Below are 57,671 nucleotides of genomic sequence, written 5' to 3' on the forward strand. Positions count from 1 at the left end.
CTTGTAGCAGGTCGTCGGGTGGGGCGACCTGCGGTTGTTCGGGCGCGCTGGGCACGGCGGTTTTGGGCATATACGCAGTATACCCGATGCGCGGCACGGAACAGGCGCGAAGGTGAAAAGACGCGCTTGTTGGCAGGAATCTGCATTCCCGTCGGCGTATTTATCACACACGGGGGCAACGATGCGAGCCAACGACGGCTATGTGGAGTGGCTAATGCGCCGCTATGGGGTGTGCCGCGCCGACGCGGAAGACATCCTGCAGGCGAGCCTGTTGCGCCGCGTTCACGACTACCGCGCCAAACATCCCAACGCGAGCGAAGCCGAGCTGCAGGCGTACCTGGACACGCTTCCTGAAGGCGTCCTCTACCAGACGCTACACTGGCAAGCGTGCAACTGGCTGCGGGCGCGCCGACGCGAACAGACGACGCTCGCCTGCTGGATGCAGCAGCGCCCCTGCGAGGACGATCCCGAACAGGCAGCCGTCGAGCGCGTGTACGCCGAGTGGCTGGCGAGCCTGCTGCCCGACGGCGCACGGGAGATACACGCCCTGCTGGAGGCGGGCTACACTTGGGACGAAATCGCCACACAGTTGGGCGTTCGCCCCAGCGCAGCGAAGATGCGCTTCCAACGGGGCGGGGCACAAGTGCGTCAAAAGTTGGGGCTGGGATGTGACGATTTGGCGGTTTGCGGTGTTAATAAGGATGGAGGACGCAAAACGGGCGTCGCTCCGACAGAATCTCAGATGGAGGTGTGCGATGAGAAATCGTCAGAAGTGGCTGAAGGCTGAAGGCATTCTCTGTGCGAGTATGCTCCTGACAACGCTACTTGCGACGGCTCTACCGTGTCATGTGCAAAAGGGTAGTCCTGTGCCCGCCCCCGCCCCTCAAGAAGCTTTCCAGACCGCCCGCCTGCCTGTCCTGATCTTTGAGCCTGGCAGCCCTATTAGAATGCGTTTTGCTCCGTCGCCTCACGACTTGCTCAACGACAGGGAAACGCTTGTGACAATCGTCGCGAACTGCGTGGTTGTTTCACAAACGCGAGAGGAACTAACCATCCAACCAACTTATGAGGATGGCTCCAATCACGGCTACATCTGGTTCTACGCCCGCAGTGGAGAAGACGAACGACTGTTGGGGATTATCCATTTTGCCTCACAGACTCTACCAGTTGACAGCGAAGACGACTTGGAATTGGTTCCAAACTCCGTGCGAGATTTAGTCAAGATGGAAGACGAGAATGGTCAGACTGTTGCCCATGTCGGCTTCTTCGTAGGCGGTCCGATGAAGAACTGCGCTTGGATATTTTTCGACAGCGATTTTCAAGCTGCCGCTCCCGACAGGGAGAGAAGATTACCCAAGTGGGCCGAGGCTGAACTCAAGATTCCTCCTGGTTCCATCGGCTCTAGGATTCCTCGTTCCGCGCTACCGAAACGCCCTTCAGACTGTACGGGTTTTGCTCTGTTGCAACGACACCTGTATCCCTCAGATTTTGGTTAGAAACTTCGAGCATTTGTCCACGTAGGGTATTCCTGTGCTGCGAAAGTCTTCGGTGTTCGCGCCTCGCGTAGCGAAGATGCAAAAATGCTCAACAGTCTCTAACCTCTCATGCCGTTCTCTCCTCTGTGCGCTCTTTGGTGCGCCGTTCGGTGCGGTTGCGACGCACGCTGGAGAGGGTCGCACCCATGCGTTCCAAGATGCGCGGGCGCGACTCGCCCGTAAGTAAATCGCTCAGCAGGCGGCGCAGGTGGTCGGCGTCCACATTCTGCGTCCACGCGCCGTCCACCGCCACCGTAATCTGCCCCGTCTCCTCCGAGACGATAATCGCGATGCAGTCGGAGGTCTCGGTAACGCCGATTCCTGCACGGTGGCGCGTGTGCATGGTGCTGGGGATGTCGGGGTTCTGGCTGATTTCGGGGAAGTAGACGGCAGCCTCGACGATTTCCGCGCCGCGCAGGATGACCGCGCCGTCGTGCAGGGGCGAGCCGGGGTAGAAGATTGTGCGCAGCAGGGGCGAGGTCGCCTCCGCTTGCAGCTCCACGCCGTTGCCCTCCGCGATGCGGTCTTTGCGCTCCCACACAATCAGCGCGCCAATCCGATCGCGAGCCATCTGCTGCACCGCGCTGACCACCTCGTTGATAGCGCGCTGTATCGGTGCGGCGTCCGCCCCCACCCCCAAGCTACTGCGCCAGAACTCCACGCGCCCGATGGTCTCCAACACGCGGCGCAACTCAGGGAAAAACAGGATCACCAGCGCGACGGGTCCCAGCGTGGTCATGCGATCCAGCAGCCAGTGGATGGTCTCCAGTCCCAGCGCGTCGCTCAGGTACAGCGCCAGCACGAACACCAGCAGCCCAATCAGCACCTGATAGGCGCGTGTGCCTTTCGCCAGCAGCAGCAGGCGATAAATCAGAAACGCCACCAGCAGCGTGTCTATGGCGAGAATCGCCCAGCGCGCCGCAATATGCTCCGCTATCCGTAGCCAGTCGCTCAACTCGGTTCCCCGCGTATATATTATGCACGATTCGCGTCGCAAAAAAACGCCCCCCAGCGCAGGGCTGGAGGGCGTTCTCGGGAGCGGGTTGGCGTGAGAAGCCGTTTAGCCGACCGAGCCTTCCATCTCCAGCTCGATGAGGCGGTTCAGCTCCACGGCGTACTCCATCGGGAGCTGCTTCGCCAGCGGCTCAATAAAGCCCGACACAATCAGCGTGAGCGCTTCGTCTTTCTTGAGTCCGCGGCTCTGCAGGTAGAAGATTTGCTCGTCGCTGACCTTGCTCACGCGCGCCTCGTGCCCGATGGTGACCTGCTTCTCGTTGACTTCGATGTAGGGGTAGGTGTCGGTCTTGGCGTCCTCATCCAGCAGCAGCGCGTCGCACTCCACATTGCATTTGGCGTGGTGCGCGCCTTCCAGCACCTGCACCAGCCCGCGGTAGCTCGCGCGCCCTGTGCCCTTGGAGATGGACTTGGAGGTGATGCGTCCTGTGGTGTGTGGCGCGGCGAAGATGAGTTTGCCGCCCGTGTCTTGGTGCTGTCCGTCGCCCGCGAACGCGACCGACAGAATCTCGCCGCGTGCGCCCGGCTCCATCAGGTAGACGGAGGGGTACTTCTGCGTGACGCGGCTGTTATGCACCAGCACGCCATTCACCACGAACGAGTGCGCTTCCGCCACTTCGAGGTCGTAGGTCGGCGCGACGATGGAGGGCGCAATCGCCTCGATGCGTGCGACGCCCATTTCGGGGGTCAGCAGGCGCGTGGCGCGGAAGCCGCGAAGTCGCTGGTGGCGACGCGCCCGCTTCGGCGTGGTCAGTCGCTCGCGCAGCGCAGGCGTCAGATGGGGCAGCAACGGCGCGACATTCGTCAAGTCCAGTCGGTATGCCGTATACTGCTTGGTGCGCCCCGTGCGGTTGATATCTGCCTCCACCGTGTGGCTGTAGACCGCGCTGGCGTGAACGCCGCACTGCAGCGCGAGCTGCTGCACATCCTGTAGCAGGGCGCGGTTCGCGGACTTGAGGCTAAGGCGGTTGCCCTTCGCGCAGCCGTCGCCGTCGAGGTAGCCCGCAAGGAACGCCGCCTGCGGTGTGCTGGGCAGGGTGAAGACCCACGCGGGGATGCGCTTCTCCTTCGCGCCCGACACGAAGCCGTTCACCTGCAACCACAGCGCGAACTCCAGCGAATTGACGCGCAGGTAGCGTTCGTCCTTGCGCAGCTCGATGGCGTGGTTGCCGAAGTAGCGCGTCAGCAGCGAGATTAAGCGCGGGTAGGCGCGGTCGCTCGTTGGCACGCTGAAGCCCACGCGCCCGTAGCGATGCCCGCTGCGCCCGCGCTGAATCGTGTAGTCGCCTTCCGCCATCCACAGCCCCAGCAGCCAGCAGATGTCCTCGTCAGCATATTCGGGCAACTGCACGGGCTGACGCGCATGCGACGCGATGGGGTACTCCGCGCCGTGCTGGTTGCGTCCCGTGAACTGGTCGGGCAGCTCGGGGCGCACGAAGCGGTAGGGTTGCCCCTCCACCTGCAGCGCGGTCGGGAAGATAATCAGGTCGCCTGACTGCAGCGCCTCGACGGGCTTCCAGCGCAGGCTGTAGCGTCCGAGTCTCTGCGGGCGCGTCGCGTCGTACTGCACGGTCAGCAGCGGGTGGTTCGCCGTCAGGCGCAGGCTGCGCCCGTTGGAGAGGGTAATCTCGTAGACCTGTTGCAGCCCGCTGTCCTTGCGCGCCACGACGGGGCGTAGCACCCACAGCCGACGCGCTTCGTCAAAGCTCCAGACGCGCGTGCCAGGCTCCACCTGCTCAATCGGCACGGGACCGCGCTCGGTGTAGACCAGCTCGCCCGCGCACACGCAGCCCAAATTGCCATCCACCCATTCCATCACCGAGTCGCCGTAAGCCACCGCGCGCTTGGTGACGAGGTTGTAGACATCCTTCGACCAGTTCTGGATGGTGGTGTAGCGCACGCGCGCGCCGCGCTTGACGATAATCTCCACCACCGCGCTGTGCAGGGCTTCCTCGGCGTATACCGGGGCGGTGCAGTTGTGGGTGGCGAAGCCGCGCACGAGGTACGAGTGCGGCTCCTCGACATCGAGGTTGAACACGAAGCCGTTGTAGGGCACGCGCTCAATCTGCTTGATGGGCACGAGGAAGTAGTCGCCTGCGTCGCGCACCTCGCCCATTCGACGGCGGTTCGTCCATACGACCACATACTGCGGGCGTCGGCGGATGCGTCGCCCCTGAATCGTGTCTTCACCGCCTGCGCGATGCTCTATGCTCGCGTAAATCCCCAACCGCGCCAGCAACATCTGAATCTGGCGGGCAAGCGTCTCGGATGCAGTAATAATCCGATGCATCTCGCTGTTGCCCTTCCAGCAGATGTTGCCGTCGCCTGCGAAGTAGGCGTCTATCAGCGGGCGAAGCGCTTCGGCGGGCAGGCGCATAATCGCCTCGCTCAGCCGCTTCGTCGCCGCCCCTTTGCCCGCATGCTCCAGACAGAACGCCATCAGGTCATGCGAGTAGGCAATGATATTGACCGCGTGTCGCTTCGGCTGACGCGCCACCTGCGCCCGCTTGCCCGTCAGGTGTTCGATGAGATAGGTTAGGTCTTGAATAATCTCAGTCTCGTGTTCGCCGACGGTGAAGGTGACCATCGGAACCTTCAGCGTGCGGTGGATGTAGGCGGAGCCTTCGGCGAGGTAGTACCCCAGCAAGCGGAGTTGCTCGGCGGTGAAGAGTACCTCTTCCGCCGACGCGACGGGCTTCGGGAAAACGATAAAGTCGCCCTCGCGCAGCTCGCCTGCAAGCACATACTCAGGCTGCGCCTCCAGCAGCAAGCGCGTGTCCACCTCGACCTTCCAGTGCGGCTGGCGGGCACGACGCTTGTATTGCACCTGCTCGCGGCGCACGCATAGCACGGGATGCTCTGGGGTCAGCCGAATCGTGTTGTGGGGCGAGATGGGACGGATGATAATCATCTCCCCCGTGTAGGGGCGCGTCATCACGGCGCGCACCTTCACGCGCCGACCCTTCTCGTCCAAAACGAAGTCGCCAGGCTTGACGCTCTCGATGTTGACCCAGCCCGACTCGGTGCAGACCTGCTCGCCTGCAGGCAAGCAGCCCTCCACATAGTGGACAAACGACCCTTCCTCAGCGATAATCAGCGTGCGCTCGAACTGACCCGCGTTCTTGGCGTTGATGCGGAAGTACGCCTGCAACGGGATGTCCACATGCACCCCCGCAGGCACATACACGAACGAGCCGCCCGACCACACCGCCGAGTTCAGCGCGGCGAACTTGTTGTCGGTGGGCGGGATGACCGTGCCGAAGTATTCCTGCACCAAGTCGGGGTACTCGCGCACGGCGGTATCCGTGTCGACAAAGATGACGCCCTTCTCTTCCCACTGCTTGGCGAGGTTGTGGTAGACGACTTCGGAATCGTACTGGGCTCCCACACCCGCCAGGAACTTGCGCTCCCACTCGGGGATTCCCAGCCGATCGAAGGTGCGCTTGATCTCTTCAGGCACTTCGTCCCAGCTGCGTCCTTTGCGGTCGGTCGGCTGGATGTAATAGACAATCTCGTCAAAATTCAGTTGCGACAGGTCGGGTCCCCAAGTGGGCATCGGCTTGCTCATGAAGATTTCGTAAGCCTGCAGCCGAAACTCGCGCATCCACTTGGGCTCGTTTTTCTGGTGCGAGATCTCTTCGACCACGCGGCGGGTCAAGCCGCGCTCGGTCTGGAACACCGGCTGGATGTCGTCGTGGAAGCCGTACTTCTGCGTATAGTCCTGATCCAGATTGAGAATATCGGGCTGCGCCATTTTAGATACCTCCTTACGGGGCGGTTGCACCCGCGAGTTCACTGCGTACCCAGTCGTAGCCCTTCTCTTCCAGTTGCAGGGCTAACTCGGGTCCGCCAGAGCGCACAATGCGCCCCTCAACCATCACATGCACATAGTCGGGTGTGATATAGTTCAGAATGCGCTGGTAGTGCGTAATCACAAGGAACGACCGTTCGGGCGAGCGCATCGCGTTCACGCCGTTGGACACAATCTTCAGCGCGTCGATGTCCAGCCCTGAGTCGGTCTCATCCAGCACTGCCAGCACAGGCTCCAGCAGCGACAGTTGCACGATTTCGAAGCGCTTCTTCTCGCCGCCAGAGAACCCCTCGTTCACGGGGCGACCTGCGAAGCTGGCGTCCATCTCCAGCTTCTTCAGGTGCTGCAGCAGGATCTTGTAGAACTCCGTGTATTTGACTTCGGTATCGAAGCGTCGCTGGTAGGCAAGGCGCAGGAAGTTGGCGATGGTGACGCCAGGCACCTCCATCGGGTACTGGAACGCCAGAAACAGCCCCATGCGAGCGCGGTCGTCGGGTTCCAGTTCCAGGATGTTTTCGCCGCGGAACAGCACCTCGCCGTCGGGGACCTCGTAGCCCGGATGTCCCGACAGCACCTTCGCCAGGGTGGACTTGCCCGACCCGTTCGGTCCCATGAGCGCGTGAACTTCACCAGGGTAAATCGTCAGGTTCAGCCCGCGAATGATGGCGTCCTCCTCGTCGGGCAGTTTGACCCACAGATTGCGTACCTCCAGCAGTGGCGTCTTCTCCGTCATAGCGTCGTCTCCTCATTTGTTTAGCGTGGCTAAATAATACCCGATGGGGTGGGGCTATGTCAAGGGGCAAGGACGACAACGCCGTTTACGCCTTCCACGCGCGTACCATCGTGAATTCGCGGATTTCGGGGTTTCGGCGCGCCTTCGCTTCTGCTTGCCGTGCGACCCGTCGCTCTTCGGGCGGGAGCGGCGGCGCGTTGTGGGGCGACGCGCCAATCGCCAGTGCGCGACACATCCCAAACACGCGCTCGCACAGTGGGCAATACGGCAGCCGCTCAATCTGCGTGAAGCCGACCTCCTGCAGCAGGCGCATCAGCGCGCGGTCGGTGAACACCACCAAGTGGCGTGGCGTGTCCAGCCCTATCCAGTTCTCGCGGTAAAGGGCGTGCCCCTGCGCGTTCAGGTTCGGCGTCTCCAGCCACAGCCAGCCACCAGGCTTGAGCAGGCGGTAGCAGCGCGTCAGCGTCGCGCGCGGGTCATGCACATGCTCGATTACATGGTTCATCGTAATGCCCTGAAGCGACTCAGGCGGCTCCTGCAGAGTCTCCAGCGTGCCCAGATGCACGGTCAGCCCCCGCGCGCGGGCAATCTCGACGGCTTTCGGGTCAGGGTCTACGCCTATCGCCTCCCAGCCCGCCCGTTGCGCGAAATGCAGAAAGTCGCCGTTGCCGCAGCCGACATCGAGCAGGCGTCCTTTGGGCTGCTTGGGCAGATGGCGTCCGCCCGTGTCCAGCAGCGCGCGCTGATCAGGCAATAATCCCATCGCCAGCACGCCCAAGATGCTGGCAGGTCGCTCCTGCATCCCGAAGCGGTAGTTGCGGTAGCCGTTGCCCAGAATGCGACGCAACTTGCCAAGCCACCCCAGTTGCGCATACTCCAGCGGGGCGGTGTGCCCATGCGTGTAGTACGCCTCGTACAGCCTGCCGACTGCTTCGGGCGTCGGGCGCGGGTTGTAGTAGCCCGATCCGCACGCCTCACAGCGGTAAAAGTCCCACGCGCCAGGTGTGCTGGTCTGGAACTTGTCCCGCAACCCGCGATAGAGCAACTCCTGCCCCGTGCGCGCGCCGCACACAGGGCAGGCGTCCAGATACTCCAACGACTCAGGCGACCAGCCCGCTATGTGCCCTCCTGCCACGAGTCGAGATACTTCGCTTGCTCGTCGGTGAGCGCGTCGATTTGCACGCCGAGCGCCTGCAGCTTGAGCTGCGCCACCTGCGCGTCAATAGCAGCGGGCACGGCGAACACCTCGCGCGGCAGCTTACCCCGATTCTGCACGAGGTACTCCACACTCAGCGCTTGGTTCGCGAAGCTCATGTCCATCACGGCGGCGGGGTGCCCTTCGGCGGCGGCGAGGTTAATCAGTCGCCCCTCGCCCAGCAGGTAGAGGCGTCGCCCGTCGGCGAGCTGGTACTCATCCACGAAGGCGCGTACCGTGCGCTTGCCTGTCGCCATGCGCTCCAGCGCGGGGATGTCAATCTCCACATTGAAGTGCCCCGTGTTGCACACAATCGCGCCCGACTTCATCGCGCGGAAATGCTCCTCGCGCAGCACATGGTAGTTGCCCGTAACGGTGATGAAGATGTCGCCGACCTGCGCGGCGTTGGCAAGCGGCATCACCTCGTAGCCGTCCATAAGCGCTTCGAGCGCCTTGAGCGGATTGACCTCGCACACAATCACATGCGCCCCCAGCCCGCGCGCGCGCATTGCGACCCCGCGCCCGCACCAGCCGTAGCCAATCACGACCACCTTGCGCCCCGCAATCAGCAGGTTCGTCGCCCGCATAATCGCGTCCAGCGTGCTTTGCCCCGTGCCGTAGCGGTTGTCGAACAGGTGCTTGGTGTAGGCGTCGTTGACGGCAATTACAGGGTACTGCAGCGCGCCCTCTTTCGCCATCGCACGCAGGCGAATCACGCCTGTGGTGGTCTCCTCCGTACCGCCGAACACCTCGGATAGCCCCTCGCGGCGGTCGGTGTGCAGCACGCTCACCAAGTCGCACCCGTCGTCCATCGTGATGTGCGGCTGAATGTCCAACGCTTGGTGAATGTGCTTGTAGTAAGTGTCCTTATCTTCGCCCTTGATGGCGTAGACCGCTATACCTTCGTATTTCACTAACGCGGCAGCAAGGTCGTCCTGCGTAGAGAGCGGGTTCGAGGCGCACAGGGCAATCTCTGCGCCGCCCGTCTTGAGCGTGCGCATCAGGTTGCCCGTCTCAGTCGTCACATGCAAGCAGGCGGCAATGCGCACGCCTTGCAAGGGCTTCTGCTGCTCGAACCGCTGGCGAATCAGGCGCAGCACGGGCATCTCGTTGTCTGCCCATTCCATGCGCAGCGCGCCCTGCTCGGCAAGCGCCAAGTCCTTCACATCGTAGCTCATTCGATACAAACCTCCAATAAGGGAATTGTACCATAGGCGAGACCTTTCGGCATTAGCGCAGCAGTGCATCCCTCTCTGAAGTTCTCGCGCTTGGAGAGGAAAGCCCGATTTCCCACCAAAATCCCCCCCAAATTCCCCTGTCCCCCCTTGAGAATCGCGAAATCCTATAATATAAGCGCACCCCGCAAAGTTGTGGGGATACGCCGAACCGATGGAGGTTATAACGATGCTGGGTCTGCAGAAGGGCTGGAGTCTGAAGCGAGTGCGCCGCACACTGGCGCAGGGCACTGTCGGAAAAGGAATCGCTATCATGCTGGGTATCTGGTAGCGGAAGGCAGTCGGCAAAGTAGCAGCGACCCGTTGCAGTGGGTATACTACGGCTACGGTGGGTCGATGTATCAGCAGGTTGCGAGCGGTCAGGCGGAATACAAGCACTGGAGTCTGCGGGGCGACTTGGCGGCGACGAGCAGCCCGACAGGCGCGTATTCGCCTGCGCCGATAACGGATGCGTTTGGTGACTTGGTGGCTGGCAATCGGCAGACCTACGACTGGAACGGCGCGTGGGGCTACCGCAACGAGGCGCTGACGGGCGGGCTGCAGAAGGTCGGCGTGCGCTGGTATGACCCGACGGCGGGGCGGTTCTTGCAGCAGGATCCGTGGCTGGGGTCTATCTACGCGCCGCTGACGCAGAATGCGTATGGGTATTGTGTGAATGACCCTGTGAATGCGGTGGATCCGAATGGAATGCAATTAACCTCGCTAATCTATGGTCAAACAAGGGATCCGTTTGACGAGATTAAGCTGCCTTCACCTCCACCAAGAGGCACGATACCGTTGCCAGGGGGTGAAGGGTATTATGATCCGGGGAATGGCAGGGTAACTTTCCCATTCGATTTCGAAATTGAGTTTCCTGGAGGTAGCTTTGGAGGCAGTGGAAACTTCGAGTTTCCTGTTCCGTCGCCACTTCATCCGAACCCGTCGCCGCCCAGTCTTAGCTGTAACTTCCGACTCAGCTTTGGAACTAACCCCTCGCTGGGCGTCGGCGGCGGTTTCAGTTACACCCCTCCAGGACCACCGCGCTGGAGCGGTCCGACTGTCACGATTGAGTTCAGGTTCTGAAGCATGACTCCGAAGGAGGTAACGACGCTATGAAGAGCCATAACTTTGCTCCACGAGTTGCCCTATGTGTGGCGATGAGCTTAGCTGCCCAGTTAGCGGCGTTGTACACTCAAAATCAAGTCGCGTCTGCTACACAGCCCGTAGCGATTGCGACCGTGCCACTTGTTTACGATCCACCGCATATTCCTTTACCATTGGTGCGTCTAAGTATAAACGGGCGTGAGCCTGCACTCTTTTTGCTCAGCACTGGCACCCCAGGTCTTATGGTGATTGATGAGGAGAAAGCGACTACCTTTGGCTTGGATAGAAGGGGTGACTGGGCAACTCTTCGGTCGGTCAGTTTAGTTGATGACCAGGGACGCCCCTTGGCGAAACCAGAACTCGGAATCCCTGCTGCGTATGTTGCAAACCTACAACTGCATAAGTTGAATTTAGGATTAGACATAGCGGGTATTTTAGGAGCCAATTTCTTCGCTGCTGTGCCTGTAGGGCTCGATCTTCGCAATCGATTATTGAGGCTTTACAAAGAATCGTTTGACTACAGTTCGCTTTCGAAGGAGTATGTGGTTGTCAAGCTATCCCGACCGAATAGAGGGACTTGGGAGCACTGTGCCATAGTCACCGCGCCCCCCAATCAACAGGTTCAGCTTACAATAGCAACAGGCGCTTGGATATCGACTTTGGCGGGGCGAGAGCTCAAGGGCGTAGAGTGGGTAGAGTTTTCTCATCAGACTTTCCCATCTATGGAAAGTGTCGAAGGAAAGATACAGATGATTGAGAAACTGTTGGGAAGGATGCAGTGGATAAAAATTGGAGAGGTACTTGTGCGAGAAGTGCCCTTTGCCGTCACCTTCGAGGGTACCTCTGTCTTAGGAATGGACATACTGTCGCTGTTCGACGAGTTGATAGTAGACCTAAAAACAGGTCATTTACTGCTGCGAAAACCTGCAGGCGAGCTTTCAGGGCGTGTAAGAGGAATATCTGGGCTTAGAGTGGAGAAGGACACAAGTGGTAAAGCTCGCGTAGGAGAGGTATTTCCTGCAAGTGCGGCAGCAAGAGCAGGTTTTCAAAAAGGAGACGAATTAGTGGCAATATCTGGTCGGTTGACGCAAGGTATGAGTCAAGGTGCTCTGCAACTCCTTGTGGACGGATATGCAGGTGTGGCGCAGAGAGTACAGATAGTCCGCAATGGACAGCAGATGGAGTTGACTCTGATCCCTGAAACTCCCTTTCAACAAAGAGCCTCAGTGACTATACAACTGTATACAAGTCGGCGTCTAGGCTTTGATGCTATCTTGGTGAACCATTCGAATGAACAGTACCTTTTGGTAACACGAGTCGAGGAGGAGCATTTGAAACAAGCAGGCTTACGGGTCGGCGACCTAATAGTTTCCATAAACGATCGGTCAGAGTGGTCGGTTGAAGAGCTGCGCGGATTAATGGAGCGCAAGGTACCACTTCGCCTGCGTGTCAGAGCGCTTGGAGAAAGCACCGAGCGGGTGGTCCAACTGTTTCCATAGAGCAGACGAGTCTGAAACTGGCGATGACAACACTCAAAGCCAGTGTATACTACAGGGGCGCAATGTATTCGCAAGTAATGTATTCGCAAGTAGCGAGCGGTCGGGTGGAATACAAGCACTGGAACCTGCGTGGGGACTTGGCAGCGACGAGTAGCTCGGCAGGAACCTACGTGCCTGCCCCGCTCACGGATGCGTTTGGCGACACGATAGCAGGCGCGCGTCCGACCTACGACTGGAACGGCGCGTGGGGCTATCGGAACGAGGCGCTGACGGGCGGGTTGCAGAAGGTGGGCGTGCGCTGGTATGACCCGACGGTGGGCAGGTTCTTGCAGCAGGATTCGTGGTTAGGGTCTATTTACGCGCCGCTGACGCTGAATGCGTATGGGTATTGTGTGAATGATCCACTACAGTGGGTGGATCCGAGTGGGTGTGAGCCAGTAACGATTGTCTTGGCAGGTATTGCTGTTGTAGCGTTAGGTGTAGGCTTGTGGTATCTCTTCAAGGTAGTGACTGAGGAACCTGCCGACCTTGACGAAGGAGTTGGTGAGGTGGTGAAAGGGGCGTGCCTAGGTGCTGGTGAAGCGGCTTCAGAAGCAGCCGGTGGTTTTGGCGGTCCGGCGCTTGCAGTTGGTGACGCAGGCGTGACAGTGGCTGAAGGTGGCGTTGCATTAGGTGAAGGAATAAAACATGTTGGAGGAACGAGGTTGCGTTGGGAGGATCTGATTTATACCGATCCGTCGGGTAGTCCAGGGGATGCGTTTGACCAGGCTCTAGAAACGCCTGCTCATGAAATGTGGAAGAGGTATCCCGGAGGTAGGCGATGAGAAAAGCAGTTATAGGGATGGGGTGCACTTTGACTGCTTGGTTAGTCATGGCAGTTAGTGGTTGTGATGTCTCAACTAACCAGAAAAGGCAACAACTGATGGATGTAAAGAACACGAACTGGAAAGTGTCTACAGAGGCATTCTCTGTAGATATACCCAAAGGCTGGTATGTTCACCTCAAGTATGAGGATACTGTCTATTTTCGCAAGCCAAACTCTGCCGAAAGAATGATGATTGCCGTGGCAGTGTTAACTCCGTCCGAGGATCCATCATCTTTGATTAGACAGTGGCGCAAGGAAGCGATTAGCATCTCCAAAGATGGAGGGTCGAAATCGATTCGCATGGAAGTAGGCGGACTTTTGTACGAAGGAATTGAATTCGTAGTTCTTCCTAAAGGGTCTGATCCGAAGCGTAGCAAATTCATCATTAGACAGGTTGAAATTACACATAAGAATAGAACCATACTTATAGGATGTCTCTTGCCCGATGGCAAAGAATCGGAAGATATAAAGCGAATTTTAGACTCGTTTGAGCTATTATAAAGCGAATTTTAGACTCGTTTGAGCTATTTGGAGGTAGAGATGAAAAGGTATGACCCAGAGTCGCCACGATGTTGAATGTTTTTGCGTTTTATGCTATTTCGTGGTTTCCTTGCTGGTTTCTGTCGTTATCGAGACTGTGCGCTACAAGGCTTTTCAAACTGACACCCAGTCTGGGAGTTAGGAGGCGATCATGAGCAAAGCGCAATACATAACGGCGATGACCTTGTCGGTTCTGTTGATGCTCGTCGCGATTGGAGTGGCTATTGGTTCACTGGACACTCTTAGCAAAGCCGACGAGAAGGGCAATGTAATGGTTCGTCGCAGGGGGCGCGAGGTAGAACTTCCCGCGCACTTTGTAGTGTTTTTCCCGCCGACCGTTTTGTTCCTCATAGGCTTGGGGATTGCGTACATGACTTATCGTTTCTACCATGACGAATGACAAGGTATTATACTCACTATGGTTTTGGTTTGGCTACGGTGGCGCGATGTACCAGCAGGTAAGCAATGCGGGCACAGAGTACAAGCACTGGAACCTGCGGGGCGACTTGGTAGCGTAGCAGCACGCCGAAACTGGGTACAATACCCCCACTATGAATCGGCAGGTTGCGTTCGGGTTTGGTATGGGCGTGTTGGCAACGAGTGTTCTGATTGGCTGTTTGACGGCGCAGCGTCCCGCGAATCCGCGTCCCCAACAAGCGACGGTTCCCGCACCTAAGCCGACGGCGGGCGTGCGCGGGCAAGGCGTGCCCGAATTTTGGGTGCGCCCAGGCTACCGCGTGGACTTGGTCGCCGAGAATCTGGGCAACGCGCGCTTTATGGAGTTCGACGACAAGGGCACGCTGTACCTCAGTCGCCCGCAGCGCGGCGACATCCTCGCCCTGCGCCTGCGGGGCAACCGCTACGAGGTGGTCAACACCTTCATCGAGGGCTACCCGACGGTGCATGGGATGCACTTTGCCGACGGGTGGCTGTGGTTCGCGCAGACAGGCGCGATCCACAAAGCGCGCGACACCGACGGCGACGGCAAGGCGGACGAGGTGCAGACCGTCATCCCCGAAGGCAAACTGCCCAAAGGCGGCGGGCACTGGTGGCGACCTATCTTGGTGACCGACCGCTACATCTACACCGCCATCGGTGACTCGGGCAACATCAACGACGAGACCGACACCGAGCGGCAGAAAATCTGGCGGTTCAATAAGGACGGCACAGGCAAGACGCTGTTCGCCAGCGGGATACGCAACACGGAGAAGCTGCGCCTGCGCCCAGGCACCAACGAAGTCTGGGGCGTCGATCACGGCAGCGACTGGTTCGGACGCACACTGGGCGAACGCCCACAGCAGTTCCAACCCATCACCGACTACAACCCGCCCGACGAGCTGAACCACTACGAAGAGGGCAAGTTCTATGGGCATCCGTTCATCACGGGCAACAAGCTGCCGCGCATTGAGTACCAGAACCGCAAGGACATCGTGGAGCTGGCGGACAAGACCGTGCCGCCCGCGTGGAGCTTCGGAGCGCACTGGGCAGCCAACAGCTTCACCTTCCTGACGAAAGACCACTTCCCTGAACACAAGGGCGATATGTTCGTGGCGTGTCGCGGGTCGTGGAACCGCGTGATTCCCGACGGCTACCGCATCGAGCGCGTGCTGTTCGACCCCGTCACGGGCAGACCCTACGGGAGCCTGACGATTGTCAAGACGCTGACAGCAGACAATCGGGTGCTGGCGCGTCCTGTAGATTGCGTCGAGGCGCCCGACGGCAGCGTGCTGTTCAGCTGCGACACGACGAACCGCATCTACCGAATCTCTTGGGCAGGAGAGCGCAATGCGAAGGGCAATTAGTCTGGCAGGCTTGGGGATTGCACTGGCGAGCGTCGCAATCGGTACGGGCAGCGTGCGCCCTGCGCCTATCAAGGTGGTGGAGACCTACGAGCGCAAGTGCAGTTCGTGCCACGGCAAGGAGGGCGCGATGCTCGACAAGGACTTCGAGAAGAAGTACGCCTCGCCCCGCGAGTTGCGCGAGGTCGTGGAGAGCATGCCAGGCGCAATCGGCATGCGTTCCGACGAGCTGGATGCGATGCTGGCGTACACGCGCGCGATTAGCCGTCGCGAGCCGTTTGTGGTGTGGACGGGTCAGCAAGGCGACGCGCTGTTGGGCGAGGTGTCGCCTGCGATGGCGAAGGTGGAAGCGCGCGCCAAGCGCGAGAAGCTGCGCGTAGAGCGCCCCCAGGCCAATCAGTGGCGTATCGTGCTGCCGAAGGGAGTTCGCCCAGAGGAGGTCGAAATCACAGCGCAGCGCGGTGGGGTGCGCACCACGCTGCGCCTCAAGGACTCCCCCTACAGCCACACCAAATAGGCTACGCGGCTAAGTCGCTGAGCGCGTTGCGGGCAACGGCGTTCTCTGGGTCGATGTCGAGCGCGATACGGAACTGTTCGCGCGCCTCTTCCGTGCGCCCCATATCGCGTAGAGTTATCGCCAAGTTCAGCCGCGCCTCCAGATAGCGCGGGTTAATCTCCAGCGCGTGCTGGAATTGTTCGACGGCTTCCTCTTCCTTGCCCAGCGCGGCGAGCGCCATACCCAAGTGGTTGCGGATGTCGGCGAAGTTGGGGCGAATCGCCAGCGCCTTGCGGTACTCGGCGACTGCCGCCTCAAAGTCGCCCCGCCGATACAAGTCGTCGCCCATCTGCGCGTGATAGAGCGCGTCGTCCGTGCTGTTGGAGCTGAGCGTCTCGAGCAGCGCAATCGCCTGATCGATACGCCCTGCACGGTCGTGTTCCAGCGCCTGCTCGAATCGGGCGCGGTCGAAGCCCGTGTCCAGCGTTAGCGACTCCTCGATGCGCCGCAAGCCGTCCTCGCGCCGTCCCATCTCGTACCAGACGATGCCCTGAAACAGCACCGCTTTGGCGAAGCGCGGATTAATCTGCAGCGCCTCTTTGAGGTGCAGCGCGGCGCGTTCGTAGTCGCGCAGTTTGCGCAGCGCGAACGCCAGCGAAAAATGCAAATCGGCGTAGTGCGGGTGGATCTCCAGCGCGCGTTCGAAGTGGTTTGCCGCCGCCGCGTACTGACCCCGACGCAGCGCGGCTTGACCCAGCTGGGCGTGCGACTCGGCGATATAGAACCGCGCAAGCTTCTGCACCATCACATCGCGCGTCTCCGTAAGCGCGTGTTCGAACAGTTTCAACGCCTCCTCAAAACGCCCATCATCGTAGCACTTGATGCCCGAATCATACGAGTTGCTTCTCCCGACGCCTAAAATCTTCTGCAGAAAGGACATGCATCGCCTCCGTGTAAAGTATTATCGGCGCGGGCGGGGGTGATTTTTTAGGGGAAGAGTGGGCGCAGCGTTGAACCCCTCGTCCGCAAGGGGGCGAGGGGATTGTGGAGTGGGGAAGCGGAGCCGCCGCCCGATGCTAAAAATGGGCGTACAGCCGCGCCCCCTCTCCCACCGCGTGGGAGAGGGGCTGGGGGTGAGGGCAAAGAGGCGTGCCGCCTACCCGCTGAGGTAGATGTCGGGTCCCAGCGGCGGGCATTCGAAGGTATCTGCGCCGCGCTTGCGCAGATGCACCCCGTACCAGACGACGAGGTCTTCGTTCAGCGTGCGCTCGCCGTTCACATACTGCGTGATGTTGGCGAACGAACCCCGACTGCCCTGCATCTCGGTGCTGCGCGCTTTGACGACCCACACATCGCCTTCGCCCGTATTGCTGCGCTCGTGGAAGCCGTCTTTAGCGCTGGGCACAATCTCGGCGGTGAAGCCCGTGCTGAGCTTACGCACGCGCCAGCGCGTCGGGCGGTTCGGCCAGCGCAGGCGTCGCGCCTCGATGCGAATCGGCTGCCAGTTCTCGCGTCGCCCGCCGCGCGGCGAGTCGGTCTCTTCCACCGCCAGCCCGCCGAGACCGTCCAGCGCAAAGTGCAGCCGCCAATAGCCGTTGTGCAGACGACCGATGCAGACACAACTGTTTTCAGTGTAGCCGTATTGGAAGCGCGGCTTGAAAATCCCGCTTTGACTGAACCGCCAGCCTGTGATGTAGCGGTACCAGCCCGCCGAACACTCGGTAATCAGCACCAGTTCGCCGTCGGTGTCTTCATAGACGCCCACGCCACGGAAGTTGCCCGAGTCGTCGCTGTCGTCGCAAATCGTGACGGCGCGCGTGCCCGCGTTCGCAAAACGCAACCCGTTGCCCAAGTCAGTGCCCGTGCATTTGAAGCAGGTCTCGCTGTAGAGCCAGTCGCGATAAGGACCGCAACCGTTGTTATCGTAGAACACATTCAGCACGGGCATCCCGCCGCGCTTGAGCACCAGCCGCCCGTTATAGAACACATCCATCAGCTCTACGCCAGCCCCATAGTCTTGTTCGCCAATAATCCGAGTGCCCGATGGACGGCGCACGAGCATACTCCACACGGGATTCCTGGCAGGCCATTCAAGCGCTTGCCACGCACTGCCGCCGACATTCGTACAGCTACCACTGGCGGGCGATCCCCCGCACGCCGCAGGGTAGAAGTCGCTGCCGCCTGTACCGTATGCCGACACTTGTCTGTCGGTCAGGTCAATCAGAAAGTGTCCGATCTCCGATTCGCGCCCGCTGCCTGGTCGAAAGTGCAGTAGCACGGACACCATGCGGTGGTCGGGCACATAGTTCGGGAACGGGTCGATGCGCCCCCAGAGGCTTTCAGGCGCGGCTTCGGTGATCACAGGAGGCATGCCGGGCGAGCAGTAGGCGATTCCGCGGCGCAGCGGCTCGCCGTACTTCGGATCGGACGCCAGCACCTGCACGGCGTCGCGAAACTCCGCCTCGCTGAAGATGTCAGGCTGCTCCTTGAGCGGGGTAATCTCCACGCGCTTGGGCACGGGGAAGTCCGCCTCAATCTGGTAGCCGAGATTGTTGTCGTAGTCGTAAATCACCAGCACCGCCTTGTCGGGGAACAGCACCCTGCCCGGCTCTGAGCTGGGCGGATTGTGTAGGTGCGCTGCCAGCACATTGTAGCGCACCTTGTGCAGGAAGCTCAGGCGGGGATGCGCCCACAGCATGCGGGCGTAGTCGCGCATCTGTCGCTCAGGAATCACATAGAACACCCCTGAGCGGATATTCATGCCGCGAATAGGCACTGCCTCCTTCACGGAGCGAATAATCGGCAATCCAAGCGGATTATCTGCCTGCAAAGGGACTAAGGCATCAATCAGTTTCTCCATAGGTTCCTCACAAGTGCAGAATCGGCGTCGATCTGCGGGCGGCGAAGGGTGAGTTCGCGCCGCCTGCCCTAAGTATACCACGATTTTCGCTGACCGAGCGGGTTATGAGCCTTTGCGCTTGCGCGTTTTGAGGTACTGCTCTTCCAGTTGCTCTAACTGTTCGGGGGTGGGGCGATGGGCGGGTTCGGTGGGCGCGCGTTTTGTGGCGCGGGCAGGGGACGGCTTCGCTTCGGCGGTCGGCTTCGTCTGCCGCGCCGTCGCAGACTTGGCAGTCGCCTTCAGCGGCAGCAGGTCGTCTTCCGCCAGCAGGGCGACATAGCGCAGATGGAACGACTTCTCGTCGTCGGTGAGGCGGTTGCGCGCCTCTTCCGAGAGGGAATTCAGCCAGCGCTCGTGCATACGGGTCTGCTGCTCGGCGTGCCGCTGGCGGATTGCGTCGGGCAGGCTCTCCAAGTCGAGGTCGACGGCGATCTCCTGCGGGGCGTAGACCTTGAGGACGGTTCCGACGGCGTTCGCCAGGTGGGGCGCGTAGCGTCCTTCCTGTGCTTCCTTGCCCTGCGCGTCGCGGGCGCGCACCTGCACCCGATCGCCTTCCTTGAACTTCGGCATGGCGGTATTATACCCGTTGGGGTAGACTCTTGGCGTCTGTATGAGGCACGCGCTATGAAACCGAACGATAACTGTTGTGCGCCGCCTGAGGTGTTCGACGCGCTCCAGCGGCTTGCGCCCGATGCGCCGCTGTTGGCGCTGGGGCAGACAATCTTCTGGGACGAGCCGATGAAGCTCGCCCTGCTGCACTGGCTCCCGACGATAGACCCGACGCGCCGCATGCTGTTTGGCGTCCACGACACGGATTACTTCGCCCGTATGCGCACGCGCCGCCTGCCGCAGGGGGCACAGGTGGTCGGCGAGTTCGCGCTGCTGCCCCATAACGACGGCACGACGCGCGCGCTCTGGTCCGCAGCGGGGGAGATTGCGCAACTGTTCGGCAGCGAGACGGTGCCGACGCTGCCGATGTTCGCACGGTATGGCGGGCGCGTGGCGCGCGTGGCGGAGTCGTGCAGCGAGGGTCAGGGCGCGTTTATCGACGCGCTTACGGAGGCGTGGGGCTGGCGCGGGCTGGCGCTGCGCGACCCGACGCCGCGCCCCGTGTGCGAAGTGCCCCTCTCGGCGGTTGCGCCCGCGCTCGACGCGCTGCTGGCGTTCGGGCTGGACAGCTCGTGCCAGATGCTCGACGACGCCGACGCGCGCGCCCGCGCCTGCCAATGGGCATGGGCGATGCGCCAGCGTATCCAGCACTACGCCGCTGCGCGCCCCAACGACTCGTTGGCAGACCTGTACGCCGCGCTGTACCCAGAGGTGCTGGAGTCGCTTTATGGGGGCGCGCTGCCTGATACGGTGGGGTTTACGCGCACAACGGAACTGCTTCGGTTCAACACGCGCACGGCGGGGCTGCCGCGCTTCGCGCTGGTGGACGCTTTCGTAAACCCTGCGACGCGCCGCGCCTGCGAGGACGCCTACAACGCATCGGTCGCCGACTCGCCCATCTATACGCTCGACGAGTTCGGCGAGGGCGCGCTGCCGTTTGACCTGCTCATCCCGCAGGTCGGGCGCGGCACGCTGCTGCTGACAGAACGGTACTTGGTCGTGCTGACGCCAGAGCCGCAGATTGTGCGCCTGCCCGCGCCTGTCGGCGATGTGCATGCGCTGTCGCAGGTCGTCGAATCGCGCTGGGGCGACGGCTGTGTGCTGGTCGGCAAGGCGATCACGCTCGTGCCGATGCTGGCGCACGAGTTTGTATTTGTGTTCAACGAGCGCGGCTCGCCGTATCTGACACGCACGGCGCGCTTTCTGGCGCAGTTGCACGCAAGCGGGGTCGCTGTGCGCGTGCATCCGATACTGCGCCTGCAGTATCCGACTTGGGACGCGCTGGGCGCGGCGCGGTGCGTCAACCTGCGCTTGCCGTCGCATCTGGCGCGCGCGTTCGACGAGCCGACGCTCTGCTCCGATGTGTTCGCGTCGCGCTGGCGCACGGTCGTTGCCGAGCAGCAGCACCTGCTGGCGCAACTTGCCCGCGTGCATCGCCCGCGCGACCTGATGACGCTGCTTGCCGAGCGGGAAGGCGACCTATGGCGCGAGCGGCTGGCGGACTACGATGCTTGCCTGCGTGTGCTTGCCGAGACGGTCGGCGCACGCGCCGACGCGCTCCGCCAGCAGGCGCACGCCCTGCACGCCGAGCGACGCGCCCTCATCGCCGAGATTCAGCGGCACCCGAAGCGGTTCAGCAAACTCGCGCCGCGCCTGCACGCGCTCAAGGCAGAGATTCGCAGGCTGAACGCCGAGCGACGGCAAGTGGGGCGCACGCCTGACGCCGAGGCGCTGCGGGCGCGCGTGCGCCAGTTGGAATGCGAGGCGGAGCGAGCGCGACTGGCGATGATTCGCGACGCTTACCTGACGGCGGAAGGGCTGCTGCAGACCCATGCACGACCCGCCGCGTGGTGGTTCCTGCTGATTGGGCGCGCGTGGTTCGAGGCGTGTGCGCGGGGGCTGCAGGCGCGACTGGAGCCCCTGATAGCTACAGGCTAATCCCCAGCAGGCGCAGCATCTCCAGCGTGCTGGGACGCTCGTTGCCGAAAAACAGCCACGATGCCTCCACCCAGAAGCCCGCAATCGCAGACGAATGGAGCGCGCCTGCCGACTGCTCGAAGGTCTCGTAGTTCCCCTCGCGCCGTCGCGCCACCCGAACGACCTGCGCCTGTGGGTCTACCAGCCACAGCTCCGCCACGCCGATTGCACGGTAGTCGATCTCCAAGCTGCGCCACTCGGCAGGGTAGTTCGCGCGGGAGCGGATTTCCAGCACCCAGTCGGGCGCGCCGACGATGGCGGACTCCGTGATAATATCCGCGCGCTCGCGGCGAATGAAGAGCAGGTCGGGCAGGCGGGCGCGGTACTCAGAGATTTTCACCGCCGTGCGCGAGCCAGAGACATATCCCAGCCCGTTCGCCTCCACATACGGGCGCAGTGTCGCGAGCAGCCACGCGCTAAGCTGCTCGTGTTGCCACATCGCTGCCATCGTGCGCTCCACCAGCACGCCGTCGATAAGTTCGTAGAGGTCATCGGCGTCCGTCACGCGCAGGTAGTCGTCCACCGTAAGCGGTTGCTCGCTGGCGAGCATACGCCGCGCCCGCTCGCGTACGCGCTTGAGTGTCCCTGCCTGCGCTATGTGGCGTCGCATCGTCGTCCCCTACAGTTTGACCGCGCCCTTCTCCTGCAGGCGCAACGCCCACTTGATGCCGCCCAGCAGGTGGCGCTGGTACGCCGCGTCCTGCCACACATCGAGCCGATGCCCCAGCGCGGTGTAAAACACGCGCCCCTTGCCGTACTCGCGGCACCACGCCAGCAGGTAGTCGCCCTCTTTGCCAGCGTTCGGTGTGCCGTCGTCGGGATGGCGATCCATCGACAGCAGCACCTGCACGCGCGGGCGGTTGTTCTCCTTGAACAGGTAAATCTCGTCGAAGACCGTCCACTCCGGCGCGAGGTGCGCCACCGCGGGGTGTTCGGGCTGCTCCACTTTGGCGACCACTTTGGTCTGCTTGCCATGATAGGCGAACTGCCCCTGCACCATCTCGAGGTATTCGGGGCGGTTATGGTAGGTGTCAGCAGCGGCGTGGATGCCGATAAACGCCTTGCCGCCCTTGAGCCACTCCAGAAACGCGCCCAAGTCGGGGATACCGATGTCGCCTGTGGTGTTCAGAAACACTACCCCGTCGTACTTGCCCGCGTTCAGGAACTCAGGCGTGAGCATCTTTTGCACATCGCTCGCGTCGCGGCAGTAGTCCACTTCAAACACGCCGCTGCGTTCGCCGATCTCCGCCAAGATTTTCTCGCCCAGTTCAATCGAGTCGGCGTGTCGGAAACCTGCTGTGTGCGTGACCACCAGAAGACGCTTCTTGCCCGTTTGCATGGTGCGGTTCTCCTTTTGTGCCGTTTCGGGGGAGTTGTCTGTTGTTGCCCCCCTCCCTAAGGTTCCCCCCGCTTCGCGAGGGGAACCGTGCGCAGGCGAAGGTCGCCCCGCTTCGCGAGGGGAACTGCCCCCCAACTTGGTTCCCCCTGCTTGCAGGGGGAACCTGTAGGAGGGGGTCATCTGAAACTGCGCAACTGTCTGCCCCACGAAAATAGGCGCGCCCCACCATCCTAAGATGCCGACCGCAAATAGCACGCTAAGCGTTCGCATAGCGGGATTATACCTACCGTGTGGACACGGCGGTCTGTGCGCCGCGTCGCCATGCCACAATCGCCTCGCCCACCAGCCACACCGCCAACGCGAAGATGACCGCGCTCACGCCCAGCAGCAGCGTGTTGCCCTGAGCAGCGAAGTTGCGCATCCCGATAACCAGCGCGGTGAGCGTCGCGAGGAGCATAAAGCCCATCGGCAGCAGCGTATACAGCGTCGGTCGCCCCAGCGAGCGCAAGTAGAGCGAGACCACCAGCAGCGACAGCGCTGCCAAGAGCTGGTTCGACGCGCCAAACAGTTGCCACAGCAACGCGCCGACCGACTTCAGCTCGCCCGTGACGGGGTCAGGGGCTTTCAGCAGCGCGAAGAAGCCGATCAGCCCCACCGCCAGCAGGGTGCTGAGCGTCGGGTTGACCAGCGGTGTGATGCGCCACGCGCGCCCCAGCTCTTGCAGGTTGTAGCGGATCAGACGCGCGCCTGTGTCCAGCGTAGTGAGCGCGAAGCCGACCGCCACCGTCGCCACGAACACCTTGGCAAGCGCAAGCGGCACGCCAACCGCGCTGACGAGCGTGCCCGCCCCATGCACAAAGTTCGCCAGCGCACTCTTGCCCGCCGTGAGCCAGTCGGGGTAGCGGGACTGCCATTCCGCGCCCAAGCCCGCCGCCACCGCCAGCAACGCGAGCGTCGCCAGCAGCCCTTCGGTGAGCATCCCGCCGTAGCCGATTGGCAGCGCGTGGCTCTGGCGGTCTAACTGCCGCACGGTCGTGCCCGACGCCACCAACGAGTGAAACCCCGACACCGCCCCGCATGCAATCGTGATGAACAGCAGCGGGAACATCGGCGGCGCACCCGCAGGCGCAGGGTTGAACGCAGGCGCGCTCAGCGTGAACCCGCCTACCACCGCGCCTGTCAGCAGCAGCCCCATGCCCAGAAACAGCTGGAACGAGTTCAGGTAGTCGCGCGGCTGCAGCAGCACCCACACGGGCAGTAGCGTCGCTGCCAGCGCGTAGCCCAGCAGCAAGTAAGTCCACAGCGGCGCGGTCAACTCCAGCCCGAACAGGCTCGTAATCGGGTACTGCACGCCCAGCCACACGCACAGCAGGCTCGCCAGCAGCGCGGGCAGCGTGAGTTTCGCCAGCGACACACGGTAGCGATAAAACAGCACGCCTACAACCAGCGCAATCGCAACCAGCGCGAAGCTGGGCAGCACCGCTTCGGGCACATGCCCGCCCTCCGCGCCGCCTGCACCTGGCGCAAACAGGTTCGCGATATTGATCACGAACACGCCCATCGCCAGCGCAAGCGCGAAAACCCCGAACAGCAGAAACAACGCTCGCGCCCGCGCCCCCGCCACATCGTATGCCAAGTCCGCCACACTGCGCGCCCGATTGCGCACGGAACTGTACATGCAGCCCAAGTCATGCACCGCGCCGACGAAGATGCAGCCCAGCACAATCCACAGCAGCGCGGGAACCCAGCCCCAAATCACGGCAATCGCGGGACCCAGCAGCGGTCCCAGCCCCGCGATGGAGGCGAAGTGATGCCCAAACACCACCAGCGGCGGGGCAGGCACGAAGTCGCGCCCATCGCGCAGGGTGTGGGCAGGGGTCGGCTCAGAATCGTCCAGCGTGAACACGCGCGTCGCCAGCCAGCGCCCGTACCAGCGATACGCCAGCGCCAGCAACATCGCAACGCCCAACAGAACCAGTAGTGCGCTCATAGACGCCACAGGGCTGCCGTCGCCCTATGGCGCACGATTCGCTGGGGACGGGGCAGACTCCTGCAAGTGCGCCTGCAAAAAGTGGTCGTGCCCGACATAGTAATGCACAGAATGCTCGGCGGGCTTGAACCACACGATGCCCTTCGGCATCACGGCAAACAGCGGCTCCACCACACGGTGCGCCTGCTCTAACTCGATACGCCCGCCGTCGATGCGCTCGATGCTGCAGTGCAGCAAGTCGTCCTCGCCCTCGAACTGGATGCGGTAGCCGTCCACTTCCGCGCGGTAGCGCTCGGCGGCGTCCAAACGAATCGGTAGCCCCGCCTGAAGGTCTTCAAGCAGGGCGTCCAGCACGCGCCGAATCGGTTCTGGCATCACTTACGCCTCGATCGACTTAATGCGCAGGATGGTCAGTGGCTGGCGATGCCCCCAGCGCTTGCGCTCGTTCTTCTTGGGCTTGTATTTGAAGCCGATGATTTTGGGCGCTTTGGTCTGTTTGACCACCTCAGCGACGACCTTCGCGCCGCTCACATAGGGCGCGCCGACCTTGATGCCGTCGTCTGTGCGCACCATCAGCACCTCGCTAATCTCGATTTCGGTTCCCGGTTCCGCTTCAAGCTTCTCTACGCTCAGAATCGTGTTCGGCTCCACGCGGTACTGCTTGCCGCCTGTTTGGATAATCGCGTACATCGGTCGTTGCCTCCTGTTCAAGCGGGGATTATACCCAATCAGTGCGTGTGTCGTGCGCTACCTGCAAAAATACGAGTTTTTCTCGGAACAGGGAACTTTGGCACAGAAGTTGCTCGTCAAAGAGTAGGCTTACGCGGGGTTATTTCTCTGTTACGCCCGATTCGCCCCCAAGCCGCAAAGGAGGTCTATGATGATGATACGACGCATGATGACTTCGGTCATGGTTGCCAGCGTGCTGGCAACGGGCGCATTTGCGTCCTGGAATGTTACGGTGCTCAACAGCAGCGGGGTTCTCAACCCGCCGTCGACGGTTGTGTCTGTGCCGACGATAGTGACGACTTCGCCCCTGCCGCAGATTACCTTCCTGACGGCTGTGGCGACGCCGAACCCGATACTGGTTGGCGACGGGACCGCATTTACCAACGGCACCTTTTCGGGCGCCTACTCCATCGCGCCTGCCTCGAGTTCCGCAGGCATGCTCACAGGCTTCAACTTCGTGATTGCAGGCGTGGTGGACGGCAGCGCGATGATCGTCTGGCAGAAGAAGGTCATCCGCAACTCGGACAACGCCATCCTCTACAACGACTCGGGCATGTTCGCAGGTTCGGGTTTCGGCGGCACGGATGGCGCGTTCAGCGTCGTAATTCCTGCTATGCTGTCGGCGCCTGCCAACGATGTGACCGTGTTTGAGAACTTCCTGCTGTTCGTACTGCCAACCAATCCCGTCTCTACGGCTGGGCTGCTGTTGGTGGAGCAGGACTGGGTGCCAGAGCCTGCGAGCATGATTGCGCTCAGCAGCGGGCTGGTCGGACTGCTCGCGCTGCGCCGCCGCAAGCGCTAAGGCGCAACCGCTGTATCCTCCTGACCGTAGCGCAGGGCGGGCTTCGTGCCCGCCCTGTTTTTGTTTGACATAGGTGAAAAACGCCAAAAATACCAGTTTTTGCGCGAAAAAAGCCGTTTGGCACGCAAATTGCTTATTCAAGTGCAGTGCGCGTCTTCAACGCGCCGACAGAACGGAGGAACCATCATGAAGCGAGTACTAACAACTCTGGGAGTATTGGCTGTGTTCACGAGCGCGTTCGCCTCGTGGAATGTAACAATCGTCAACAGCAGCGGGGTTCTCAATCCTCCCAGCACACCTGTGAGTGTGCCCACCATAGTCCAGAGCAACCCTGTGCCGCAGATCACCTTCCTGACGGCAGCCGCCACACCGCATCCCCTAATCGTCGGGATGGGCACAGGCTATACCGTGGGAAGCTTCTTCGGACAGTACACGATTAACGACCCGACGAACAGCCTGCCGCCATTGAACGGCTTCAACTTCGTGATTGCGGGGTATGTGAACGACTGGGGGCGCATCACCTGGTTCAAGAAGGTGGTGCGCAACTCGGACAACGCAATCCTCTGGCAGGCGAGCGGCGCCATCTACGGCGGCAACTACGCGGGCGGGTCAAACGGTGCGTTCAGCATCGTGATACCCGCCGCTCTCTCTGTGCCCGCCAACGATGTGACCGTCTACGAGACCTTCCAACTGGGCGGCATCATCGACAGTACCTCTTCGGCAGCGCTGATGCTGGTCGAGCAGGACTGGACCGTCGTGCCTGAACCTGCCAGCCTAATCGCGCTGGCGACAGGGCTGGGCGGCATCCTGCTGCGTCGCCGCCAACGCTAAGCGTACCATCCTCCTTTCGCAGGTGGACACACACGGGGCGGTCAGCGACCGCCCTTTTTTGGTAGCAGGAGAAACCCTCGCGCCCGCGAATCGTCTTTCTGTATGACGATGCAACGACACATTTGGGGAGGCGTGTTTGCGTTTCTGTGCGCTGTGATGCTGGCAGGCTGCGGCGAGAACGGCAAGGTCGGCATCGTCTCTGGGACAATTACCGATGTTGACGACAATCCTGTCGCCGACGCCGAAGTGTTCGCCGCCAACGCCGTCAATAGCCGCACCCGCTCGCTGCACAACGGTACCTACTACCTGACGAATGTGCCCGATGGGTTTACAATTATCCGCGCCCGCGCCGTGATTGGCGGCAAGGAATACACAGGACAGAATGTAGCACAGGTGTTCGAGAATGAGCAATCCAAAAATGTAAATATTATGATTGCGCCTACAGACCGTCAGGGCGGGGTGGAGGGCTTTGTGCGCGATGCGTTTGGACGCGGGATCGAGCGCGCGCGCGTGTTCGCAGGCGGCGCACTGAGCAGCGCGCTGGCGGTCACCGACCGCCGTGGGTTCTACCGAATCACGGGGCTGCCTGCAGGCTTCGAGTACCCGATTGTCGCCTCCGCGCCTGACTACGAGAACGACAAGCGCACGGTAGCAATTGTCGCAGGACGGACTACCGTCGTCAGCTTCACGCTGAACGACTCGCGCAATCGCCCCGTGCAGACGCCATTCAACCTCTCGGCGACGGCATGGACGATGCCGCGCACGCTCACCGCCACCCGCAGCGCACGCGAATACGACGCTTACAACGCCATCCGCGCCCTGTTTGACGACAAGCTGCGCCCGCGCCGCACGGTCGCCTCGCGCGCCGTCGGCGACTACTGGATCGAAATCGACCTCAGGTGGGAGTACCAAGAGCAACTCAGCCTGCTGGGCTACGGGATTTACCGCGGGCGCACCATCGACGAACTCAACCGCAACGCGATTGCGTTTTTGCGCGACCCGCTGGCGAACTTCTTTGCGGACTTAGACCCCGCCCTGCAGCCGAATGTGACCTACTACTACGAGATGGTCGCGCTGAACACCGACTACCTGAACGACCTCCCTGGCACGGTGTCGGGACGGAGCAACCGCGTGAGCGCGCGCCCGTTCACGCCCATCGCCATCACGCGCCCGTTCCCCAACGAACTCGTGGACGGTCTCATCCTGCAGTGGACGCCCGTGCCCAACGCCGACTACTATCTGGTGCTAATCTACGACCGCTTCCCCGACTATAGGGTCGCGCCCTACTTCCCTACCGACCTGAACAATCCTGGCGCGGCGAAGGTGTTCGCCCCTGCAACCTCGCTGGTCTACACGGGACCGCCGCTGGTCAGCGGGCGCACCTACTACGCCGTCGTGCTGGCGTTCACCAACGACCTCAGCACGCACGCAATTAGCCAGATCGTGCCCTTCCAAGTGCGTTAGGTATAATCCCTCGCCGATGAGCGAGCGCAAACGGGTGCTGACGGGCGATCGCCCCACAGGCAAACTGCACCTGGGGCACTATGTCGGGTCACTGCACAATCGCGTCCAGCTGCAGGACGAGTACGAGTGCTACTTCCTGATTGCCGATCTGCACACGCTGACCACACGCCCCACCCACGACGACATCGAGGATATGCGCACCAACATCCGCGAGATGGTGCTGGACTACCTCGCGGTGGGGATTGACCCGCAGAAGTCCACAATTTACCTGCAGTCGGCGGTGCATGCGGTGTACGAGATGAACCTAATCTTTGAGATGCTGGTCTCGTTGCCGCGCCTGACGCGCCTGCCCACCCTCAAAGACATGGCGCGCGCCGCCAACATCGACGACGAGTCCATCCCCTTCGGGCTGATTGGCTACCCTGTGCTGCAGGCGGCGGATATTCTGATGCCCCGCGCGCACCTTGTGCCCGTCGGCAAGGATAACGAGGCGCATGTCGAAATCACGCGCGAAATCGCCCGCCGATTCAACCACCTCTACGGCGAGGTGTTCCCCATTCCCGAAGTGATGCTCAGCGAGGTGCCCACCCTCGTCGGCACGGACGGGCAAGCCAAGATGAGCAAAAGCCTCGGCAACGCTATCTTCCTCTCCGATGACCCCAAAACCGTCGAGAAAAAAGTGCGCAGCATGTATACCGACCCCAAACGCATCCGCGCCGACATTCCGGGCACGGTGGAGGGCAACCCCGTGTTCATCTACCACGACATCTTCAACCCGAACCGCGAGGAAGTAGACGACCTGAAGGCGCGCTATCGGCAAGGGCGCGTCGGCGATGTGGAGGTCAAGGAGAAACTCGCGCGCGCCCTGAACGCCTTCTTAGACCCCATCCGCGAGCGGCGCGAACAGTTCGCCCAAGAGCGCGGGCTGGTGGAAGAGATTATCTACACGGGCACGCTAAAAATGCGCCAAATCGCCGATGAGACGCTGGAGGCGATGAAGCAGGCGATGGGGCTGCGCGGCATCTGGCGCAACATCGAACGCAAGGCGCGCGAGCGGATGAAAGACGCGCCCCCAACCCCTTGACATGCCCCCCTGATTGGGGTATAATATAGCCGAATCGTGCAGTCGCACCTCGCTGCATCGCAACGAAGCGTGCAGACCCCCTATGCGCTGCCCGATTGCCCGCACCTGTCGGCGACGAAGCCGCCTCAGCATGCGCGCATACCTGCGCGCCCCCTGGCAATACGCCAGAAACCAAAACTAAGTCAGAGGAGGATCGTATGAGTCCACGCGAAGCAATTCAGTTCGCGCGTGAGCATAACGCGCGTGTGGTCGATGTCAAGTTCACCGACCTGTTCGGCATGTGGCATCACTTCTCGATGCCGATTGAGGCGTTCACGGAGGAGATATTCGACGAGGGCATCGGCTTCGATGGCTCCTCCATCCGCGGCTTCCAGTCCATCAATGTCTCCGACATGCTGCTGATGCCCGACCCCGAGACCGTGTTTATGGACCCGTTCCCCGAAGTGCCGACCGTAAGCGTGATTTGTAATGTGGTTGACCCCATCACGCGCGAGCGGTACACACGCGACCCGCGCTATGTGGCGCAGAAGGCAGAAACCTACCTGCGCTCGACAGGCATCGCCGACACCGCCTACTTCGGTCCCGAAGTGGAGTTCTATGTGTTCAACGATGTGCGCTACGCGCAAGGCTCCCACTTCGGCTACTACTACATCGACTCCGACGAGGGCGAATGGAACACGGGGCGCGAGGAGAAGCCGAATCTGGGCTACAAGATGCGTCTCAAGGGCGGCTACTTCCCCTGCCCGCCGTCGGATACGCTGCAAGACTTGCGCACGGAGATGATGCTCACCCTGCAGGAAGTCGGCGTCGAGGTGGAGGTGCAGCACCACGAGGTTGGCGCGGCAGGGCAAGCGGAGATCGACATCAAGTACGACACGCTCGTGCGCATCGCCGACAAGGTGCAACTGTATAAGTATGTGGTTCGGAATGTCGCCGCGCGCAACGGCTACACGGCGACCTTTATGCCCAAGCCCGTGTTTCAGGACAACGGCTCCGGGATGCACACGCACCAGAGCCTGTGGAAGGGCGGCGTGAACCTGTTTTACGACGAGCGGGGCTACGCGATGCTCTCAGACACGGCGCGCTACTACATCGGCGGGCTGCTCAAGCACGCGCCTGCGGTTCTGGCGTTCGCCGCGCCGACCACCAACTCGTACCGACGCTTGGTGCCCGGCTACGAGGCGCCTATCAACCTCGTCTACAGCCAGCGCAACCGCAGCGCGTGTATCCGCATCCCGACCTACTCGCCCAGCCCGAAGGCGCGGCGCATCGAGTTCCGCGCGCCCGACCCGACGGCGAACCCGTACTTGGCGTTCGCGGCGATGGTGATGGCAGGGCTGGACGGCATCCAGAACCGCATCGAGCCGCCCGACCCCATCGACAAAGACCTCTACGAGCTGCCACCCGACGAGCGCAAGGGCATCCCGACCACGCCGCCGACGCTCGCCGACGCGCTGAATGCGCTGGAACAAGACCACGAGTTCCTGATGCGCGGCGGGGTGTTCACGCCCGACCTGCTGGAGACCTACCTGGAGTATAAGCGCGTCAGGGAGGTGGACGCCATCCTGCTGCGCCCGCACCCTTACGAGTTCGCGCTCTACTTCGACGCTTAAGCCCTCACCCCCAGCCCCTCTCCCAGTGCGTGGGAGAGGGGTGGGTAGATGCTTAGTGTTCCTGCGACTCGCGTTCGCGCTTGTGCTTCTCGATGAGCGGTTGCGCGACGGTGTGCGGCGCCTCTTCGTAGTGCGAGAAGCGCGTGCGGAAGCGTCCGCGCCCGCGCGTGATGGAGCGCAGCTCCAGCGCGTAGCGGGTCATCTCGCTCATCGGCACGGTCGCACGGATGCACTGCCTGCCGTTGCCGAGGCTCTCGATGCCCGCAATCCGCCCGCGCCGCCCGTTCAAATCGCCCATCACATCGCCCGTGAACGCTTCGGGCACATCGACTTCGACTTCCAGAATCGGCTCCAGCACGACGGGAGCCGCCTTCATCGCCGCTTCCTGAAAGGCGAGGCTACCCGCGATGCGGAAGGCTTGATCCGACGAGTCCACCTCGTGATACGAGCCGTCCACCACATTCACCTTGAAGTCGGTGGCGGGGTAGCCCGCTTGGATGCCCTTCTCGGCAGCCTCGCGGATGCCCTTCTCAATGGCGGGGATGTAGTTTTTGGGGATTGCGCCGCCGACGATGCTCTCGGTGAACTCGATCCCTGAGCCGCGCGGCAGCGGCTCAAGGTTGATGAAGCAGTGTCCGTACTGTCCACGCCCGCCTGTTTGCCGTTTGAACTTGCCCTCGACGCGCTGCACAGGGCGCGTGATGGTCTCGCGGTAGGGGATGCGCAGCTCTTCGGTTGCGACTTCGGTGTTGAACTTGCGCTTGAGCTTGTCGATAATCACCTCCAGGTGCAGGTCGCCCATGCCCGACAGCAAGGTCTGTCCCGTTTCGGGGTCGCGTCGCGCGTGGAAGGTGGGGTCTTCGTCCTGCAGGCGCGCCAGCGCGGGTCCCATGCGGTCTTCATCCGCTTTGGTCTTGGCGACCACAGCGACAGTGTAGATGGGGTCGGGCATCGTGATGGGTTCAATCGCGACGGGTCGGCTCTTGTCGCAGAGGGTGTGCCCCGTGCTGGTCTCTTGGAGTTTCGCCACGACGCCGATGTCGCCCGCGCGCACTTCGGTGGTCGCGATTTGGGTTTTGCCGCGCGTGTAGAACACCTGTCCGATGCGTTCGTCGCGCTCTTTCTGGGCGTTGTAGACCTGCGAGTCGCCGCGCAGTGTGCCCGAATAGACACGGAAGTAGGTCAGTTTGCCCACGAACGGGTCGGCGGTGGTCTTGAACACGAACGCGGCTAAAGGCGCGCTGGGGTCGGGCGTCAGTTCGACGGGGTTGCCCGTGCGCAGGTCGGTCGCTTTCGGCGCAGGCGATTCGGCAGGGCTGGGCATCAGCTCCAGAATTGCCTGCAGCAGGGGCGCGAGACCCTCGCCCAACGCTGCGGAACCGCACAGCACGGGCACGATACGCCCCGTGCGCACTCCCTCGTGGAAGCCGTGTACCAGCTCCTCGTCGGTCAACAGGTTGCCGTCGAGGTACTTTTCCAGCAGCGCGTCGTCCGATTCGGCGGCGGCTTCCATCAGCAACTCGCGGGCGCGCTCGACCTCGCCTTGCAGCTCGGTGGGCACAGGCGAGGGGGCAGTATCGCGGTCTTTGCCCACATACGCCTTCTGGTGCAGCACATCGACCACGCCCTTGAACTGCGTCTCTGCGCCGATGGGGATTTGCAGCGGCACGATGCGATTGCCGTAGGCGTTGCGCAGGGTCTGCAGCAAGCCGTTGTAGTCCGCGCCGTCGCGCTCCATCTTGTTCACGAAGATCAGGCGGGGCAGCTGGCGCGCCTCGCACAGCTCCCAAGCGTTCTCGAAGCCGACCTCCAGCTCCGCCTGCGCAGGCGCAACCAAGATAACCGAATCGACGACCTGCGCTACGCTATACAGCTCGCCGATGAAGTCGGGGAAGCCTGGCGTGTCGATGAGGTTAATCTTGTGTCCCTCCCACTCGATGGGCAGCAAGGTGGCGCTGAGGCTGATTTTACGCCGCTGCTCTTCGGGGTCAAAGTCCGAGGTCGTGTTGCCCGCTTCGATGCTGCCGACGCGGTCGATGTGTCCAGCGATATAGAGGAGATGCTCCGCGAGAGTCGTTTTCCCGCTCCCGCCATGTCCCGCCAACGCTACATTGCGTATCTGCTCAAGCGCATACTGTTTCATGGCATTACTCCTGTGTGGCTCTCCGTCGGTCGCTATAATAAATAGCCCCTCACCAGAGGGAGAGGCTCACTGCGCCGTGCGGGGCGTGTTGCGGACAGCCTGCGCGTTCAGGGCTGTCGTTTATGGTGGGCGGTGCTGGACTCGAACCAGCGACCTCTTCGGTGTGAACGAAGCGCTCTACCGCTGAGCTAACCGCCCACGCGCATGGTGCGCGGGGTGGGACTCGAACCCACACAGGCTATGCCCACATGGCCCTCAACCATGCGTGTCTACCAATTCCACCACCCGCGCGTGGCGAATGCAATTATACCCCAACTGCGCGGGCGCGTTGTCAAGGGGCGCAGGCTCAGACCCGCTCCAACGCCTGCTTGAGATCCAGCACCAAATCTTCGGGATGCTCTACCCCGACCGAGAGTCGTATCAGCGCGTCGGTAATGCCGAACGCCTGCTGCGTCTCGCGGGGCATATCAGCGTGCGTCATCGTCGCGGGGTGTTCCGCCAGCGACTCGGTGCTGCCCAGACTCACGGCGAGCTTGATGAGCTTGAGTGCGTTTAGGAATCGGAACGCCTCCGCCTCGCCGCCCACAATCTCGAACGAAATCATGCCGCCGGGCGCGAGGCACTGCTTGCGATAGAGCGCGAACTGCGGATGCCCTTCCGTGAGGTGCCCCAGATAGTAGACGCGCTGCACTTTGGGGTGGTCGGCGAGGAAGTCGGCGACATAGCGGGCGTTTTTCATCTGCGCGGTCATGCGCAACTTGAGCGTTTCGAGGCTGCGCATCAGCAGCCAGCCCGTCCACGGTCCCGCCATCGTGCCCAGAAAGGTGCGCAGCGCTTTGACGGGGGCGAGTTTGGCGCGGCTGCCCAGACACGCGCCCGCAATCACATCGCTGTGCCCGCCGATATATTTCGTCGCCGAATACAGCACTAAGTCCGCGCCGTGCTTGAGCGGATGCTGCCACAGCGGTCCCAGAAAGGTGTTGTCCACTGCCACGATTACCTCGCGCCCGTTGGGAGCGTACCGCTTCGCCAACTGGCTGCAGAACTCGATGTCGACGAGCGCGTTGGTGGGGTTGGCGGGCGTCTCGATGTAAATCATCGCGAGGCGGTCGCGCAGCGGGCAGTCCGCCAGGATTGCCTCTACCTGCTCGTTCGGCGCGCCTGCAGGGAATGGCACAGCGTGAATGCCGAATTCGCGCAGCACGCTTCGGAACAGGTGGTCGGTGCCCCCGTACAGCGGCTCGTTGTGGAAAATCATGTCGCCCGGGCGCACATACGCCAGCACAGCGGTCGCAATCGCCGCCATGCCGCTTTCGAACACCGCGCCGTCCTCCGCCTCGTCCCACAGGCACAGACGGTCTTCCAGAATCTCCAAGTCAGGGTTATTGATGCGGCTGTAAATCAGCCCCACCTGCTCGCCAGGCTTCGGCTCGCGCAAGCCGTATGCCAGTTCGAAAAACGCCTTGCCCTCCTCGGCGGTCTTGAACACGAAGGTGGAGGTTTGGAAGATGGGGCACTTGATTGCGCCTTCCGACCATTCGGGCTTGTAGCCGTAGCCCATCATCAGGCTTTCGGGGTGGAGCGGCGTTCCGTCGATATAGCCTTCGGGTTTGCGTTCCGTCATCGGCGACCTCACTGGTTGGAATTGTACCCGATGGGCGGCGTTTTGCCCGCGCGCCAGCCGTTGGCGATGACCAGCAGCGTGCTGCCCATATCGGCGACGATGGCAGCCCACAGCGTCGCGTTGCCCGTGAGCGCGAGCGCGACAAACACCGCCCGCACTGTCAGCACGAACGCGAGATTCTGCTGGATGATGCCCAGTGCGCGGCGCGCCGTCTCGATAAGCAACGGGACTCGGCGCAGGTCGTGCGTCATCAGCGCGACATCAGCAGTCTCCAGCGCGAGGTCGGCGCCCCGCTCGGCGAAGCTGACGCCCACATCGGCGCAGGCGAGCGCGGGCGCATCGTTGATGCCGTCGCCCGCCATCCCGACCGCCCCATACTGCGTGCGGAGCGCGTCGATGCACTGCGCCTTCTCGTGGGGCAACAGTTCGGCGTAGTGTTCGCATACGCCCGTGCGCTGCGCGACGGCGGTGGCGGTTGCCTGCGTGTCGCCTGTGAGCAGCGCGGTCTGCACCCCAAGCGCGTGCAACTGGGCAATCGCCTCCGCTGCGTCGGGACGCACCGTGTCGCTGAGCGCGAAGACCGCACGCGGCTGACGGTCAAACAGCACTACGGGCGTCAGCCCCTGCGACTCCAGCGACTCCAGCAGTTGCTCCAGCGCCTTGGAGCAGGCGTTATGCTGCTCCACGAAGCGGTGGTTGCCCATCCGATAGGTTGCGCCCCCAACGACGCCCGCAACGCCCAGCCCTGGCGACGCCTCGAACGATTCCAGGGGCTGCGCCTGGATGCCTTGCTGCTGGCAGTAGGCGCGAATGGCGCGTGCAATCGGGTGCTCCGAATAGCTCGCGAGGCTGTGCGCGATGCGCAAGTGTGTATGGAGCGGGGTTTGGTCGAGGCTTTGTGCGCTTGCCACGCGCAGGTCGCCGTAGGTGAGCGTGCCTGTTTTGTCGAAGGCGAAGGCGCGCAGGCGCGCCGCCTGCTCCAGCACCACCGCGCCCTTGACCACGACGCCCTGCCGCGCCAGCCCCGTCAGTGCGCACAGCAGCGTCACGGGGATGCTTATCACCAGCGCGCACGGGCAGCCCAGCACCAGCAGCACCAGCCCGCGATAGAGCCACTCGCCAAACGGCGCGCCCATCAGTAGCGGGGGCAGCAACGCCACGCCCGACGCCAGCGCGAGCATCAGCGGGGTATACACCTGCGCGAAGCGGTCAATCAGGCGATCTACCTGCGCCCGCCGTTCCTGGGCTTGCGCCACGACCCGCGCGATGTGCGCCGCCAGCGTGCCCTCTGCCGTCGTGCTTGCCTCCACCTCCAGCGAGCCGTGTAGGTTCAGCGACCCCGCATAGACCGTATCGCCGACCGCCTTCTCGACGGGCATGCTTTCGCCTGTAATCGGCGACTGGTCAACCGCCGACGCGCCTGCGCTGACGACCCCGTCGATGGGCACGCGCTCGCCAGGCTTGATGCGCACGCGCTGCCCGACGCGAATCTGCGCGACGGGAACCGTGCGCCACGCGCCGTCGGCGGTCTGCACCGTCGCTTCGGCGGGGGCGATCTGGAGCGCGGCGCGCAGGCTCTGTTCCGAGCGTTCGCTGGCGCGCTGTTCCAGCAGTTCCGCCAGCGCATACAGCGTCAGCACGACCGCTGCCTCGCCCCACTTGCCCAGCGCGAGCGCGCCCGCGCTTGCCAGCGTCATCAGCAGGTAGATGTTCGGGCGCAGGCGCACGAGCGCGTGCAGCCCCTGCCACAGCACCCCGCGCCCCGCTAGCAGTATCGCCGCGCCCGCCAGCGCGATTGGCAGTGCGCCCTCCAACCCCAGCCACTCGGCGATCTCCGCCCCAAGCGCCAACGCTAAGCCGACGCCTATCGTCCACGCCTGCCGACGCGCCGACTTGTATGCGCACGAACACGCCTGCCCCATACGGGGATTATACCACCGCACACAGCGGTATAATCAACTATGCGCCGAAAACGCGCCCGCCGACAGCGAGGTATAATCTCCACGGGTGAGAGCATGACCAACCCGTTTCCTGGCATGAACCCGTACCTCGAAGACCGTGCGCTGTGGAACGACTTCCACGCCAGCGTGGTTATCTACATCCGCAACGCGCTTCAGCCCCACCTGCGCCCGCGCTATGTGGCGCGTGTGGAAGAGCGCGTCTACTTAGAGTTCGCCGAGCGCGAGATTGTCCCTGATGTCGCCCTCTTTCGCCGTAGACGCCCCGACTCTGAGGGCGGGGGAGGAGTCGCTGTGCTGGAGCGCGAGTGCGACGCCCCAATCGTCCTCCAAGTGGAGGAGGTTCCCCACACGGAGACCTTCGTGCAAATCTTCGACCGCCAAGACAACATGCGCTTGGTGACGGTGATTGAAGTGCTGAGTCCCTCCAACAAAGAGGCGCATTCCGACGGGCGCGCGCTCTACCTGCGCAAGCAGCGCGAGATCCTGCGCAGCGAGGTGAACTTGGTGGAGATTGACCTGCTGCGCGGCGGGGAGCATACGCTGGCTGTGCCGCACAAGCTGCTGCAGGCGAACGCGCCCAACGGCTGGCACTACTTGGTGAGCGTGAACTGCTGGTTCGAGCGGGCGGTGTATTACCTGTACCCGCGCACGGTGCGCGAGCGGCTGCCTGTCATTCCCATCCCGCTGCTGCCCGACGACAAGCCTGCAAAGTTGGATGTGCAGGCGGTGGTGGAGCAGTGTTACGTGGACGGGGCGTATGCAGACACGATAGACTACCGCCGCGACCCGCCGCCGCCCGCGTTCAGCGAGGACGACGCGCGGTGGATAGACGCCTTGCTGCGCGAGAAGGGGCTGCGGTAGCGCGGAGTGCCCCCTCTACGCATGCAGGAATCCCGCTGAACCCGCCGAATCCCGCGCCTATGCACAGGCTGGTTGGATACGGCGTAGGGCTTCTGCTGGTGCTAAGCGTATGGGCGGACGGGGGCATCTCGCCGCTCGCCCCGCGGTATGAGGCGTCGCTGGAGCGACCGACGCGCACGCGCGGCGTCTACGCGATTCGAAATGTCACGGTTCACCCCATCACTACCCCGCCGATTGAGGGCGCGATGGTGCTGATCCGCGACGGCAAAATCGCCGCCGTCGGCAAGAACCTCACTATCCCGCGCGGCGCAGTCGTCTACGACGGCAAGGGCAACCACCTCTACCCCGGCTACATCGACGCGCTCACCACGCTGGGGCTAACCGAAATCGGCTCTATCGCCGCCACCATCGATACTACCGAGACGGGACCGTTCAACCCGAACGCCCGCGCCGAAATCGCGCTGAACCCCGACTCGGAACTGATTCCCGTCACGCGCGTGAACGGCACGACGACGGTGGTCGCCGCGCCCACGGGCGGAATCCTGTCGGGCATGGGCTGCGTGATGAACCTCGACGGCTGGACTTGGGAGGAGATGGTCATCAAGACGCCGATCGGGCTGATGATGAACTTCCCTGCGCCGTCGGCGACGCCGAACCAGAGCGCGGACGCCCGCCGCCGCGACTGGGAGAGCCGCATGCGCCCCATCGATGAGTTTTTCGACAACGCCCGCCGCTACCTGCGCGCCCACCAAGCCGCGGACGAGGACGGCATCCCCGCCCACGAGCGCGACCCGCGCTTCGACGCGATGATTCCCATTCTGGAGGGCAAGCTGCCGCTGTTTGTGCGCGTCAACAGCGCGTTGGGCATCCAAGCCGCCCTCCGCTGGGCAGAGGAGCAGAAGGTGCGCCTGGTGATTGTGGGCGGCTCAGAGGCGTGGCGAGTCGCCGACCTGCTGCGCGAAAAGCAGGTACCCGTGATTCTGGAAGGCGTCCACAATATGCCCAGCGCGGAATCGGAACCCTACGACGAGCCGTTCGTGCTGCCGAAACGCCTGCACGAGAAGGGCGTGCGCTTCTGCATCGCCAGCAACGACGCCAGCAACGCCCGCAACCTGCCGTATCATGTGGCGACCGCCGTCGCGCACGGGCTGCCCCGCGAGGAGGGGCTGAAAGCCATCACGCTCTACCCTGCGCAGATTCTGGGGCTGGCGCATCGGCTCGGCAGCATCGAAGTGGGCAAGGACGCGAACCTCGTGCTGGTGTCGGGCGACCCGCTGGACATCCGCAGCGCGGTGATTCAGGTCTGGATCGCAGGGCGTCCCATCGAGATGACCAGCAAGCACATCCGCCTGTACGAACGCTACCGCAAGCGTCCGAAGTGACGCCACGCCCACTCCTGCAAGTGCAGGCGCATCTCAGGATGCCAGTCGTGCCCGTGGTCTTCGTAGATGAGTAGTCGCTTCGGCTGGGGTAGCGCGTCGTACAGCGAAAAAACCACAGGCGCGCGGATGCCAGGGTCTTTCAGCGCGAGGCTCAGTTGCACAGGCACGCGCACATACGGCGCGTGGTTCACCGCATCGTAATACTGCAGCGTGTGTAGCAGCGCGTCGCGCGAGACGCCCGTCGCCTCCATGTAGTCCTGAAACTCCTTGATGGGGTAGCGCCACACGGTTCTGCCCAGCAGGTACTCCCAGTAGGTCAGCGCGGGCAACTCGGCGACGACGCATCGCGTGAGGGGGCACCACGCGCCTAACATCACCCCCAGCCCGCCGCCCTGACTCAGCCCCGCCGCGACCAGAAAGCGCGAGTCAACCTCCGCTTGCGCTGCTAGGATGCGCATCGCCAGCAGGCTGTCCTGCACCAAGCGGCGGTAGATGTAGGTCTGGGGCGACTCGATGCCGCGCGTGAAGTAGCCCAGTTCGGGGCTGTAGGGCACACTCGGCTCGACGGCGTAGCCGTGCAGGTTGATGGACAGCGTAATTAGCCCCTCGAAGGCGGTGTTTTCGTTGATGGGCACGGTGCCGACGCCGTAGCCGGGCAGGTACAGCACGGCAGGGGTGGGCAGAGATATGCCGCGCGGTATGGCGTACCAGCCCTCGCGCCCGCGCCTGTCGATGCCCACCCAGCGCAGGCGGTACACCGTGTGCGTCGGCAGGTCGTCGCCCGCCTGATGCACGCGCTCGAAGTGCAACGGCGCGGACTTCGCCTCCTGCGCCGCCGCCTGCCAGAACGCCTCGAAGTCGGCGGGCGGCTGCGGCGTCTTCAGCGGGACGGCTGCCGTCTCCATCGGGGCTTACTCGAACACCGACCGCTCCACAGGCTCAATATGCAGCCCTGTGGTGTGCAGCCACGCGGTGGCGCGCTGAATCTCCTCGATGGGTCCCTCCAGCGCGACGAACGCCCAGCCCGCGTCCTCGTTGATGTTCGCCTTCAGGATGTTCACCTTCAGGTCGAACTCGCGCCCCAGCCGCCACAGCCACGGAACCTTCACCTGCTCTGGGTTCGTGGTCGCTATCGTCATGTGTACGGTGGTCATTCGGTCTTCTCCTTCTCGGCAAAGAGTGCGTCCATCATCTCGTAGGCGTAGCGCAAGTGCGGAATCACGATAGAGCCGCCGACGATTAGCGCGATATTCATCGCCTCGTGCAGTTCCTCGCGGGTTGCGCCCTCCTGCACGCAGCGGTCTAAGTGATAGAAGATGCAGTCGTTGCAGCGCAGCACCATCGAGGCGACCAGCCCCATCATCTCTTTGTATTTCACGGGGATTGCGCCGTCGGTGTACGCGCTGGCGTCCAGCGCAAAGAACCGCTGGAACGGCTTGAACCCGCTGCCCAAAATCCGCTCGTTCATCTCCTGCCGATACAGGCGCGTCTCGGTTGGCTTGCGTTGCATCGGCATAGAGTGTACCTGACGGCGTTGAGTCGCGCCTGATTGGGAATCCGTTCGTCGTGCAGGCGTAGGGGGCGAGTTTCTCATGCGGTCATCACAGTTTCCAGCATAGTATCCAGAAGCTCCGCCTCGTCGCGAAACAATCCGATGGCTATCCATCTTACCCTCTGGCAGCGCGAGGACAAGAACGCGCGTCCCTGAAGGGAGATTGATCGGCTCCTCCAGCTCGATGTGCGTGCCCCGAACGGTTCCGATGTGCGTTATCAGCCTCACGATGTATCAGGATACCCTAATCGGGCTTCTACCAATCGCGGAGACACAGTTTACAAAAACAAGCGAGATTGAAGACCCCCTCCCTAAGGTTCCCCCTGCACGCAGGGGGAACCGAACCCACGCGCCCCACGCGGTTCCCCTCGCGAAGCGGGGGGAACCTAAAGGAGGGGGGCAATCTTAAACTCCGCCCACGCGGTTGGTATTATTCCGCAGGTATGCGAGTATATCCCAACCCCCTCTCCACCTCAAATATAAATCCGATAGGTCGGCACTTCGAACGCCAGCGTGATCAGCGACCAGATTGACCCCATCGTGAAGTCGCCCAGAATCAGCCCCAGCGCGAACTGTAGCCCGCGCCGATGCACATGCCAGCCCCCAAACCGCAACAAGCACACCTTCAGCAGCCACCCCAGCAGGAAGGGGAACCAGAAGTAGTCCACCGCGAAGCTGACGCCGAGCGCGTAGCCCGTCGGATGCAGCGGGAACGCAGGCAGGACGCTTCGCAGCCCCTTGAGCGACAGCACCACCAGCGCGCCGCCCGCCAAGTAGTACCAGCGGTCAGGGTGGCGCAACGGCTCCTCGGTCAGCCAGCTGTTGAGCCGACTGAACGACTCCTGCCCTAGCCAGAACTTGAAGCCCTGACACGCGCCTTCCGCCCCGTACCGATAGGTCACATGCAGGTTCGCCCAACACACCAGCACGAACGCCAGCGCGGACACTATTAGAATCAGCCCGCCCAGCCACAGCGGCGAGAGCGCGTACTGCTGCCCCATCCGCAACGCCTCCAACTGGTTCGGCATCGGGTGGCAGCGGTAGCCCCGATTGAACCAATAAAGCGACTGCAGCACGGTCAGGTTGCCCACGCCCAGCCCGCGCAGGGTGAACACATCGAACATGATGCGCTGCGGGTTCACGAAGTAAATCTCGTGCGGCGCGCCCAGCTCCGCCCGCACGCGCGTGATTGTGAGCGCAAGTAGGAAGTAGATGCCGAAAAAGAGCGCGGCGACCCAGAAGTCCATCCGCAGCAGCAGCGCATTATAGAGCGCAAGCACCACCACCCCACCGCCCAGCCCCAGCCAACTGAGCCGATAGAGCGTGCGTTCGGGGTGGTCGGGCGTCCACGCGGCGCGCCACGCTTCGCGAAAGGTCGCCCGCGCGCCCCACAGCAGCATCAGCCCCAGCATCAGCCACGCGCCCGCCGCCTGCTCGTTCAGAAACGGGAACCCGCGCCCCGCCGCCGCGTCCCAGCCCATCACCGCCCCAAGCACCTGAAACCCCTTGCGCGCCAGCATGAAAAACCACGCCGAAAACGCCAAGTCCGCAGGCATCAGATACGCCAGCCCCACCGCGAACGGGTACGCCGACATGTTGAACGGCGCCGCCGCGCTCCACGGGCGAGTGGTCAGAAACTGACCGATGTTGTATTGCTTAATCCACTCCACATGCGGCATAGACGGGAACAGCACATGCAGCCCGTTCAGCCCGCTGATCGAGAGCGCGACGGCAAACCCCGCCCACATCGCCCGCGAGAGCCAAAACGCGCCCGACGGCTCCGCCATCGCCAACGGGAGCTGAATCAGCGGGAACGCCAACTTCTCGCCCTGCGTCCACTGCTTCAGCACCAGATAGTTCAGGCATAGGCACATCAGCACGAGCGTCAGGATTAGTCCCGCCCAGAGCGCGAGCGGCTTCGCCCACAGCAGCAGCCAGTCCCAGCGGTACGGCGAGACGCCCCCGTTGTAGTAGGCGCGCACGGCGTCCTCGTCCCACACGAAGAGCGCGTGCGGCACATAGGCAAAAAACCGCTCGCGCCAGCCCGTTTCGGGCGTACCGTGCCGCTGCAGGTAGGCAATCGTGCCGAATAGGTTCTGCAGCATATCGTGCCCCGCGAACACCGCGCCCGTGACCATAATGATGTAGACCACCGTCAGCTCCGCGCCCGTGAAGAGCGTTGCCCCGCGATACAGCCGCAGCAGCCAGTTCAGCAGCGCGACCACAAACAGCGTGAAAATCGGCGTGATGAAAATCGGCAGGCTGGTGATGTCCAGCGTGTACCAGCGCACCTCGATGACGGTGATCCAGTAGATGTTGCACGCCATCAGCGCAAGTCCGAGCGCGAGGGCGCGGGGACGCACGCGAGCCGACCGCGCCTGCGTTTCGTGTGCCTGCTCCGCCTGCGGTCGTGTAATCATCTGTTTAGAGATACGACGCGAAAGGCGCAACTCCCGCCGCCTTTTGGAGTGCTGAAGCGTTAGCTTCAGCGTGGGCGGAAGCTTCGCTTCCGCACTCCATAATCAACCCCCTTTGGAGTGCTGAAGCGTCAGCTTCAGCGTGGGCGGAAGCTGCGCTTCCGCACTCCATAAGTAGAACCTACTCCGTCGCTGTTGGCTTGGCAGGCACGGAGAGTTTCTGTTCCACCGTCGTACTTTTGCCCGCGCCGTTGAAGACCTTGATGCGCACGGTATGCTCGCCCGCAGGCAGCGGCTTGGTGCGGATGCGGAACGGCTCGAACGCCGAGTCGAACATCCCGTCCAGCGGCTCCGCGCTGAACCACTCGCCGTCGCCGACTTGGTACTGCACGCCAACAATAGGTGCGCTTTGGCGCAGGACGCGACGGGCGCGTTCTGATGCCTGCTCGCCGCTATCCGCCGACCCTTCCTTGCGCTCCTCGAAGTATTGGAACGCGAAGCCCGTTAGCTCCACGACGCCGTCCTCGGCGACTTTGACATCCCGCTCGCGCACAGAGACCACAGGCGGCGTGTTGCACACCACAATCGGGACGGCGGGCGAGTAGACCGTCGCGTAATCAGTCGGCGAGGCGGGCTCGTCGGTCGCCATAATCCGCAGGAGGTACACTCCGTCGGGCACTTGCGTGGTGTCCCACTCGAAGCGGGTTTTGGCGTCGGGGCGTTCGGCGCGGCTGGGCGCATCGTCCGACTCAGGTTCGGGCGCGTCCGCATTGGGCATGCGCGCTTGTCCCACCTGCGCCATCTGTTGCTGAATCTGGGCGCGGAACTCTTCGGGCAGGTCGTCTAAGCCAAGCGCGTCGATGGAGGGCGGCGCGTTAGGGGCGGTTGGCATATCGGCTGTGGGGCTGCCGTTCGGCTTGGGCTGCCCGTTTTTGAGGGGCTGCCAGTCGCCTGTGCCGTCGCGTGCGATTTGCACCTCGTAGCGCAGGGTATCGCCGTCGGGGTCGCGCCCGCGCCAGCGCAGGGTATGCTTGCCGCTAATCGCCTTATAGGGCGTAAGCCCGATCAGTTGCACCTCTGGCGGGCGGTTCTGCGGCAGGTAGCTCACGCTGAAGCGGTGCAGCGTCGGCACGGCGTCCCCTGCGCCTTTCAGGTGCACGCGCACCTGCAGGTATTGCGCGGGCGGGCTAAGGATCGTGCTGCCTTCGGGGTTCTCGTAAGCGGTCGTCCACGCGCTCCAACTCGCGTCGGGTTCGGGCGTGTTGCCTGAACGGGTCTGCAGAGTCAGGCGTGCGCCGTTGGGCAGGCTCGCGCTCCAGCGCAGTGCGCCCCAGCGCGCGGGCGCGCCCGCATCCAGCACAGGTGAGAGGTAGACCCCCTCGGCGGTAGGCTCCAGCGCGTAGAGGCGCCCATCCGCCGACGCCAGATGCAGCCGCTCGCCGACTACACCTCCGCCGATGAGTTGTAGCCCTCGCTGGCGGAACATCAGCGCGGGCTGCGCCGTCCCCGAATCGGTCGGAATCAGGTACACCTCGTCGGGCGTCAGCGCGTACAGGCTGCCGTTGTGCATCACCAGCGCGCGCCACTCGCGTTTCAGGTCGCTGTGCAGTTGGGTTAGCCCGCCAGCAGGCGTCCAGCGGTAGAGTTGCCCCGACGGCGCGGTTGCGATATACAGGTTGCCCGTTGCGTCGGTCGCCAGCGCCGCCACGCTCGGCTCGGATAGCGTCGCGATGGGGCTTATCGCGCCTGCAGGGTCGATGCGGTAGACCATCCCGCGCTCGGATGTGCCCGCGTAGACCGCGCCGTCCGCGCCGACGGTCAGCGCGCTGAAGTGCGTCTCGTCGACGGTTAGCAGTTGTCGCAGCGTGTTGCCGTCCCATGCCAGCACTTGCGCGGGCAAGCCCGTCGCGAGATACAGCACGCCGTCGTGCCAGCGCATCGCGTTCACATAGCGGGGGTTGAGTTGCGCGATGGTCTCGTAGCCGCGCTGCCCGACGCGGCACAGCGTCCCTTCGGGCGACAGCCCCGCGTACAGGTCGCCGTTCTCGCTGCGTGCAAGCGCGGTCACGAACACGCCTGGCAGGGCGGGGTAGGTCTGCTCGGACGGCTCCGCGCCGACGCGCACGATGCGCCCGCCAACGCCCCCACCCAGCAGCAGTCCCGCCTCACCGTCGGGCGCAACGCTCCAGACGAAGTTCAGCGGTGCGCTCGGCAGTGCGCGCGGGGCGACCGACAGGCGTATCGCGCCGTCCATGTCCAGCGACGCGCCCTCAAATGTGCCCCGTCGGAGTTGGTCGAACCGTTCGGGCTGCCACTGGCGCGCTGCGCGGCTGACCGCGCGCGTGTCGGGGCGTGCGCCCGCCCCTGACGCAAGGTCGGGGAACGACGGCTCGCCCAGCGGGGGCGGGGGCGGGAGGTTGGCGACAATCGCGCTCGCCTCCGCCGACGGCAGCGACTCCGTCTCGTCCACCTCGGCGGAAGTCTCCTCGCCCTCCACAAAGGGCGGCGGGGCGAACCTACCGAACGGGCTGCGCCCCGTGTCGGCAGGCAGCACGGTAATCATGACGCTCTGTGCGCCCTCCAGCACATGGGGCGTGTCCACCACCTGCTTGATGCGGTCGGGCGTCTGCTGCGCTTTGGAGACGCGCTGGCTGACGAACACGCTACGCATCAATGGGGGCGGCTGCAGTAGCGGCGCGCCCCCAACGCTGATGGTCGGGAACGGCAGGTTCAGCGCGACGGTCATCTGGAAGTTGCGCTCGCGGCTGAGGAACTCGCGCAGTTGCGCTTCGGTGTCGCTGCTCCCACCGCCGCCGAACGCGCCTTCGCCCAGCAGCAGGGCAAGCAGCCCTGTCGCACCCGTCGGCGCGCCACCGCCCCCCGCGCTCACTTGTAGCATGTAGCGCCCAGGCATCATATCGGCGGGCAGGCGCAGGCTCGTGCGGTAGGTGTCGGTCGCGCCGTTGCGCGTGCGCACTTGTACCGTCGCCTCAATCCGCTCGCCGGGACGGTAGGTGAAGCGGTCTACCTGCAGGCTGTCGATGACCGCCGCGCCTTTACCGGGCTGTATCTCCACCTCTAACTCGATTCGCTCCAGTTCGACTTTTTGTTCGCGGGCGTTCATCAGCAGGTTCAGCGCGTAGTTCAGGTCGCTCAGCACGGCGAACGCCAGCGAGTCGCGCGTGGCGACGCGGTTCTCGTAGCGAATCTCGCCGAACGGGCGCGTCTGCAGTCGCCAGCGCACGGTCGCGCTCGCCTCGCCAAGATCGTAGTGAACGCGGTCTACAAACTCCAACACAGCGATTACGGTAATCCAGCCCGTGTGCATCGGGTGGTTGAACACCTCGCAGCGGTATTCGCGTTGCACAGCGCGGGCAGCGTTCGTGATACGGGCGGTCATCGGGATCATGCGCGCCCGCTGTCCCATGCGCCCCGCGATGGCGAACGCGCCGTCATAGTAAATCGCGCCCAGCGGCTGCGCACGGTTGCCCAACTTGAAGGAGACCGCATACGACGAGAAGACATCCACAATCTCGGCGGCGTGCATGGGCATCTCCACCGCGCCCGCGCCGAAAAACGGGTGCCCGAACGCCAGCACATAGTCGCCCTTGCGGTAGGTCAGCGTGCCAATCGCTGAAAGGTCGATGTCGCCCGTTGCCAGCGGCGTGGCGACCGCCGCGCCAGGTTCAAAGCGCACAGGCACTTGCTTGGCGGTGCTGCCGCTCGGCGCCATCAGCGGGGTGAACCCGTGGCGCTGCAGCATCGCCTCCAGATACTTCATCGTGCGGGGCGAGACGCCGCTGACCATAATCGGGGTCATCAGCGGGCGCGCCCACGCGACATTCGGCGTCGTGGGCTGCTCGTGCCCGATGTAGACCCCCGCGTAGCGCACACCCGCAATCCGCACGGGCTTGCGTATCATGTGCCCGCTGCGCAGGTCGGCGAGTTGCGACTCGGCGCGCGGGTGCAGGTTGGTCAGCATCGCCTCCAGCGGCGTCACCAGCGCGACAGGCTCTTTGGGGAACCTGAACCCATACGCCAGCGCGCCCAGAATCTTGCCCTCGATGAAGATGGGGCTGCCGCTCATGCCCGCAATCACCATCGCGCCGCGCTCGGTAATCGGTCCCCCGCGCATCATAATCATCACCAGCGGGTAGCCGTACAGGGCGTTATCCAGCACGCCGACCACTTCCACCTCGAAGCGTTCGATCTTCGTACCCTTGAACACGGTCAGTCCGTAGCCGCGCATGCCCGGCTTGAGTTGCGACACGGGGAACACATCGCGCAGCATGGGGCGCACATCGGGGGCGTCTTGCGACCACGCGAACACCGTTAGCCCCACAAGCAGCGTCAGCAGAATCCAGCGCATCATGTACCTTGCCTCCTCGTAGGCGATTCGTTCGGCGGGCGCGCGGGGATTCCTGCAGGCTAAGCGTGTCGGGCAGGGTCAGTGCAGGGCGCAGGGGGCGATGTGCCCCCTGCATGGCTTACCGCTTCGGTCGGAACTGCGGCTTGGGGATGTCGTCCTCGGCGGGTTGGGGTTTTTCGGGGCGCTGAGGGCGGTCGCCGCGTGGGGGCGCGGGGCGTCGATCAGGTCGGGGCGCGCCGCTGCTCACAGGCGACGCTACCGCGCTCACCGCGCCGAACTCGGCAGGTTGCTCCAGCCCGCGCGTGGTCAGGTTGATGCGCCCCATGTGGTCGATCTCCTTGACGCGCACGCGCAGCGTATCGCCCACCTTGACCACCTCGTCGGGGCGGTTGACGCGCTTGTCGGTCAGGTCGCGCAAGTCCACCAGCCCCTCTTTGCCGGGCAGCACCTCCACGAACGCGCCGCGCGCCATCAGACGCGTCACGCGCCCTGTGTAGACCTCGCCGACGGCGACCTCTTTGGTCAGCGCCTCGATCATCTGGCGCGCCCGCTCGCCCGACTCGCCGTCAGGCGCGGCGATGTAGATTTTGCCCGTCTGCTCGATTTGAATCTGCGCGCCCGTCTCGGCGGTGATTTTCTTGACCGTCTTGCCGCCCGGTCCGATGACCTCGCCGATTTTGTCGGGGTTGATCTCCATCACGAAGATGCGCGGGGCGCGCGGCGACACTTCAGGACGCGGCGCAGGGATGACCTCCAGCATCTTCTGCAGGATATACAGGCGCGCCTCACGAGCGCGTGCGAGCGTCTCCTCGATAATCGGCATCGGCAAGCCAGGGATCTTCAGATCGAGCTGGATGGCGGTAATCCCTTTCTCGGTGCCTGCGACCTTGAAGTCCATATCGCCGCAGGCGTCTTCCATGCCCTGAATGTCGGTTAGGATAGCGTAGCGGTCGTCGCTTTCGTAGACCAGCCCTGTGGCGATGCCCGCGACGGGCGCCTTGATGGGCACGCCGGCGTCCATCAGCGCGAGCGTGCTGCCGCAAGTGCTTGCCATCGAGGTCGAGCCGTTCGATTCCAGCACCTCCGAGTAGAGCAGGATGGCGTAGGGGAACTCCTCTTCGGGGGGGATCATGCGCATCAGGGCGCGTTCGGCGAGCATGCCGTGTCCGACCTCGCGTCTGCCAGGACCGCGCAGCGGGCGCACCTCGCCCACGCTGAACGGCGGGAAGTTGTAAAAGTGCATGTAGCGCTTGCTCTCTTCCTCGCTGAGCGCGTCGAGGATTTGCGCCTCTTGGAGCGCGCCGAGCGTGCAGGTGGTCAGCACTTGGGTCTGCCCGCGCTGGAACAGCCCGCTGCCGTGCGTGCGGGGCAGGATTCCGACCGCGCAGTGGATTTCGCGGATTTCGTTCGGGGCGCGCCCATCGGGACGCTTGCCCTCGTCCAGAATCAGCTTGCGCACGGTCTCCTTGATGACCTCGTCGACCGCCATGCTAAGTTCCAGCTCGCGCCCAGCGTAGGGCGGCGGCGAGTCGGGGTCGGGCGGAGTGTTCATCTGCACCACGATTTCGTCCTTGAGCTGGCTCAGTCCCGCCTCGCGTGCGAGCTTGTCAGGGTTCTGAATCGCCTCTTTGAGCGACTCGCCTGCGAACGCCTTGACCGCCTCCTTGACTTCGGACGACACAAGGTACATCGGCAGTTCCGCCTTCGGCTTGCCCACCTGCGCCCGCAGCTCCTCAATCAGCGCAATCACCTTCTGGTTCTCCAGATGCGCCAGTTCGATGGCTTGGAGCATTACCTCTTCGGGCACTTCGTTGGCGTCCGCCTCGATCATCATCACATGGTCGGGACGGCTGGAGACGACCAGCTCGAGGTCAGAGAGTTCCGTGATGTCGCTGTTGGGGTTGACGACAAAATCGCCGTTCACATAGCCGATGCGCACCGCGCCGAGCGGTCCGTTCCACGGGATGTCGGAGATGGTCAGCGCGGCGGATGCGCCGATGATGCCCAGCACCGCAGGCGGGTGGTCGAAGTCCACCGACAGCGGCAGCACAATCACCTGCACCTCGTTGCGCATGCCCTTTGGGAACAGCGGGCGGATGGAGCGGTCAACAAGGCGTCCCTGCACAATCGACTCGTCGGAGGGGCGTCCCCCGCGCTTGACGAACCCGCCAGGGATTTTGCCGACGGCGTACTTGCGCTCCTCAAAGTCAACAATCAGGGGGAAAAAGTCAATGTCGGCGCGCGCGTTCTGGCTCATCGTCGCGGTGACCAGCACCACGCTCTCCCCATAGCGCACGACCACAGCGGCATTCGCTTGATTCGCTAAGACGCCTGTTTCCAGCGACAATAGGTCTCCGCCAATCTCGGCGGATACAACGATGGGTTCTCGCATGCTGTGAAATCCTCCTCTTTACCGCTGCGAGCGCAGACCCAGCCGTTGTACCAGCGTGCGGTAGCGCTGAATGTCCTCTTTCGCGAGGTAGTTCAGCAGCTGCCGTCGCTGTCCGACCAGTTTGACCAGCCCGTAGCGGGAGTGATAATCCTTACGGTGTGTCTTGAGATGTTCCGTCAAATAGTTGATGCGCGCGGTCAGCAGCGCAATCTGCACTTCGGGCGAGCCTGTGTCGCCCTCGTGGCGTTTGTACTCGTTGATAATCGCCTGTTTCTGTTCGGGCGTGAGCGCCATAGTGTTCTCTGTACCTCCTTGACTCGTTCTGTGTGCGCTTGGGGCGACGCCGCTTCACGAAACCGCCTTCGGGCGGCTTGGTGAAACAGCCTTCGCCCCGCATGCGCAACGCGTATTATACCCGACGGCGTAGTTTTTCGCGCTATAACTCCAACGCGCTCTGTTGAGGCGCGTCGGCGGGGGCAATCAGGCTGGGGTCGTCGTTGGCGGGGCTGTTGACGCGCGTGCCCACAGGGTAGGCAATCAGCAGGTCGTCGGGCGCGGGGCGCAGCAGCGGTGCCAGCGACGACAGGGGAGCGTCGGGGTCAAGCCACAGCGCGTAGGCGTCGGGCGGCAGGATGACCGCCATACGGTCGTGCAGCGGGCGCACCGTGGCGTTCGCGTCGGTGGTGATAATCGTGCAGGTGTGCAGTTCGCTCCCGTCGGGGCTGTGCCAGGTCGCCCACAGCCCTGCCAGCCCCAGCAGGAGGTCGTCGCGCGCCCGCACGAAGTAGGGACGCTTGGCAGCACCCACCTTCTGCCACTCGTAGAAGCCGTTGGCGGGGATGATGCACCGTCGGTAGCGGTAGGCGTCGCGGAAGGCGGGCTTTTCGTGCAGCGTCTCCGCGCGGGCGTTAATCATGCGGTTGCCGATGGTGGGGTCTTTCGCCCAGCGCGGCACGAGTCCCCACACCAGGTGCGTCCATTCGCGTTGGCGCGTGTCGGGGTTGTGGCGCAGGGCGAGCAAGGGCTGGCTCGGCGCGATGTTGTAGCGCGGCGGCACGGGATGCGGCACGGGCAGCCCGAACCGCCACGCGAGTTGCTCGCCGTCGGCGTATAGCGCGTAGCGTCCGCACATTACTTTGGCTGATACGCCGCCTTCATCGCCCGCACGCGCTCGGCAATCTGCGCAGCAGCGGTCTCCAGCGGCAGTTTGTCGGGAGTCTTGTCCGTGCGCAGGCGCACCTCCACTTGCCCATCCTGCACCGCGCGCCCGACCACAACTTGGATGGGAATGCCGATCAGGTCGGCGTCCTTGAATTTGACGCCGCTGCGCTCGTCGCGGTCGTCGTACAGCACCTCCACGCCGTGCGCCTGCAGGGATTCGTACAGTTGCTCGGCGGCGGCGCGCTGCGAAGCGTCTTCGGGGTTGACCAGTATCAATATCACCTCGAACGGCGCGACGGTGATGGGGAAACGGATGCCGTCCTCGTCGTGGTGCGCCTCCACGACGGCTGCCATACAGCGGCTGACGCCCAGCCCGTAGCAGCCCATGATAATCGGGTGCTGGTTGCCCTCCGCGTCGGTGAACAGCGCGCCCATGGCTTGGCTGTATTTCGTGCCGAGTTGGAAGATGTGCCCGACTTCGATGCCGCGCACCTCTTGCAGGATACCTTCGGGGTGGCGCGGGGACGGGTCGCCTGCCTGCGCGACGCGCAAGTCCGCCCAAATCGGTTCGGGGAAGTCGCGCCCCCAGCAGACATGAATCAGGTGCGCGTCCGCCTCGTTCGCGCCCGTGATGAAGTCCTGCAGCCCGCGCAGTTCGTAGTCGGCGTACAGGGGCAGGTCGGCGGGCAGCCCGACGGGTCCCGCAAAGCCCACTGGCGCGCCCGTGAGTCGCTGAATCGTCTCGGCGTCGAGCATCTCCACACTCTCGCCGTGCAGGGCGTGCATCAGTTTGTAGGGGTTCAGTTCGCGGTCGCCGCGCACCAGCGCCGCCACAGGCTTGCCGTCCACGCGCATTAGTAGCGTCTTGACCAGGCGGTCGGGCGTCGTGTTCAGGAACGCGCACACCTCCTCGACGGTGCGGGCGTTCGGCGTGGCAACCTTTTCGGCAGGCGGGACGCCTTCAATCGGCGGTGGGGTCAGCTTCGGGTCGGGCAGTTCGCACCGCTCGGCGTTCGCTGCGTAGCCGCTCTTGTCGCACTGCAGCACGCGGTCTTCGCCCCCAGACGCGATAATCATGAACTCCTCGTTGCTGCCGCCGCCGATGGCGCCCGCCTCAGCGTCCACAATCAGCGTCGGCAGCCCCATGCGTTGGAACATGCGGATGTACGCCTCGCGCAGTTTTTGGTACATCGTCTCCAGCGCGTCGGCGTCCGCGTCGAAGCTGTAGCCGTCGTACATGATGAACTCGCGGGCGCGGATGACGCCTCCGCGCGGGCGCGGCTCGTCGCGGAACTTCGTTTGGATCTGGTACAGCAGCAGCGGCATCTGGCGATACGAGCTGACCGCGTGGCGGATGATGTCGGTGATGACCTCCTCGTGCGTGAAGCCGAGCGTGAAGGGGCGTTGATGGCGGTCTTTCAGGCGGAACAGGATGTCCAGCCCGCTGCGTCCCGTCTCGTCCAGTAGCTCTTGGGGCACGAGCGCGGGCATAAACAGCTCAATCCCGCCGATGCGGTCGCTCTCCTCGCGCACGATTTGCTCGATTTTACGGATAACGCGCCAGCCGAGCGGCAGGTAGGTGTAGACGCCAGCGGCGAGCTTGCGGATGAAGCCCCCGCGCAGCAGCAGGCGATGGCTCGGCAGCTCCGCCTCGGCGGGCGCCTCACGCAAGGTCGGCATAAAGTAGTGCGATGCTCGCATAGGGTTTTGTTGCCTCCGTTGTTGTGCAGGCAATAGTGTACCCTGTGGGGGTGGGTAGACCTGATAAGTGTACATCGCTTGAGTTCGCTGCGTGCGAGGCGCTCGCGTTTTTTGCCCTCACCCCCAGCCCCTCTCCCACAGGGTGGGAGAGGGGTGTAGGGGCGCGGCGTGCCGCGCCCCAGTGGTATAATTCATTCGGCTATGCCCATTATCGAGACTGTCGAGCAGTTGGCAGACTTCTTGGAGCAGAACGAGGAGTGGCGGCGCAGGATTTTCAGCATCCTCGTGCCGCGCGAGCTGGCGCGCCTGCCTGCGGAGTTCGAGGAGTTCCGCGCGGAGGTGCGGCGCGAGTTCGACGCCGTGCGCCAAGAGATGCGCAGCGGCTTCGCGCGTGTTGACGAACAGTTCGCGCGTGTTGACGAGCGGTTCGCGCGTGTTGACGAGCGGTTCGCGCGTGTAGATGAGCGGTTTGTGCAGGTGAACGAGCGAATCGCTCAAGCCGAGCGCGAGATCGAGAGCCTACGCGCCGAAATGCGCGAGCGGTTCGCCCAAGTAGACCGCGAGTTCGAGGCGGTACGCCGCGAAATGCGCGAGGGCTTCGAGCAACTACGCGCCGAAATGCGCGAAGGCTACGCAGAACTGGCACAAAAAATCCAGCGAAACACCGACGACATCGCCGAACTGAAAGGCAAGTCGCTCGAACGCGAGTACCGCGACAAGGCGCGTTCCATATTTGGCAGGTACTTCCGCAGTGTCGCCGTCATCGACTGGATCGACTTGGAAGACCCGCTGGAGGCGGTCGCGCCCCTGAGCGACGCCGAGCACACCGAGCTGAGCGTCATAGACCTGCTGGTGCGCGGGCGACGCAGAACCGACGGGCAGGACACCGTTTTAGTGATTGAGGTCTCGTGGACGATCACGCACTACGATGTAGAGCGTGCCGTGCGACGCGCGGAGATTTTCCGACAGCGCGGTTTCACCGCTACCCCGACCGTTGTCGGGAGTGAGATTAGCCAAGAGGTGCAACTTGCTGCGCAGCAGGCAGGCTGCGCCGTTGTGCTGAACGGGCGCTACGAGTTCGACCTGCCGTTTCGGGGGTAGCGCAGTCAGCCCCTGCGTGGTCAGGACAGGCGCGAATCCGCACAAACCACCGCACGCATGCCCACGCTATCCAACACGCCTCTACCACGCACAACCCATCATAACAACGCGACAACCGAACCATCGCGCTACCGCCCACGGCTAATTGAGAAACTCCAACAGACTACTCCGCACTCAGCTTTGCATACTCCTGTCGAAGCGCGTCGGCGTCTTGGGTGCGCCCCTGCGACTCGTAGAGCGTCGCCAAGTCTCGCAACGCCTGTAGGTGCGCGCTGAGAATCTGCCGTTCGCGTTCGGGGTTATACAGCCCCAGCCCGCGCCCCGCCAAGTTGAACGGATAGGTCACCTCGCGGTAGTTGCGGAACACTTGCAGCGCCTGCTCGTAGTGCCCCTGCGCCTTGACTGTCTCGCCCCGCGCGCGGTAGTGGCGCGCCAGCGCGAGGTGCGCAAAGCCATACGCCGTCTCCACGATTTCGGGAATCGCGCGAATGCGCCCGTAGGGGCTGTTTTGAACCTCGATGACGCGCTCGTAGTATCCCCGCGCTTCGTCGGTCAGGCGCGGGTTGCTGGGGTCGGGCTGGGCGTACTGGGCGAGTTTGAGCAGCGCGGGCAGGCTGTGCGGGTCGCGTTCCAGCGCAGCTTCGAACTGGGCGCGGGCGCGTTCGCGGTCGTTCTCGCGCTCGTAATACAGCCCCAGCCGATAGAGGTTGCGCGGCGAGGGCTTGAGGCGCACGGCGCGGCTCATCAGCTCCAGCGCGGTCTCGCGCCTGCCCAGCGCGTAATACAGCTCGCCCGCGTCCATCAGGTAGTCGGCGTTGGTGGGGTCGAACCGCCGCGCCGCGCTGTAATACTCCGCCGCTTGGGGTACATGCGAGACCAGCATCTCGTACTTGCCCTGATTGGCGTACCACTCGCCCAGCCCGAAGCCCGTCAGAGCCGTCAGCGCAACCAGCGTGATGGTCAGCGCAGTGCCCCGCCGTTCAATCGCGCGCACGGGCATCGCGTACACGCCGTCCACCGCAAACGCCAGCCCCAGCCCCAGCAGCGCGCACAGCGTCAGCAGGTTCGCAAACGCCTGCAGGTCGGAATCGACGGCGTTGTGCAGCGCCGCGCCGACGACTGCCGCGATGACGCCCGCCCGCATCGGACGCCAGTCCATCACGCGGGGTGCGGGTCGGGTCGGGTCAGGCGGCTGCTCGCCCTGCAACGCGCGCCCCAGCCAGCCGACCGCCAGCGCGATCAGCAGCGCCAGCGCGGGCAGCCCCGACTCGGCGGCGAGTTCCAGATAGGTATTATGCGCCGCGCGGGTGTAGCCGACGCTCGCATAGCGCGGGTACTGCCACTCGAACGCGCCCGTGCCCACACCCAGTATCGGGTTCGCTAACGCGGTGCGCAGGGCGCCCTTCCAGGTCTCGATGCGGAAGGCGCCCGAATGCACATCCTGCGTCGCCGCCTGCGGGGTCAGCCGCTGTGTAGCGGGGGTACTCAGCCAGAACACGCCCAGCAGCAGCACGCCAACCACCACGAGGCGCATCACGAAGTCGCGCCCCAGCAGTCGCCACGCGCCCGTAAGCCCCAGAAAGACCGCCGCCGCGCCAACAAACGCCAGCATCCCCAGCCGCGAGGCAGTGAGGGCAAGCGCACTGAGTTGCAGCCACAGCCCGACCGTGAGCAGCGCGGTGTAGACGCGCCGACGCGGTTCGGGCAACTCGCGCCCCAGCATCAGCAGCGCGCCCAGCGTCAACGGCGCGCTCATCGCCAAGTAGCCCGCCAGCAGGTTCGGGTTGAAAAAGCTCGCGAAGATGCGCCAGTTCGGAACCCCGCCCAGCGCGTTGGCGAGGTACTCCGCGCAGCCACGCAGTCCCAACAGGCTCGCGCTAACAATCATCGGCGCGACCACGAGCCAGCCCGTTGTACCCCGCCGCGCAACCGCCGCCAGATTCACGATGCACAGCAGCCCCAGCAGCCACTGCACCAAGCGATGCATGCCCGCCCAACCCGACTGCATCAGCGCAGCAGACAGCCCCATCCACACAATCAACAGCGCGAACGGCAGCGCGAAGCGTCCGACGGGCAACCGCCACATCTCGGCGTTCCAGCCTGCGACAAAAAAGCCCGCCAGCAGTAGCGCGCCGACAACCAGCATGCCCATCAGCGGCATATCCGCGTTCCAGAGCAGTGCGCCGAGCGTCGCGTCGGGCGACACGGGACGCGCACCCACATAGACGCTGCCCGCCAGCCACGGCGCCAGCGCAATCGCCGCGCCCGTCAGCCCCGCCGACCACGACGCCCACTGCGGCGCACGACGCTTGAGCTTCGCTTTACCGTTCCCAGAGTGCTTTGCGCCGTTCCTCTGCATAGCGAAAGACCGTCTCAATCAGGGGCGACCAGTCGTAATAAAGCGCGGGCATCTCGTCCAGGCTCGCCCATAGCACACCCTGCGACTCCGAATCGGGCTGGAGCGGCTCGAGGCGTTCCGCCCGCGCCAGAAACACGGGCGCGCTGCACGGCTCTGGCTCCGCCACAGAACACGGCTCCAGCAGGTAGTGTCCCAGCAGGCGCAACTCGCGCAGCACCGCGCCCGACTCCTCGTATGCCTCGCGGAGGGCGGCGGCGTCGGGCGATTCGCTGGGCTCGATGCGTCCGCTGGGGGCGCAGTAGCCCCGATTGCGGATATGCGCCAGCAGGTAGCGTCCCGCACCGTCGCTAATCAGCACGACCACATAGCACGGGCGCGGCGCATCGATAGGCGTCTCGTCGGGCACGAAGCGCATCTGCCTGCCCGCCCACATCGCCGTCAGCGTCGCCCAATCGGTCAAGGCAGCTCACCCCGCCCACCGACAATCTTGCCCTGCACATAGCTGAGCGGAATCGCACCGAGTTGACGGCTGTCCTCCGACCGCTCCATGTTGTCGCCCACCACGAAGATGTGTCCTTCGGGCACGCGCCCGCCCATCATGTACACCAGCGGCGTCCAATACTTTTCAGGGATCTGCTCGCCCGCCAGCGCGACCACGCGCTTGATGAGCAACTCCCCGTTCGGGCGCACAATCACCACCACATCACCTTTTTGGATGTCGCCGAAGAGCCAGTAGGCGGTGGTCATCAGCAGGCGGTCGCCGTTTTTGTAGGTCGGCTCCATCGATGGACCGTTGACCACCACCACGCGGAAGTTCAGCGCGAAAAAGAGCGCAAGCAGTCCGAAGATGGTGAGCAGGATCAGCGAGCGTGTCGTGCGTACCGTGTTGCGCGTTTCAAGGGTCTCCGCTGCGCTCATGAGTTAGGCTCCTCCGTAGCCTGCGGCGTATTTGTCGGCGTTTTTGGGCGCGCGCCACGAATCGCGCGGGTGATAGAACCGCCACACGGTCTGGGCGACCTCGCGGATGGCGACCTCGCCCTCGTTGTCGGGCGTCCAGCGCGTGTCCTCCGCCTCCTTCGTGAAGACCGCCAGAATGTATGCCCCCGACGGCGCATACACGATGCCCACATCCGAGCGTGAGCGGCTAATCGCGCCCGACTTGGTGCAGGCGACCACCCACGGCGGCACGGAGCCGCCAATCAGGTCGTCGTAATACTGGTGGCTCATGATGCGTAGCATGCGCTCGCACGCGGCGGGCGAGGCGGCTTTGTAGGTGCGGATGGCGTCCAACAATTGCACCATCTCGTTCGGGGTACACATGCCCATGCCCCAGCGGTCGCGCAGGGCTTTCAGTTCGGCGTCGTCGGGCGGGTGCAGCGCGAGCAGTTTCGTGTTGCGCAGCCCCAGCCGCTCCAAGTGGCGGTTCACCTCCACCGTGCCCAGCCGACGCGCCAGCATAATCGTCGCCGTGTTGTCGCTGACCGTAATCATCAGGTGCAGCAGCAT

48 protein-coding genes, 2 tRNA genes and 4 pseudogenes (1 of these 54 running past the window's edge) are annotated in these 57,671 nt (G+C 63.4%); 19 read left to right on the forward strand and 35 right to left on the reverse strand.

The annotated features are described in order from the left end of the window. Nucleotides 1-181 precede the first annotated feature (181 nt). Together NW855_RS14885 and NW855_RS14890 are read left to right on the forward strand one after the other, a co-directional pair. Nucleotides 182-787 carry an RNA polymerase sigma factor gene (locus tag NW855_RS14885; protein ID WP_414509006.1) on the forward strand — a complete coding sequence of 202 codons (606 nt, stop codon included), beginning with the start codon at nt 182-184 and terminating at the stop codon, nt 785-787. Beyond that, a complete protein-coding gene (locus NW855_RS14890; RefSeq protein ID WP_414509007.1) occupies nt 756-1,496 on the forward strand; it encodes a hypothetical protein in 741 nt (246 codons plus the stop codon). The genes NW855_RS14885 and NW855_RS14890 overlap by 32 nt, the downstream gene beginning before the upstream one ends. A 106-nt stretch (nt 1,497-1,602) precedes the next feature. Here the strand turns inward: NW855_RS14890 and cdaA are convergent, their stop codons facing one another. From cdaA to ahcY, 9 genes and pseudogenes are all read right to left on the reverse strand, one after another. Further along, nucleotides 1,603-2,490: a diadenylate cyclase CdaA gene (gene cdaA, locus NW855_RS14895; RefSeq protein WP_414509008.1), complete on the reverse strand. Its 888-nt coding sequence runs from the start codon at nt 2,488-2,490 to the stop codon at nt 1,603-1,605. 105 nt (nt 2,491-2,595) lie between these two features. Beyond that, nucleotides 2,596-3,144: a SufD family Fe-S cluster assembly protein gene (locus tag NW855_RS14900; RefSeq protein WP_414509115.1), complete on the reverse strand. Its 549-nt coding sequence runs from the start codon at nt 3,142-3,144 to the stop codon at nt 2,596-2,598. Beyond that, nucleotides 3,121-4,365: pseudogene (locus NW855_RS14905) on the reverse strand (LAGLIDADG family homing endonuclease); the annotation flags it as partial. The gene NW855_RS14900 and the pseudogene NW855_RS14905, both read right to left, overlap by 24 nt. Continuing rightward, nucleotides 4,339-4,590, reverse strand: a pseudogene (locus NW855_RS14910) (SufD family Fe-S cluster assembly protein); the annotation flags it as partial. The pseudogenes NW855_RS14905 and NW855_RS14910, both read right to left, overlap by 27 nt. Before the next feature lie 126 nt (nt 4,591-4,716). Continuing rightward, nucleotides 4,717-5,484: pseudogene (locus NW855_RS14915) on the reverse strand (LAGLIDADG family homing endonuclease); the annotation flags it as partial. A 114-nt stretch (nt 5,485-5,598) separates the two neighbouring features. After that, nucleotides 5,599-6,303: pseudogene (sufB, locus tag NW855_RS14920) on the reverse strand (Fe-S cluster assembly protein SufB); the annotation flags it as partial. 13 nt (nt 6,304-6,316) lie between these two features. Beyond that, entirely contained in the window at nt 6,317-7,093 is a 777-nt protein-coding gene (sufC, locus tag NW855_RS14925) for a Fe-S cluster assembly ATPase SufC (RefSeq protein ID WP_414509009.1), read from the reverse strand. A gap of 85 nt (nt 7,094-7,178) precedes the next feature. Then, complete coding sequence (locus tag NW855_RS14930) at nt 7,179-8,228, reverse strand: class I SAM-dependent methyltransferase (RefSeq protein WP_414509010.1); 1,050 nt, start codon at nt 8,226-8,228, stop codon at nt 7,179-7,181. Next, nucleotides 8,210-9,466 (reverse strand): adenosylhomocysteinase, encoded by a 1,257-nt coding sequence (ahcY, locus tag NW855_RS14935; RefSeq protein WP_414509116.1) that lies wholly within the window; start codon nt 9,464-9,466, stop codon nt 8,210-8,212. Before ahcY ends, NW855_RS14930 begins: the two co-directional genes overlap by 19 nt. Before the next feature lie 393 nt (nt 9,467-9,859). Here ahcY and NW855_RS14940 point away from each other — a divergent pair, with 393 nt between their 5' ends. The 8 genes from NW855_RS14940 to NW855_RS14975 all read left to right on the forward strand — a co-directional run bounded on the left by NW855_RS14940 (nt 9,860) and on the right by NW855_RS14975 (nt 15,826). Next, a complete protein-coding gene (locus tag NW855_RS14940) occupies nt 9,860-10,585 on the forward strand; it encodes an RHS repeat-associated core domain-containing protein (RefSeq protein ID WP_414509011.1) in 726 nt (241 codons plus the stop codon). A 29-nt stretch (nt 10,586-10,614) separates the two neighbouring features. Continuing rightward, nucleotides 10,615-12,105: a hypothetical protein gene (locus NW855_RS14945; protein ID WP_414509012.1), complete on the forward strand. Its 1,491-nt coding sequence runs from the start codon at nt 10,615-10,617 to the stop codon at nt 12,103-12,105. A gap of 170 nt (nt 12,106-12,275) precedes the next feature. After that, a complete protein-coding gene (locus NW855_RS14950) occupies nt 12,276-12,929 on the forward strand; it encodes an RHS repeat-associated core domain-containing protein (RefSeq protein ID WP_414509013.1) in 654 nt (217 codons plus the stop codon). After that, nucleotides 12,926-13,471 (forward strand): hypothetical protein, encoded by a 546-nt coding sequence (locus NW855_RS14955; protein WP_414509014.1) that lies wholly within the window; start codon nt 12,926-12,928, stop codon nt 13,469-13,471. The genes NW855_RS14950 and NW855_RS14955 overlap by 4 nt, the downstream gene beginning before the upstream one ends. 190 nt (nt 13,472-13,661) lie before the next feature. After that, nucleotides 13,662-13,910, forward strand: a complete 249-nt coding sequence (locus tag NW855_RS14960) for a hypothetical protein (protein ID WP_414509015.1) — start codon at nt 13,662-13,664, stop codon at nt 13,908-13,910. Beyond that, the gene (locus NW855_RS14965) at nt 13,900-14,028 is read left to right on the forward strand and encodes a hypothetical protein (RefSeq protein WP_414509016.1); all 129 of its coding nucleotides are present in this window, start codon (nt 13,900-13,902) and stop codon (nt 14,026-14,028) included. The genes NW855_RS14960 and NW855_RS14965 overlap by 11 nt, the downstream gene beginning before the upstream one ends. 72 nt (nt 14,029-14,100) lie before the next feature. Further along, nucleotides 14,101-15,312 (forward strand): PQQ-dependent sugar dehydrogenase, encoded by a 1,212-nt coding sequence (locus NW855_RS14970; protein ID WP_414509017.1) that lies wholly within the window; start codon nt 14,101-14,103, stop codon nt 15,310-15,312. After that, nucleotides 15,296-15,826, forward strand: coding sequence for a c-type cytochrome (locus NW855_RS14975; protein WP_414509018.1), 531 nt, complete (start codon nt 15,296-15,298; stop codon nt 15,824-15,826). The genes NW855_RS14970 and NW855_RS14975 overlap by 17 nt, the downstream gene beginning before the upstream one ends. A gap of 1 nt (nt 15,827) precedes the next feature. Here NW855_RS14975 and NW855_RS14980 read toward each other — a convergent pair whose 3' ends face one another. The 3 genes from NW855_RS14980 to NW855_RS14990 all read right to left on the reverse strand — a co-directional run bounded on the left by NW855_RS14980 (nt 15,828) and on the right by NW855_RS14990 (nt 19,511). Then, entirely contained in the window at nt 15,828-16,745 is a 918-nt protein-coding gene (locus NW855_RS14980) for a tetratricopeptide repeat protein (RefSeq protein ID WP_414509019.1), read from the reverse strand. A 216-nt stretch (nt 16,746-16,961) separates the two neighbouring features. Beyond that, nucleotides 16,962-18,593, reverse strand: a complete 1,632-nt coding sequence (locus NW855_RS14985) for a hypothetical protein (protein ID WP_414509020.1) — start codon at nt 18,591-18,593, stop codon at nt 16,962-16,964. A 174-nt stretch (nt 18,594-18,767) separates the two neighbouring features. Next, nucleotides 18,768-19,511, reverse strand: coding sequence for a hypothetical protein (locus NW855_RS14990; RefSeq protein ID WP_414509021.1), 744 nt, complete (start codon nt 19,509-19,511; stop codon nt 18,768-18,770). Here NW855_RS14990 and NW855_RS14995 point away from each other — a divergent pair. Continuing rightward, nucleotides 19,494-21,251 (forward strand): hypothetical protein, encoded by a 1,758-nt coding sequence (locus NW855_RS14995; RefSeq protein WP_414509022.1) that lies wholly within the window; start codon nt 19,494-19,496, stop codon nt 21,249-21,251. The genes NW855_RS14990 and NW855_RS14995 overlap by 18 nt on opposite strands. Here the strand turns inward: NW855_RS14995 and NW855_RS15000 are convergent. The 5 genes from NW855_RS15000 to rplU all read right to left on the reverse strand — a co-directional run bounded on the left by NW855_RS15000 (nt 21,241) and on the right by rplU (nt 25,309). Beyond that, entirely contained in the window at nt 21,241-21,900 is a 660-nt protein-coding gene (locus tag NW855_RS15000) for a Uma2 family endonuclease (protein WP_414509023.1), read from the reverse strand. The genes NW855_RS14995 and NW855_RS15000 overlap by 11 nt on opposite strands. A gap of 9 nt (nt 21,901-21,909) precedes the next feature. After that, nucleotides 21,910-22,629 carry a ThuA domain-containing protein gene (locus NW855_RS15005; protein ID WP_414509024.1) on the reverse strand — a complete coding sequence of 240 codons (720 nt, stop codon included), beginning with the start codon at nt 22,627-22,629 and terminating at the stop codon, nt 21,910-21,912. A 283-nt stretch (nt 22,630-22,912) separates the two neighbouring features. Next, on the reverse strand, nt 22,913-24,619 hold the full coding sequence (locus NW855_RS15010; RefSeq protein WP_414509025.1) for a carbon starvation protein A: 1,707 nt from the start codon (nt 24,617-24,619) through the stop codon (nt 22,913-22,915). 24 nt (nt 24,620-24,643) lie between these two features. Continuing rightward, on the reverse strand, nt 24,644-24,994 hold the full coding sequence (locus NW855_RS15015; RefSeq protein WP_414509026.1) for a hypothetical protein: 351 nt from the start codon (nt 24,992-24,994) through the stop codon (nt 24,644-24,646). Nucleotides 24,995-24,997: 3 nt separating this feature from the next. Further along, nucleotides 24,998-25,309: a 50S ribosomal protein L21 gene (gene rplU, locus NW855_RS15020; protein WP_414509027.1), complete on the reverse strand. Its 312-nt coding sequence runs from the start codon at nt 25,307-25,309 to the stop codon at nt 24,998-25,000. Between the two features lie 187 nt (nt 25,310-25,496). Here rplU and NW855_RS15025 point away from each other — a divergent pair, with 187 nt between their 5' ends. From NW855_RS15025 to glnA, 5 genes are all read left to right on the forward strand, one after another. Next, a complete protein-coding gene (locus NW855_RS15025) occupies nt 25,497-26,150 on the forward strand; it encodes a PEP-CTERM sorting domain-containing protein (RefSeq protein ID WP_414509028.1) in 654 nt (217 codons plus the stop codon). Nucleotides 26,151-26,195: 45 nt separating this feature from the next. Further along, the gene (locus NW855_RS15030) at nt 26,196-26,981 is read left to right on the forward strand and encodes a PEP-CTERM sorting domain-containing protein (protein WP_414509029.1); all 786 of its coding nucleotides are present in this window, start codon (nt 26,196-26,198) and stop codon (nt 26,979-26,981) included. Nucleotides 26,982-27,083: 102 nt separating this feature from the next. Beyond that, the gene (locus NW855_RS15035) at nt 27,084-28,445 is read left to right on the forward strand and encodes a carboxypeptidase regulatory-like domain-containing protein (protein WP_414509030.1); all 1,362 of its coding nucleotides are present in this window, start codon (nt 27,084-27,086) and stop codon (nt 28,443-28,445) included. Nucleotides 28,446-28,461: 16 nt separating this feature from the next. After that, nucleotides 28,462-29,529: a tryptophan--tRNA ligase gene (gene trpS / locus NW855_RS15040; RefSeq protein ID WP_414509031.1), complete on the forward strand. Its 1,068-nt coding sequence runs from the start codon at nt 28,462-28,464 to the stop codon at nt 29,527-29,529. A 197-nt stretch (nt 29,530-29,726) separates the two neighbouring features. After that, nucleotides 29,727-31,142, forward strand: a complete 1,416-nt coding sequence (gene glnA / locus NW855_RS15045; RefSeq protein WP_414509032.1) for a type I glutamate--ammonia ligase — start codon at nt 29,727-29,729, stop codon at nt 31,140-31,142. Nucleotides 31,143-31,194: 52 nt separating this feature from the next. On the opposite strand, the gene fusA is transcribed toward glnA, so the two are convergent. From fusA to NW855_RS15070, 5 genes are all read right to left on the reverse strand, one after another. After that, the gene (gene fusA, locus NW855_RS15050) at nt 31,195-33,285 is read right to left on the reverse strand and encodes an elongation factor G (protein WP_414509033.1); all 2,091 of its coding nucleotides are present in this window, start codon (nt 33,283-33,285) and stop codon (nt 31,195-31,197) included. Between the two features lie 123 nt (nt 33,286-33,408). Beyond that, a tRNA-Val gene (locus tag NW855_RS15055) sits at nt 33,409-33,483 on the reverse strand. Between the two features lie 7 nt (nt 33,484-33,490). Continuing rightward, nucleotides 33,491-33,576: transfer RNA gene (locus NW855_RS15060), tRNA-Leu, on the reverse strand. A 55-nt stretch (nt 33,577-33,631) separates the two neighbouring features. Continuing rightward, on the reverse strand, nt 33,632-34,909 hold the full coding sequence (locus tag NW855_RS15065; RefSeq protein ID WP_414509034.1) for a cystathionine gamma-synthase family protein: 1,278 nt from the start codon (nt 34,907-34,909) through the stop codon (nt 33,632-33,634). Between the two features lie 8 nt (nt 34,910-34,917). Next, the gene (locus NW855_RS15070) at nt 34,918-36,759 is read right to left on the reverse strand and encodes a heavy metal translocating P-type ATPase (RefSeq protein WP_414509035.1); all 1,842 of its coding nucleotides are present in this window, start codon (nt 36,757-36,759) and stop codon (nt 34,918-34,920) included. A 165-nt stretch (nt 36,760-36,924) separates the two neighbouring features. Here NW855_RS15070 and NW855_RS15075 point away from each other — a divergent pair, with 165 nt between their 5' ends. Beyond that, a complete protein-coding gene (locus NW855_RS15075) occupies nt 36,925-37,731 on the forward strand; it encodes a DUF4058 family protein (RefSeq protein ID WP_414509036.1) in 807 nt (268 codons plus the stop codon). Nucleotides 37,732-37,790: 59 nt separating this feature from the next. Continuing rightward, complete coding sequence (locus NW855_RS15080) at nt 37,791-39,113, forward strand: amidohydrolase family protein (protein ID WP_414509037.1); 1,323 nt, start codon at nt 37,791-37,793, stop codon at nt 39,111-39,113. Here NW855_RS15080 and NW855_RS15085 read toward each other — a convergent pair. The 9 genes from NW855_RS15085 to NW855_RS15125 form a co-directional block, all read right to left on the reverse strand. Beyond that, nucleotides 39,092-40,018, reverse strand: a complete 927-nt coding sequence (locus NW855_RS15085) for an acetylxylan esterase (protein ID WP_414509038.1) — start codon at nt 40,016-40,018, stop codon at nt 39,092-39,094. The two genes, NW855_RS15080 and NW855_RS15085, sit on opposite strands and share 22 nt — an antisense overlap. A 6-nt stretch (nt 40,019-40,024) precedes the next feature. After that, the gene (locus NW855_RS15090; RefSeq protein ID WP_414509039.1) at nt 40,025-40,267 is read right to left on the reverse strand and encodes an NIL domain-containing protein; all 243 of its coding nucleotides are present in this window, start codon (nt 40,265-40,267) and stop codon (nt 40,025-40,027) included. After that, entirely contained in the window at nt 40,264-40,629 is a 366-nt protein-coding gene (locus NW855_RS15095; RefSeq protein ID WP_414509040.1) for a carboxymuconolactone decarboxylase family protein, read from the reverse strand. Before NW855_RS15095 ends, NW855_RS15090 begins: the two co-directional genes overlap by 4 nt. Before the next feature lie 509 nt (nt 40,630-41,138). Further along, nucleotides 41,139-43,085: a DUF6785 family protein gene (locus NW855_RS15100; RefSeq protein ID WP_414509041.1), complete on the reverse strand. Its 1,947-nt coding sequence runs from the start codon at nt 43,083-43,085 to the stop codon at nt 41,139-41,141. A 178-nt stretch (nt 43,086-43,263) separates the two neighbouring features. Then, entirely contained in the window at nt 43,264-47,310 is a 4,047-nt protein-coding gene (locus tag NW855_RS15105) for a hypothetical protein (protein ID WP_414509042.1), read from the reverse strand. Nucleotides 47,311-47,569: 259 nt separating this feature from the next. Beyond that, nucleotides 47,570-49,843, reverse strand: coding sequence for a polyribonucleotide nucleotidyltransferase (locus tag NW855_RS15110; protein ID WP_414509043.1), 2,274 nt, complete (start codon nt 49,841-49,843; stop codon nt 47,570-47,572). Between the two features lie 18 nt (nt 49,844-49,861). Continuing rightward, entirely contained in the window at nt 49,862-50,137 is a 276-nt protein-coding gene (gene rpsO, locus NW855_RS15115; RefSeq protein ID WP_414509044.1) for a 30S ribosomal protein S15, read from the reverse strand. A 142-nt stretch (nt 50,138-50,279) separates the two neighbouring features. Next, complete coding sequence (locus tag NW855_RS15120) at nt 50,280-50,975, reverse strand: SOS response-associated peptidase (RefSeq protein WP_414509045.1); 696 nt, start codon at nt 50,973-50,975, stop codon at nt 50,280-50,282. Beyond that, nucleotides 50,975-52,780 (reverse strand): proline--tRNA ligase, encoded by a 1,806-nt coding sequence (locus NW855_RS15125; RefSeq protein ID WP_414509046.1) that lies wholly within the window; start codon nt 52,778-52,780, stop codon nt 50,975-50,977. The genes NW855_RS15120 and NW855_RS15125 overlap by 1 nt, the downstream gene beginning before the upstream one ends. A 126-nt stretch (nt 52,781-52,906) precedes the next feature. On the opposite strand from NW855_RS15125, the gene NW855_RS15130 reads away from it, so the two are divergent. Next, nucleotides 52,907-53,806 carry a hypothetical protein gene (locus NW855_RS15130; RefSeq protein WP_414509047.1) on the forward strand — a complete coding sequence of 300 codons (900 nt, stop codon included), beginning with the start codon at nt 52,907-52,909 and terminating at the stop codon, nt 53,804-53,806. A 163-nt stretch (nt 53,807-53,969) separates the two neighbouring features. Here NW855_RS15130 and NW855_RS15135 read toward each other — a convergent pair whose 3' ends face one another. The 4 genes from NW855_RS15135 to NW855_RS15150 form a co-directional block, all read right to left on the reverse strand. Beyond that, nucleotides 53,970-55,958: an O-antigen ligase family protein gene (locus tag NW855_RS15135; RefSeq protein ID WP_414509048.1), complete on the reverse strand. Its 1,989-nt coding sequence runs from the start codon at nt 55,956-55,958 to the stop codon at nt 53,970-53,972. Between the two features lie 169 nt (nt 55,959-56,127). After that, nucleotides 56,128-56,625 carry an NUDIX domain-containing protein gene (locus NW855_RS15140; RefSeq protein WP_414509049.1) on the reverse strand — a complete coding sequence of 166 codons (498 nt, stop codon included), beginning with the start codon at nt 56,623-56,625 and terminating at the stop codon, nt 56,128-56,130. After that, nucleotides 56,622-57,083: a signal peptidase I gene (gene lepB / locus NW855_RS15145; protein ID WP_414509050.1), complete on the reverse strand. Its 462-nt coding sequence runs from the start codon at nt 57,081-57,083 to the stop codon at nt 56,622-56,624. Before lepB ends, NW855_RS15140 begins: the two co-directional genes overlap by 4 nt. Nucleotides 57,084-57,086: 3 nt before the next feature. Continuing rightward, nucleotides 57,087-57,671 carry the 3' portion of a serine hydrolase gene (locus tag NW855_RS15150; protein ID WP_414509051.1) on the reverse strand. The gene runs 297 nt beyond the window's last position, so only the last 585 of its 882 coding nucleotides appear in the window; its start codon lies beyond the right edge, outside the window; its stop codon occupies nt 57,087-57,089.

The sequence above is a fragment of the Synechococcus sp. RC10B2 genome, from assembly GCF_047502635.1.

What these genes read in the sequence shown, in the direction of transcription:
- NW855_RS15130 (WP_414509047.1), top strand. Translation starts at nt 52,907, where the DNA reads ATGCCCATTATCGAGACTGTCGAGCAGTTGGCAGACTTCTTGGAGCAG.
- NW855_RS15090 (WP_414509039.1), bottom strand. Translation starts at nt 40,267, where the DNA reads ATGACCACCGTACACATGACGATAGCGACCACGAACCCAGAGCAGGTG.
- NW855_RS15010 (WP_414509025.1), bottom strand. Translation starts at nt 24,619, where the DNA reads ATGAGCGCACTACTGGTTCTGTTGGGCGTTGCGATGTTGCTGGCGCTG.
- NW855_RS14965 (WP_414509016.1), top strand. Translation starts at nt 13,900, where the DNA reads ATGACGAATGACAAGGTATTATACTCACTATGGTTTTGGTTTGGCTAC.
- NW855_RS15095 (WP_414509040.1), bottom strand. Translation starts at nt 40,629, where the DNA reads ATGCCGATGCAACGCAAGCCAACCGAGACGCGCCTGTATCGGCAGGAG.
- NW855_RS14960 (WP_414509015.1), top strand. Translation starts at nt 13,662, where the DNA reads ATGAGCAAAGCGCAATACATAACGGCGATGACCTTGTCGGTTCTGTTG.
- NW855_RS14945 (WP_414509012.1), top strand. Translation starts at nt 10,615, where the DNA reads ATGAAGAGCCATAACTTTGCTCCACGAGTTGCCCTATGTGTGGCGATG.
- glnA (WP_414509032.1), top strand. Translation starts at nt 29,727, where the DNA reads ATGAGTCCACGCGAAGCAATTCAGTTCGCGCGTGAGCATAACGCGCGT.
- NW855_RS15015 (WP_414509026.1), bottom strand. Translation starts at nt 24,994, where the DNA reads ATGCCAGAACCGATTCGGCGCGTGCTGGACGCCCTGCTTGAAGACCTT.
- ahcY (WP_414509116.1), bottom strand. Translation starts at nt 9,466, where the DNA reads ATGAGCTACGATGTGAAGGACTTGGCGCTTGCCGAGCAGGGCGCGCTG.
- lepB (WP_414509050.1), bottom strand. Translation starts at nt 57,083, where the DNA reads ATGAGCGCAGCGGAGACCCTTGAAACGCGCAACACGGTACGCACGACA.
- NW855_RS14885 (WP_414509006.1), top strand. Translation starts at nt 182, where the DNA reads ATGCGAGCCAACGACGGCTATGTGGAGTGGCTAATGCGCCGCTATGGG.
- rpsO (WP_414509044.1), bottom strand. Translation starts at nt 50,137, where the DNA reads ATGGCGCTCACGCCCGAACAGAAACAGGCGATTATCAACGAGTACAAA.
- sufC (WP_414509009.1), bottom strand. Translation starts at nt 7,093, where the DNA reads ATGACGGAGAAGACGCCACTGCTGGAGGTACGCAATCTGTGGGTCAAA.
- NW855_RS14940 (WP_414509011.1), top strand. Translation starts at nt 9,860, where the DNA reads ATGTATCAGCAGGTTGCGAGCGGTCAGGCGGAATACAAGCACTGGAGT.
- NW855_RS15065 (WP_414509034.1), bottom strand. Translation starts at nt 34,909, where the DNA reads ATGACGGAACGCAAACCCGAAGGCTATATCGACGGAACGCCGCTCCAC.
- NW855_RS14975 (WP_414509018.1), top strand. Translation starts at nt 15,296, where the DNA reads ATGCGAAGGGCAATTAGTCTGGCAGGCTTGGGGATTGCACTGGCGAGC.
- NW855_RS15075 (WP_414509036.1), top strand. Translation starts at nt 36,925, where the DNA reads ATGACCAACCCGTTTCCTGGCATGAACCCGTACCTCGAAGACCGTGCG.
- NW855_RS15125 (WP_414509046.1), bottom strand. Translation starts at nt 52,780, where the DNA reads ATGTACACTTATCAGGTCTACCCACCCCCACAGGGTACACTATTGCCT.
- NW855_RS14995 (WP_414509022.1), top strand. Translation starts at nt 19,494, where the DNA reads ATGCTGTTTGGCGTCCACGACACGGATTACTTCGCCCGTATGCGCACG.
- NW855_RS14980 (WP_414509019.1), bottom strand. Translation starts at nt 16,745, where the DNA reads ATGTCCTTTCTGCAGAAGATTTTAGGCGTCGGGAGAAGCAACTCGTAT.
- NW855_RS15000 (WP_414509023.1), bottom strand. Translation starts at nt 21,900, where the DNA reads ATGCGACGCCACATAGCGCAGGCAGGGACACTCAAGCGCGTACGCGAG.
- NW855_RS15005 (WP_414509024.1), bottom strand. Translation starts at nt 22,629, where the DNA reads ATGCAAACGGGCAAGAAGCGTCTTCTGGTGGTCACGCACACAGCAGGT.
- NW855_RS15035 (WP_414509030.1), top strand. Translation starts at nt 27,084, where the DNA reads ATGACGATGCAACGACACATTTGGGGAGGCGTGTTTGCGTTTCTGTGC.
- NW855_RS15120 (WP_414509045.1), bottom strand. Translation starts at nt 50,975, where the DNA reads ATGTGCGGACGCTACGCGCTATACGCCGACGGCGAGCAACTCGCGTGG.
- NW855_RS15100 (WP_414509041.1), bottom strand. Translation starts at nt 43,085, where the DNA reads ATGATTACACGACCGCAGGCGGAGCAGGCACACGAAACGCAGGCGCGG.
- rplU (WP_414509027.1), bottom strand. Translation starts at nt 25,309, where the DNA reads ATGTACGCGATTATCCAAACAGGCGGCAAGCAGTACCGCGTGGAGCCG.
- NW855_RS14955 (WP_414509014.1), top strand. Translation starts at nt 12,926, where the DNA reads ATGAGAAAAGCAGTTATAGGGATGGGGTGCACTTTGACTGCTTGGTTA.
- NW855_RS15110 (WP_414509043.1), bottom strand. Translation starts at nt 49,843, where the DNA reads ATGCGAGAACCCATCGTTGTATCCGCCGAGATTGGCGGAGACCTATTG.
- NW855_RS15135 (WP_414509048.1), bottom strand. Translation starts at nt 55,958, where the DNA reads ATGGGCATGCTGGTTGTCGGCGCGCTACTGCTGGCGGGCTTTTTTGTC.
- NW855_RS15080 (WP_414509037.1), top strand. Translation starts at nt 37,791, where the DNA reads ATGCACAGGCTGGTTGGATACGGCGTAGGGCTTCTGCTGGTGCTAAGC.
- NW855_RS15085 (WP_414509038.1), bottom strand. Translation starts at nt 40,018, where the DNA reads ATGGAGACGGCAGCCGTCCCGCTGAAGACGCCGCAGCCGCCCGCCGAC.
- NW855_RS14890 (WP_414509007.1), top strand. Translation starts at nt 756, where the DNA reads ATGAGAAATCGTCAGAAGTGGCTGAAGGCTGAAGGCATTCTCTGTGCG.
- fusA (WP_414509033.1), bottom strand. Translation starts at nt 33,285, where the DNA reads ATGAAACAGTATGCGCTTGAGCAGATACGCAATGTAGCGTTGGCGGGA.
- trpS (WP_414509031.1), top strand. Translation starts at nt 28,462, where the DNA reads ATGAGCGAGCGCAAACGGGTGCTGACGGGCGATCGCCCCACAGGCAAA.
- NW855_RS15025 (WP_414509028.1), top strand. Translation starts at nt 25,497, where the DNA reads ATGATGATGATACGACGCATGATGACTTCGGTCATGGTTGCCAGCGTG.